The sequence below is a fragment of the Geothrix mesophila genome, assembly GCF_022808835.1.
In the GTDB taxonomy this organism is placed as follows: Bacteria; Acidobacteriota; Holophagae; order Holophagales; family Holophagaceae; genus Geothrix; species Geothrix paludis.
The window spans coordinates 1-55,301 of sequence record NZ_JAKZLD010000002.1; the positions used below are offsets into that span (position 1 = coordinate 1).

General features: G+C 70.1%; 51 protein-coding genes and 1 tRNA gene (1 of these 52 running past the window's edge). 20 read left to right on the forward strand and 32 right to left on the reverse strand.

Features of this window, described 5'->3' with window-relative positions:
• The first annotated feature begins 243 nt into the window (after positions 1-243).
• The gene (locus MLG87_RS07430) at positions 244-819 is read left to right on the forward strand and encodes an NADH-quinone oxidoreductase subunit NuoE family protein (RefSeq protein ID WP_243294570.1); all 576 of its coding nucleotides are present in this window, start codon (positions 244-246) and stop codon (positions 817-819) included.
• Positions 820-833: 14 nt separating this feature from the next.
• The gene (gene nuoF / locus MLG87_RS07435; RefSeq protein WP_243294571.1) at positions 834-2,204 is read left to right on the forward strand and encodes an NADH-quinone oxidoreductase subunit NuoF; all 1,371 of its coding nucleotides are present in this window, start codon (positions 834-836) and stop codon (positions 2,202-2,204) included.
• A gap of 78 nt (positions 2,205-2,282) precedes the next feature.
• Here nuoF and MLG87_RS07440 read toward each other — a convergent pair whose 3' ends face one another.
• Entirely contained in the window at positions 2,283-3,032 is a 750-nt protein-coding gene (locus MLG87_RS07440; protein WP_243294572.1) for a cytidylate kinase-like family protein, read from the reverse strand.
• Positions 3,033-3,155: 123 nt separating this feature from the next.
• On the opposite strand from MLG87_RS07440, the gene MLG87_RS07445 reads away from it, so the two are divergent.
• Positions 3,156-4,496 carry a metallophosphoesterase gene (locus MLG87_RS07445; protein WP_243294573.1) on the forward strand — a complete coding sequence of 447 codons (1,341 nt, stop codon included), beginning with the start codon at positions 3,156-3,158 and terminating at the stop codon, positions 4,494-4,496.
• A gap of 16 nt (positions 4,497-4,512) precedes the next feature.
• Here the strand turns inward: MLG87_RS07445 and MLG87_RS07450 are convergent, their stop codons facing one another.
• From MLG87_RS07450 to MLG87_RS07480, 7 genes are all read right to left on the reverse strand, one after another.
• Positions 4,513-5,970: an MFS transporter gene (locus tag MLG87_RS07450; RefSeq protein WP_243294574.1), complete on the reverse strand. Its 1,458-nt coding sequence runs from the start codon at positions 5,968-5,970 to the stop codon at positions 4,513-4,515.
• Between the two features lie 43 nt (positions 5,971-6,013).
• The gene (locus tag MLG87_RS07455; RefSeq protein WP_243294575.1) at positions 6,014-6,427 is read right to left on the reverse strand and encodes a nuclear transport factor 2 family protein; all 414 of its coding nucleotides are present in this window, start codon (positions 6,425-6,427) and stop codon (positions 6,014-6,016) included.
• A 39-nt stretch (positions 6,428-6,466) separates the two neighbouring features.
• A complete protein-coding gene (locus MLG87_RS07460; RefSeq protein ID WP_243294576.1) occupies positions 6,467-6,964 on the reverse strand; it encodes a hypothetical protein in 498 nt (165 codons plus the stop codon).
• A gap of 162 nt (positions 6,965-7,126) precedes the next feature.
• Positions 7,127-8,119, reverse strand: coding sequence for an ornithine carbamoyltransferase (gene argF / locus MLG87_RS07465; RefSeq protein WP_243294577.1), 993 nt, complete (start codon positions 8,117-8,119; stop codon positions 7,127-7,129).
• A 126-nt stretch (positions 8,120-8,245) separates the two neighbouring features.
• Entirely contained in the window at positions 8,246-9,181 is a 936-nt protein-coding gene (locus MLG87_RS07470; protein ID WP_243294578.1) for a polysaccharide deacetylase family protein, read from the reverse strand.
• Positions 9,182-9,260: 79 nt separating this feature from the next.
• Positions 9,261-9,596, reverse strand: a complete 336-nt coding sequence (locus MLG87_RS07475) for an acyl-CoA carboxylase biotin carboxyl carrier protein subunit (RefSeq protein WP_243294579.1) — start codon at positions 9,594-9,596, stop codon at positions 9,261-9,263.
• A 43-nt stretch (positions 9,597-9,639) separates the two neighbouring features.
• Entirely contained in the window at positions 9,640-11,181 is a 1,542-nt protein-coding gene (locus MLG87_RS07480; RefSeq protein WP_243294580.1) for an acyl-CoA carboxylase subunit beta, read from the reverse strand.
• A gap of 206 nt (positions 11,182-11,387) precedes the next feature.
• Here MLG87_RS07480 and MLG87_RS07485 point away from each other — a divergent pair, with 206 nt between their 5' ends.
• Positions 11,388-11,816, forward strand: a complete 429-nt coding sequence (locus MLG87_RS07485; protein ID WP_243294581.1) for a CBS domain-containing protein — start codon at positions 11,388-11,390, stop codon at positions 11,814-11,816.
• Between the two features lie 2 nt (positions 11,817-11,818).
• On the opposite strand, the gene MLG87_RS07490 is transcribed toward MLG87_RS07485, so the two are convergent.
• Positions 11,819-12,385 (reverse strand): hypothetical protein, encoded by a 567-nt coding sequence (locus MLG87_RS07490; protein WP_243294582.1) that lies wholly within the window; start codon positions 12,383-12,385, stop codon positions 11,819-11,821.
• A 74-nt stretch (positions 12,386-12,459) separates the two neighbouring features.
• On the reverse strand, positions 12,460-13,599 hold the full coding sequence (locus tag MLG87_RS07495; RefSeq protein ID WP_243294583.1) for a twin-arginine translocation signal domain-containing protein: 1,140 nt from the start codon (positions 13,597-13,599) through the stop codon (positions 12,460-12,462).
• Positions 13,600-13,690: 91 nt separating this feature from the next.
• On the opposite strand from MLG87_RS07495, the gene MLG87_RS07500 reads away from it, so the two are divergent.
• The 6 genes from MLG87_RS07500 (at position 13,691) to MLG87_RS07520 (ending at position 21,858) form a co-directional block, all read left to right on the forward strand.
• Positions 13,691-14,983 (forward strand): NTP/NDP exchange transporter, encoded by a 1,293-nt coding sequence (locus tag MLG87_RS07500; RefSeq protein WP_243294584.1) that lies wholly within the window; start codon positions 13,691-13,693, stop codon positions 14,981-14,983.
• 31 nt (positions 14,984-15,014) lie between these two features.
• A complete protein-coding gene (locus MLG87_RS16080; RefSeq protein ID WP_279341181.1) occupies positions 15,015-15,137 on the forward strand; it encodes a hypothetical protein in 123 nt (40 codons plus the stop codon).
• Between the two features lie 69 nt (positions 15,138-15,206).
• Positions 15,207-17,690, forward strand: coding sequence for a bifunctional aspartate kinase/homoserine dehydrogenase I (gene thrA / locus MLG87_RS07505; RefSeq protein WP_243294585.1), 2,484 nt, complete (start codon positions 15,207-15,209; stop codon positions 17,688-17,690).
• On the forward strand, positions 17,687-18,700 hold the full coding sequence (locus MLG87_RS07510; protein ID WP_243294586.1) for a homoserine kinase: 1,014 nt from the start codon (positions 17,687-17,689) through the stop codon (positions 18,698-18,700). Before thrA ends, MLG87_RS07510 begins: the two co-directional genes overlap by 4 nt.
• The gene (thrC, locus tag MLG87_RS07515) at positions 18,697-19,965 is read left to right on the forward strand and encodes a threonine synthase (RefSeq protein WP_243294587.1); all 1,269 of its coding nucleotides are present in this window, start codon (positions 18,697-18,699) and stop codon (positions 19,963-19,965) included. The genes MLG87_RS07510 and thrC overlap by 4 nt, the downstream gene beginning before the upstream one ends.
• Positions 19,966-20,061: 96 nt before the next feature.
• Positions 20,062-21,858, forward strand: coding sequence for an ATP-binding protein (locus tag MLG87_RS07520; protein WP_243294588.1), 1,797 nt, complete (start codon positions 20,062-20,064; stop codon positions 21,856-21,858).
• A 3-nt stretch (positions 21,859-21,861) separates the two neighbouring features.
• On the opposite strand, the gene MLG87_RS07525 is transcribed toward MLG87_RS07520, so the two are convergent.
• Positions 21,862-22,539, reverse strand: coding sequence for a glycerophosphodiester phosphodiesterase (locus MLG87_RS07525; RefSeq protein ID WP_243294589.1), 678 nt, complete (start codon positions 22,537-22,539; stop codon positions 21,862-21,864).
• A gap of 79 nt (positions 22,540-22,618) precedes the next feature.
• Here MLG87_RS07525 and MLG87_RS07530 point away from each other — a divergent pair, with 79 nt between their 5' ends.
• On the forward strand, positions 22,619-23,779 hold the full coding sequence (locus MLG87_RS07530) for an MFS transporter (protein ID WP_243294590.1): 1,161 nt from the start codon (positions 22,619-22,621) through the stop codon (positions 23,777-23,779).
• Between the two features lie 4 nt (positions 23,780-23,783).
• On the opposite strand, the gene nuoE is transcribed toward MLG87_RS07530, so the two are convergent.
• The 10 genes from nuoE to MLG87_RS07580 form a co-directional block, all read right to left on the reverse strand.
• A complete protein-coding gene (gene nuoE, locus MLG87_RS07535; protein ID WP_243294591.1) occupies positions 23,784-24,338 on the reverse strand; it encodes an NADH-quinone oxidoreductase subunit NuoE in 555 nt (184 codons plus the stop codon).
• On the reverse strand, positions 24,335-26,098 hold the full coding sequence (locus tag MLG87_RS07540; protein ID WP_243294592.1) for an NADH-dependent [FeFe] hydrogenase, group A6: 1,764 nt from the start codon (positions 26,096-26,098) through the stop codon (positions 24,335-24,337). Before MLG87_RS07540 ends, nuoE begins: the two co-directional genes overlap by 4 nt.
• 9 nt (positions 26,099-26,107) lie before the next feature.
• Positions 26,108-28,303, reverse strand: a complete 2,196-nt coding sequence (locus tag MLG87_RS07545) for an NADH-ubiquinone oxidoreductase-F iron-sulfur binding region domain-containing protein (protein WP_243294593.1) — start codon at positions 28,301-28,303, stop codon at positions 26,108-26,110.
• 124 nt (positions 28,304-28,427) lie between these two features.
• Positions 28,428-29,528 (reverse strand): [FeFe] hydrogenase H-cluster radical SAM maturase HydE, encoded by a 1,101-nt coding sequence (gene hydE / locus MLG87_RS07550; RefSeq protein ID WP_243294594.1) that lies wholly within the window; start codon positions 29,526-29,528, stop codon positions 28,428-28,430.
• Positions 29,512-30,744 carry a [FeFe] hydrogenase H-cluster maturation GTPase HydF gene (gene hydF, locus MLG87_RS07555; RefSeq protein ID WP_243294595.1) on the reverse strand — a complete coding sequence of 411 codons (1,233 nt, stop codon included), beginning with the start codon at positions 30,742-30,744 and terminating at the stop codon, positions 29,512-29,514. Before hydF ends, hydE begins: the two co-directional genes overlap by 17 nt.
• Positions 30,731-32,128 carry a [FeFe] hydrogenase H-cluster radical SAM maturase HydG gene (gene hydG, locus MLG87_RS07560; protein WP_243294596.1) on the reverse strand — a complete coding sequence of 466 codons (1,398 nt, stop codon included), beginning with the start codon at positions 32,126-32,128 and terminating at the stop codon, positions 30,731-30,733. The genes hydF and hydG overlap by 14 nt, the downstream gene beginning before the upstream one ends.
• A gap of 97 nt (positions 32,129-32,225) precedes the next feature.
• Positions 32,226-33,098: a DMT family transporter gene (locus tag MLG87_RS07565; protein WP_243294597.1), complete on the reverse strand. Its 873-nt coding sequence runs from the start codon at positions 33,096-33,098 to the stop codon at positions 32,226-32,228.
• 189 nt (positions 33,099-33,287) lie between these two features.
• On the reverse strand, positions 33,288-34,079 hold the full coding sequence (locus tag MLG87_RS07570) for a cupin domain-containing protein (protein ID WP_279341182.1): 792 nt from the start codon (positions 34,077-34,079) through the stop codon (positions 33,288-33,290).
• The gene (locus MLG87_RS07575) at positions 34,076-34,696 is read right to left on the reverse strand and encodes an RNA polymerase sigma factor (RefSeq protein ID WP_243294598.1); all 621 of its coding nucleotides are present in this window, start codon (positions 34,694-34,696) and stop codon (positions 34,076-34,078) included. Before MLG87_RS07575 ends, MLG87_RS07570 begins: the two co-directional genes overlap by 4 nt.
• A complete protein-coding gene (locus tag MLG87_RS07580) occupies positions 34,693-35,916 on the reverse strand; it encodes a sensor histidine kinase (RefSeq protein ID WP_243294599.1) in 1,224 nt (407 codons plus the stop codon). Before MLG87_RS07580 ends, MLG87_RS07575 begins: the two co-directional genes overlap by 4 nt.
• 46 nt (positions 35,917-35,962) lie before the next feature.
• On the opposite strand from MLG87_RS07580, the gene MLG87_RS07585 reads away from it, so the two are divergent.
• On the forward strand, positions 35,963-37,444 hold the full coding sequence (locus MLG87_RS07585; RefSeq protein WP_243294600.1) for a sensor histidine kinase: 1,482 nt from the start codon (positions 35,963-35,965) through the stop codon (positions 37,442-37,444).
• An 84-nt stretch (positions 37,445-37,528) separates the two neighbouring features.
• On the forward strand, positions 37,529-38,743 hold the full coding sequence (locus MLG87_RS07590) for a DegT/DnrJ/EryC1/StrS family aminotransferase (protein ID WP_243294601.1): 1,215 nt from the start codon (positions 37,529-37,531) through the stop codon (positions 38,741-38,743).
• Positions 38,744-38,770: 27 nt separating this feature from the next.
• Here the strand turns inward: MLG87_RS07590 and MLG87_RS07595 are convergent, their stop codons facing one another.
• From MLG87_RS07595 to MLG87_RS07630, 8 genes are all read right to left on the reverse strand, one after another.
• Positions 38,771-40,240 carry an HAD-IG family 5'-nucleotidase gene (locus MLG87_RS07595; protein WP_243294602.1) on the reverse strand — a complete coding sequence of 490 codons (1,470 nt, stop codon included), beginning with the start codon at positions 40,238-40,240 and terminating at the stop codon, positions 38,771-38,773.
• A gap of 29 nt (positions 40,241-40,269) precedes the next feature.
• Positions 40,270-41,610: an FAD-binding oxidoreductase gene (locus MLG87_RS07600; RefSeq protein WP_243294603.1), complete on the reverse strand. Its 1,341-nt coding sequence runs from the start codon at positions 41,608-41,610 to the stop codon at positions 40,270-40,272.
• Between the two features lie 12 nt (positions 41,611-41,622).
• On the reverse strand, positions 41,623-42,327 hold the full coding sequence (pyrH, locus tag MLG87_RS07605) for a UMP kinase (protein WP_243294604.1): 705 nt from the start codon (positions 42,325-42,327) through the stop codon (positions 41,623-41,625).
• Positions 42,328-42,407: 80 nt separating this feature from the next.
• Entirely contained in the window at positions 42,408-43,058 is a 651-nt protein-coding gene (gene tsf / locus MLG87_RS07610) for a translation elongation factor Ts (protein ID WP_243294605.1), read from the reverse strand.
• Between the two features lie 88 nt (positions 43,059-43,146).
• Positions 43,147-43,899, reverse strand: a complete 753-nt coding sequence (gene rpsB / locus MLG87_RS07615; protein WP_243294606.1) for a 30S ribosomal protein S2 — start codon at positions 43,897-43,899, stop codon at positions 43,147-43,149.
• 153 nt (positions 43,900-44,052) lie between these two features.
• A complete protein-coding gene (gene rpsI / locus MLG87_RS07620) occupies positions 44,053-44,445 on the reverse strand; it encodes a 30S ribosomal protein S9 (RefSeq protein ID WP_243287186.1) in 393 nt (130 codons plus the stop codon).
• 13 nt (positions 44,446-44,458) lie between these two features.
• Entirely contained in the window at positions 44,459-44,893 is a 435-nt protein-coding gene (gene rplM / locus MLG87_RS07625; protein ID WP_243287185.1) for a 50S ribosomal protein L13, read from the reverse strand.
• A gap of 106 nt (positions 44,894-44,999) precedes the next feature.
• Positions 45,000-46,079 carry a hypothetical protein gene (locus MLG87_RS07630; protein WP_243294607.1) on the reverse strand — a complete coding sequence of 360 codons (1,080 nt, stop codon included), beginning with the start codon at positions 46,077-46,079 and terminating at the stop codon, positions 45,000-45,002.
• A 118-nt stretch (positions 46,080-46,197) separates the two neighbouring features.
• On the opposite strand from MLG87_RS07630, the gene MLG87_RS07635 reads away from it, so the two are divergent.
• Positions 46,198-46,923, forward strand: a complete 726-nt coding sequence (locus MLG87_RS07635) for a hypothetical protein (RefSeq protein WP_243294608.1) — start codon at positions 46,198-46,200, stop codon at positions 46,921-46,923.
• Between the two features lie 3 nt (positions 46,924-46,926).
• On the opposite strand, the gene MLG87_RS07640 is transcribed toward MLG87_RS07635, so the two are convergent.
• On the reverse strand, positions 46,927-47,508 hold the full coding sequence (locus MLG87_RS07640; protein ID WP_243294609.1) for a gamma carbonic anhydrase family protein: 582 nt from the start codon (positions 47,506-47,508) through the stop codon (positions 46,927-46,929).
• 239 nt (positions 47,509-47,747) lie between these two features.
• Positions 47,748-48,701 carry a YeiH family protein gene (locus tag MLG87_RS07645; RefSeq protein ID WP_243294610.1) on the reverse strand — a complete coding sequence of 318 codons (954 nt, stop codon included), beginning with the start codon at positions 48,699-48,701 and terminating at the stop codon, positions 47,748-47,750.
• 80 nt (positions 48,702-48,781) lie between these two features.
• Between MLG87_RS07645 and MLG87_RS07650 the strand changes: the two genes are divergently transcribed.
• The 5 genes from MLG87_RS07650 to MLG87_RS07670 all read left to right on the forward strand — a co-directional run bounded on the left by MLG87_RS07650 (position 48,782) and on the right by MLG87_RS07670 (position 52,667).
• The gene (locus MLG87_RS07650) at positions 48,782-49,705 is read left to right on the forward strand and encodes a LysR family transcriptional regulator (protein WP_243294611.1); all 924 of its coding nucleotides are present in this window, start codon (positions 48,782-48,784) and stop codon (positions 49,703-49,705) included.
• A gap of 8 nt (positions 49,706-49,713) precedes the next feature.
• Entirely contained in the window at positions 49,714-50,928 is a 1,215-nt protein-coding gene (locus MLG87_RS07655) for a pyridoxal phosphate-dependent aminotransferase (RefSeq protein WP_243294612.1), read from the forward strand.
• A 46-nt stretch (positions 50,929-50,974) separates the two neighbouring features.
• Positions 50,975-51,049 (forward strand) — tRNA-Val (locus MLG87_RS07660).
• A 70-nt stretch (positions 51,050-51,119) separates the two neighbouring features.
• The gene (gene efp / locus MLG87_RS07665) at positions 51,120-51,686 is read left to right on the forward strand and encodes an elongation factor P (RefSeq protein ID WP_243287178.1); all 567 of its coding nucleotides are present in this window, start codon (positions 51,120-51,122) and stop codon (positions 51,684-51,686) included.
• A gap of 306 nt (positions 51,687-51,992) precedes the next feature.
• Entirely contained in the window at positions 51,993-52,667 is a 675-nt protein-coding gene (locus MLG87_RS07670) for a Crp/Fnr family transcriptional regulator (RefSeq protein WP_243287177.1), read from the forward strand.
• Positions 52,668-52,707: 40 nt separating this feature from the next.
• Here the strand turns inward: MLG87_RS07670 and MLG87_RS07675 are convergent, their stop codons facing one another.
• On the reverse strand, positions 52,708-53,832 hold the full coding sequence (locus MLG87_RS07675) for a molybdopterin molybdotransferase MoeA (RefSeq protein WP_243294613.1): 1,125 nt from the start codon (positions 53,830-53,832) through the stop codon (positions 52,708-52,710).
• A gap of 62 nt (positions 53,833-53,894) precedes the next feature.
• Here MLG87_RS07675 and MLG87_RS07680 point away from each other — a divergent pair, with 62 nt between their 5' ends.
• Positions 53,895-55,301: the 5' portion of a sensor histidine kinase gene (locus MLG87_RS07680; RefSeq protein WP_243294614.1), read on the forward strand. 363 nt of this gene lie beyond the right edge of the window; only the first 1,407 of its 1,770 coding nucleotides appear in the window; it begins with the start codon at positions 53,895-53,897; its stop codon lies beyond the right edge, outside the window.

Below are 55,301 nucleotides of genomic sequence, written 5' to 3' on the forward strand. Positions count from 1 at the left end.
GCAGCGTGGTGGCAGGCTTCATCGACGGCGCCCTCAGCCTCAACCGCAATGAGTACGGCATCAAGACCTTCCCCGGCGTCATCGGCGAGACCGTGGCCGTCAGCCTGAACGCCGAGGCCGGCAAGGTCGCCCCGGCCGCCCAGAAGTAACCAGACGTCCCGTTTCGTGATGGGGGGCACAGGGGTTTACCCCGGTGCCCCCCAGCGTCTTTGGGCTAAACTGGCCGTTCATGCGAGCGCGCCCATGAACCATCCTCTGCCTCCCGAGACCTCGAACGAGCCCATGGCCCCGGGCCAGCGGCTGCCGGAATCCGATCGGAAGGAATTCAGCCCCGAGGCCCTGGCGGAGATCCAGGCCCTCATGGTCAAGTTCCCGGACAAGCTCGCGGCCACGCTGCCCGCCCTGCACATCGCCCAGCGGGAGTTCGGCTTCGTGAGCCTCTCAGCCATGAAGGCCGTGGCCAAGGCCATCGGCATCCCCGAGGGCCACGTATTCGGCGTCGCCACGTTCTACACGATGTACCAGAAGGCGCCCGTCGGTAAGTTCCACCTCCAGGTCTGCACCAACATCAGCTGTGCCCTGCGTGGCGCCGCCCAGCTGCTGGAGAAGGTCTGCGAGAAGACTGGCGTGAAGCCCGGCCAGGGCCCCAGCGCCGACGGCATGTGGAGCGTGGAGGAGGTCGAGTGCCTCGCCGGCTGCGGAAGCGGCCCCTGCGTGCAGGTGAACCACGATGTCTACGACGAGTTCGTGGACGAGAAGAAGCTCATCGAAGTGATGGAAGCCTGCAAGCGGGGCGATTACCGGCCTTGGGCCCACTGAGCGGAGACACAGACATGGCCGCCATTCGCACCAAGCCCGATCCCCAGATCTACACCTTCCCCGGCTTCGGCACGGACAAGTACCCGAACCTGATGCTCCGCGGGGCGGGGGATCTGGACAACTGGCACCTCAAGGTCTACGAGCAGAAGCACGAGGGCTACGTGGCCCTGAAGGCCGCGCTGAAGATGGAACCTGTGGCCGTGGTGGAGGAGATGAAGACCTCCGGCATCCGCGGCCGTGGCGGCGCGGGCTTCCCCTGCGGCCTGAAGTGGTCCTTCATGCCCAAGGACACCGCTGACCGCAAGTTCACCCGCTACCTGGTCTGCAACGGCGACGAGGGTGAGCCCGGCACCTTCAAGGACCGCGCCATCCTCGAGTACAACCCGCACCAGCTCATCGAGGGCATGATCATCGGCGGCTGGGCCATGCAGTGCAAGCTGGGTTTCGTCTACATCCGCGGCGAGTTCCTCTGGCTCATCGAGAAGCTGGAGGCCGCGATCCAGCAGGCCCGGGACGCCGGCTACCTCGGCAAGAACATCATGGGCACGGGCTGGGACTACGACATCCTGGTCTACCGCGGCGCCGGCGCCTACATCTGCGGCGAGGAAACGGCCCTGCTGAACTCGCTGGAGGGCCGCCGCGGCGAGCCCCGCGTGAAGCCGCCCTTCCCGGCGGCCAAGGGCGCCTTCGGCCAGCCCACCACCGTGAACAACGTGGAAACGCTCGCGGCCGTACCCCCCATCCTCCGCATGGGCGGCGCCGAGTACGCCAAGCTGGGCACGCCCAAGAACACGGGCACCCGCATCTTCGGCGTCAGCGGCCACGTGAAGCGCCCCGGCCTCTTCGAGCTGCCCCTGGGCACGCCCATGGACTTCGTGGTCAACGAGCTGGCGGGCGGCTCCAGCACCGGCAAGAAGATCAAGGCCATCATCCCCGGCGGCGCCAGCGCCCCCATGTTCGACGAGAAGGACTTCGACTGCCCTCTGGACTTCGACACCGTGAAGGCCCGCGGCTCCATGGCCGGCTCCGGCGGCCTCATCTGCATGGACGAGGACACCTGCATGGTGCAGGCCACGCTGCGCCTCATCCGCTTCTACGCCCACGAGAGCTGCGGCCAGTGCACGCCCTGCCGCGAAGGCTGCAACTGGATGGAGATGGTGCTCTACCGCATCGAGCACGGCGAGGGCCGCATGGAGGACCTGGACCTGCTGGCCAGCCTCACGCCCCGCATCGGCCTGCGGACCCTCTGTCCCCTGGGCGACGCCGCCTGCGGCCCCATGGACTCGGCGCTGCAGAAGTTCCGCCACGAGTTCGAGCATCACATCACCCACAAGACCTGCTACGCCCAGGGCTCGCGGCTGCTGACCGCGGTGGGCGCGCACTAGCGACTATCCTTCCGTTCTGCAGAACCGGGCGCCGACGGCGCCCGGTTTCTTGTTCGGGGGAGGGCCGCTCCCGCGGGTTCAGGAGCCGACCAGCGTCGGGTGGGCGGGGCCGGCCTTGTAGCCGCCCTTCAGATCGGGCCAGCCGCATTCCACGAGGCGGAGGCAGGCCTGGGCGATGCTTTCCACCCGCTGCCGTCCGTTGTTGAAGACGGCGTCGTACCAGTGGAAGGAGGTGATGTCCGTGTGCAGGCATTCGCTGATGAACTTCTCGCGGAGCTTGGACTGGATCCGGACCACCTCCCCGGCGTCCTCCATGGGCATCTCGAGGCGCCGCGCGATGGACCGGACGCGGAAGTCGAAGCTGCCCACCAGACGGAAATGGAAGCAGTTCTTCATGTCCTGGCAGACGACGGCCCCGCCCCGGCCAACGATGATGGCGCCTCCGGCCATGGCGATGGGGACCAGGTGCTGCACCACCTTGGCGTAGGCGTCATCGTGGGTGAGGAAGCCGAAATGCGTCCGGAGGACATCCTGGGCATGGCTCTCGTTCCCGAGGTGGGCCAGGAGCTCCCGGGAGAGCTTTTCGTCGGAGGCCACCTGATCCACCAGCGCCTTGTCGAAGATGGTCCAGGGCAGGCCTGTCACCTCGTCGAGGAGGGTCTTCAGGTGGAGGGCCAGGGGATAGCCCTGGCAGCCGAACTCCCTGGAGATGGTGATGGTGGGCAGGATCCGCCTTTGATGGGAGCGCGCGAGTCGCTCCTGCAGCTCGGTCCACGTGCATTCCCGCTTCTCGATGCTCGGGACGAGGGACGCCAGGGGCTTGGGCATACGACCTCCAGTGGCGGGACAGCCAGGCGAGGACGGCCGGCGCTTGGAGCATAAGGCCTTCCTGGACACAGGCAAGACCCGGATCGTCTGGAGCCTCCTGGGGGGACCACCTACCCTGGAAGGATGCGCCTCCCCATCCTCCTCCTGCTCGCCTCGCTCCTCCGGGCCCAGGGGGCCTTCCTGGTGCAGCCCTACCTGCAGCTGGGCGATGCCCCGAAAGCGGCGTCGGTGGAGCGGCTGGACCTGCTGTGGCAGGCGGAGGATCGCGACGCCGCCTGGCGCGTGGAGGTGAAGGTCGGCGGCCGCTGGAAGTCCCTGGCACCTGCCTTCCGGCGGCTGGACGCGCCGCCTCTGCCGGCCCACCGCATCTACCGGGCCACCCTGAGGGACCTGCCGCCGGGGGCTCGCGTGCCCTACCGGGTGAAGCGGGATGGCGCGGTGGTGTTCGAGGCGCAGGCGCAAGTGCGCAAGCCTGACGCCCATCGGATGGTGGTGTTCGGTGATGCGGCGGACGGGTCCAGAGAGCAGACAGCCGTCGCGCAGGCCGTGGCGGGCGCGCATCCGGACGCGGTCCTCCTTGTCGGGGACCTGGTCTATGGCATGGGCCTGGCCTCCGAGTACCGCCAGCGCTTCTTCCCGATCTACAACGGCGGTTCCCGCCCGCTCATGGCGCAGGTGCCCTTCCTGGGCCTGCCCGGCAATCACGACGTGCCCTTTCGCCGCGCTCCGGATGCGGCCGCCTATTTCGCCTACTGGTCCCTGCCCCTGAACGGGCCCGCGCTGGAGCCAGGCGGGCCGAACGCCGCGCCCGTCGTGGCCGGCGTGCATGACGCCATGGTTGCCGCCGCGGGTCCGGCCTTTCCGCGCATGGCCAGCTACAGCTTCGACTACGGCAAGGTCCACTGGACCGTGCTGGATTCCAACGTCTACGCGGATTGGACGGGCCCGGTCCTGAGGGCCTGGCTGGAGGCCGACCTGAAGGCCGCGAAGGCGGCCACCTGGCGCATCGTGGCCCTCCACCACCCCCTGTTCCAGAGCTCCCGCAGCCACATGGATGACCAGTGGATGCGCCCCATCAGCCCCCTCCTCGAGAAATACGGCGTGGACCTGGTGCTGGCCGGCCACGTCCACAACTACCAGCGCACGGCCCCCCTCCGCTTCACGCCCACGAAGGTGGGATCCCGGGGCAGGCCGGTGGAGGGCACCTTCACCGTTGACGAGGCCTTCGACGGGACGACGATCACCCGGGCCAGGGGCGTCATCCACATCGTCACCGGCGCCGGCGGGGCCGAACTCTACGGTCGCTGGCAGACGGATGTCCGAACCAGCTGGCAGCCCTGGACCCGCGCCATCATCTCCGACCGGCATTCCTTCACGGTGCTGGATGTGGATGGCCGCCGGCTGAAGCTGCGGCAGCTCGACGCGGAAGGGCGGGAGCTGGACGCGGTCACGCTGACCAAGTGAGCCCTGCCACCTGGATTCAGGCTCCCCGGGTTCCGGCATGCGGTCCGCGGACCAGGGAGGCCCAGGCTCCCAGGAGCGCCAGCCCGGCGCCCGTGGCCATGGCCGCGGCATAGCCCGAGGCGAAGGCGGCCGCCGCCTCCGGCGATCCGCCCGCGCGCAGCAGCATTCGCCAGCCGCCGGGGCCCAGGTGGCTGGCGGCGATGCCGCCGAGGATGGCGACGCTGAGGGCCTGCCCCGTCACCCGCATGGTGCTCACGAAGGCGCTGGCCATGCCCAGCTGGTTCCGGCCCACGCTGCCCATGATCGCGCTGGTATTCGGCGCACTGAAGGCCGCCAGCCCCACGCCCACCACGGCCAGGGCCGCGATGATGAGGAAGACCTCCGGGCGCCGCCCCAGGAGGGCGAGCAGGCCCATGCCCAGGGCCGTGAGCAGCATGCCCGCAGTGCTCAGGAGCCGGGAACCGAAGCGGTCGCTGAGGCGCCCGGCCACGGGGCTCAGGACGGCCTGCATGAGGGGCTGCCCCAGCATGATCCAGCCAGCCGACCGCGCGGAGCGCCCCTGCACGAGCTGGAGCTCGGCGGCGGTGAGGATGGCGATGGCGTAGAGGGCCATGTAGTTGAGCAGCGCCGCGAGGTTGGCCGACGCGAAGAGCCGGTTCCGGCGCAGGAGGCCCGGGTCCACCAGGGGGGCCGGAGCCTTCCGCTCCCGGCGGATGAAGGCGGCCATGGCCAGCAGCGCGAGGCCGAGCAGGCCCCAGGTCTGGAGGCCGCGCCAGCCCCATTCCGCCGCGAAGGTGAGCGGCACCAGCAGCCCGGCCAGGGCCACGGCCAGCAGGGCCGCCCCCGCCACGTCCAGCGTCGCCGCGTCGGGGTGCGGGGGGTGGGCGGCGCGCCGCGGCAGGAGGCGCCAGCCCCACAGGAAGACCACGGCGCCGATGGGCAGGTTCACCAGGAAGATCCATGGCCAGCCGAAGCGATCCACGAGGAAGCCGCCGAGGGGCGGCCCCACGCTGAGGCCGAGGTAGACGGCCATCACGTTGAGGCCCAGGGCGCGGCCGCGCTCCTCGGGGGGGAACGCCGCGGTGACGATGGCCGCGGAGGTGGCCGACAGGAGGGCGCCTCCCGCGCCCTGGACGATCCTCGCGAGGATCAGCGCCGCGTCGTTGCGGCTGAGGGCGGCCATGAGCGAGCCCAGGGTGAAGCAGACCGTGCCGGCCAGGTAGAAGGGCACGCGGCCGCGCTGGTCCGCCAGGCGTCCCACCGGGATGAGCAGCACGGCGATGGTGAGCAGATAGGCGGCCTGCACCCACAGCGAGGCCGCGAAGCTGAGGTTCAGCAGAGGGCCCATCCGGGGGAGCGCCACCGACACGATGGAGCCGTCCAGGGGTGTCATGAAGGCCCCCACGCTCGTGAGGGCCAGAAGGGCCCAGCGGCGCTCCCGGAGTTCCCGGTCCCCCTCGGTCATCGCGTCCATGGACCCCCTGGCCTCTGGTTCGGGCTTGCCCGGCCGCGTCGGCCTAGCGTTTCCCCGAGGCGAGCGAATAGGCGTGGATCCTGTGGTCCCGCATCTCGAAGATCCAGGTGTCAGACCAGATGGCGTCGGTCTGGACCTTGACCCGGGCCTGGATCGTGCCCTGGACCACCGTCAGCGTCCCGACCTCCACGCGGAGGCCGGGGTGCTTGCGGAAGGTGCTCTGGAAGAAGGCCCGGATCTGCGGCTTCGCAAGGGTCCCGCCGGACCCCTGGAAGACGGCGTCCTCGGTCAGGCACCGCATCATCCCATCGAGATCCCGGCGACCGTAGGCCTCCAGGAAGCTGAGTACGGCCCGGGTGTCCGGTGTGTCGGGAGCGGACGGGGCCAGCGCCGCGGGACGGCACGAGGCCAGGAGGATAATCACGGAAGCCACGGCGTACGGCGCGGTGCGTGTCATGCGCCACCTCCGGAGGCCGGCCGGGCCGTGGAACGGCGCCTAGCGGCCGAAATGGATCGAATAGGTCAGCGGCTTCGGCAGCTGGGGGCTCTTCACCGTGGCGGTGAGGGTCAGCGCCTTGCCGTCGGGGCTCAGCTTGAAGAGGTTGGTGCGTTCGCCGTCCTCGTTCTTGAAGGTCTGGACGAGCTGGTCCTTGCCCACCTGGGCGGCCACCATGAACTTCTCACCGTCCTCGCGGGTCCAGGGCGCGGCCTTGCCGCCGGCGGGCATGAGGATGGGGGCCCGGTCGTCCAGCTTCACGGCCACGCCCTTGTCGGTGATGGTGATGGTGACCTTCCGGTAGGTGGGGTTCAACTTCCTGAGCCGCCCCCGGGCGATGGGCCGCTTGATGAAGTTCATGTCCTTCACAGTGGCGTCGATGGCGGCGGCGATGTCATCGGCCTTGGTCTGGGTCCAGGCGCCTGAGAGGGAAGGCTCCTGGGCCGCCAGGGACAGGGCCGCGAGTACAGGGACGATGAACAGCCGGGCTGCGCGCATGGGGACCTCCGTGGAATGGGTGGTCCCACCATAGCACCGGGTGATCCGTGGCAACACCTGCAAACGCCAACCGCAGAGAACGCAGAGAACGCGGAGAAACAAGCTTCCCCTGCGCCCTCCGCGTTCTCTGCGGTGAAACAACCGATGGGGCCGGGCCGTCCCCTACCCGATGGTCGCCACCATGACGGCCTTGATGGTGTGCATGCGGTTCTCGGCTTCATCGAAGACCACGCTGTGGCGGGACCGGAAGACCTCGTCGGTCACCTCGCGGATGTCATGGCCCAGGGCCTTCTGCTCCTTGGCCAGCTTGGTCTCGAAATCGTGGAAGGCGGGCAGGCAGTGGAGGAACTTCACGTCCGGGTTGCCGGTCTTCTGCACCATCTCCATCGTGACCTTGAAAGGCGTGAGGAGCTTCACGCGCTGGGGGATCTGGTCCTCCTCGCCCATGCTGGCCCAGACATCGGTGTAGAGCACATCGGCGCCCTTGACGGCGGTGGCGACGTCATCGGTGACCTCGATGGTGGCGCCGGTCTCCTCGGCGGCCTTGCGGGCGGCGGCCAGCACGGCGGGATCGGGGGCGAGGTCCTTCGGCCCCAGGGCCACCATGTGCATGCCGGTCTTGGCGGCGCCGTACATCAGGGCGTAGCTCATGTTGTTGCGGATGTCGCCGCAAAAGACCAGCTTCACCTTGTTCAGAGGCTTGGCCACGTGCTCCTCGATGGTGAGGAAGTCCGCCAGGATCTGGGTGGGGTGGTCGGTGTCCGTGAGGCCGTTCCACACGGGCACGCCGCTGTGCTTGGCCAGGGCCTCCACGACTTCCTGCTTGTAGCCGCGGTACTCGATGCCGTCGTAGAAGCGGCCCAGCACCTTGGCGCTGTCCTCGATGGATTCCTTCTTCCCCACCTGGGAGCTGGCGCTGTCCAGGAAGGTGACGTGGGCGCCTTCCTCGAGCGCGCCGACCTCGAAGGCGCAGCGGGTGCGGGTGCTGGTCTTCTCGAAGAGCAGGACGATGTTCTTGCCCTTCAGGGCCTCGCCGTGGAGGCCCATGCGCTTCTTGGCCTTCAGGTCCCGCGAGAGGTCCAGGAGGTAGCGCACCTCCAAGGGGGTGAAGTCCATCAGCGTGAGAAAGCTGCGTCCCTTGAGGTTGACGGCCATGGGAGCCTCCGATTGGTAAGGACGAAGGGTAACCAGGGGGCCGAGAAATCCACAAGAAATCGGCGTCACAAGCCCAGGGCCATTGACACTGTGTAAGTCCCGAAGGCGGGGGTCAGCCCACGGCGATCAAGGCGCGGCGGGCAGCACGCCCTGCTTCACCAGGGCCTGGATGTCGGCTTCGCCGTCGTCCACCAGCCGCTCCCAGCCCTCGGGCCGGTAGCCCAGGCTGCGGGCGGCCGAGAGCAGCAGGCTCTGGCCGGGGGCCGGGCGCTGGGGCGTCAGGGTGTAGATGAAATCCTGGAAGGCGGTCTCGGGGGACACGAAGGTCCAGCCCATGGCCTTGAACTGCTGCAGGGCGTCTCCCAGAAAGAGGGCGTTGATCAGGTTGTGGTGCAGCAGCATCACCTGGGGGATGTCCCGGCCGAACAGCTTCCGCGAGAGGTCGCGGTAGGCTTCGGACCGCTGCCGAAGGTGGGCCAGGTACGCGGTCCGGAAGGGGGCGAGGTCCGCGTCGGGGTGCCGGGCCAGGTGCTTGCGCATGGCCTCGTCCAGGCGCCAGTCGGAGGTGTCGAGGCTCACGTAGGCATTGCGGTAGCCGGTAGCCTGGAGGAAGGTCCGCAGGCCGTCTCGCTTCTCGGGCGTGTTGCCTTCCCGGAGAAAGGTGAAGCGGAACCAGGGACGATAGCCCGGCAGGGTCCTGATCACCCGGTCGCAGGACTGGATTTCGCCTTCGTAGCTGGCCAGGGTGGTGGCGGCGGCGTCGAGATCCGGGTGGGTGACGGTGTGGTTGCCGATCAGGTGGCCCGCCTCGCCCCAGGCCCGGGCCAGGGACAGGCCCTCGGGCCGGTCCGCCCCGTTGCCCAGGGTCACGAAGAGGGCCGCCTGCACCTGGTGCTGTTTCAGGGCCGCGAGCAGCGCCGCGTTGCGCTGGGCGGGGTTCAGGCGGGGCGTGGCTTCCAGCTTGGGACCGTCGTCGAACGTGAAGGCCACGGTCTGGGCCATGGCCGCCGGCGTCAGGGCCAAGGCCAGGCCGAAGATGCGGAAGGAGCAGGAGGGGCGCATGGGAACCTCGGGGGAGGTTCGAAGTATACAAGTTTGTGTACATTCCACAACCCGGCCGACAGCCGCGCTCCGGGGCCGCCTACTGGAATTCCAGCAGCAGCTGTCCCTTGGCGACCGTGTCGCCCGGGGCCACGTGGATGGCCTTGACGGTCCCCGCGTCGTGGGCGGCGATGTAGTTCTGCATCTTCATGGCTTCGAGGACCAGCAGGCTCTGGCCGCTGTCCACCTGGTCGCCGGGCTTCACGAGGAGGTCGAGGATGAGGCCCGGGATGATGGCCGTCAGCCGGCTGGGATCCTTTGGCACGAAGGGCTTCCGCTGAGCGTACTTCCTCGTGAGCGTGGTTTCGTACACGGTGCCGTCGAGGGCGATGGACTGCCGGACAGGCTTGGATGGATGAGTCTCTGAGTGAATCATGGGGCCTCGCGGATCGATGGGAGGTCGTCGGAGCGCCGCCACCTCAGAAGGGCGGCACGCCGTGCTTCCGGGCGGGCCGCGGCTCGGCCTTCTGCTCGGAGATCTCCAGCGCGTGGAGCAGGAAGTCGCGGGTCTGGCGAGGGGCGATGACTGCATCCACGTGCCCGTTGGCCGCCGCGACGTAGGGGCTGGCGAATTTCTCGGTGTATTCCTGGACCTTCTGCTTCCGGAAGGCCTCGGGGTCGGCTGCGGCGGCGATCTCGCCCTTGAAGATGATGTTGGCGGCGCCCTCGGGGCCCATGACGGCGATCTCAGCGCATGGCCAGGCGAAGACGAAGTCGGCGCCCAGGTGGCGGGAGCACATGGCGATGTAGCCGCCGCCGTAGGCCTTGCGGAGGATGACCGTGATCTTGGGAACCGTGGCCTCGCTGTAGGCGTAGAGCAGCTTGGCGCCGTGGCGGATGACGCCTGCGTGCTCCTGGTCCACGCCCGGCAGGTAGCCCGGCAGGTCCACGAAGGTCACCAGGGGGATGTTGAAGGCGTCGCAGAAGCGGATGAACCGCGCGGCCTTGTCCGAGCTGTCCACGTCGAGGACGCCGGCCAGCACGGCGGGCTGGTTGGCCACCATGCCCACGGTGCGGCCGTTCATGCGGGCGAAGCCCACCACGATGTTGGCGGCCCAGAGGGCCTGGACCTCCATGAAGTCCGACCCGTCGCACACGGCCCGCAGCACGTCGCGCACATCGTAGGGCCGGTGGGCCTCGGAGGGGATGATGCGCTCGAGGTCCTCCTCGGTCCGGGAGGGGCTGGTGCTGAATGGATCGGCCTTCTTGCGGTTGTTCCAGGGGATGAAGGTGACGAGGCGCTTCACCTGCTCGAAGCAGGTGGCCTCGCTTTCGGCATAGAAATGGGCGTTGCCCGAGATCTCGGACTGCACCCGGGCGCCACCCAGGTCCTCCATGGAGATCTCCTCGCCCAGCACGGTCTTGATGACCTCGGGCCCGGTGATGAACATCTTGGAGATCTTGTCCACCACGAAGACGAAGTCCGTGAGGGCCGGGGAGTACACCGCTCCGCCCGCGCAGGGGCCCAGGATGATGGAGATCTGGGGGATGACGCCCGAGGCCAGGGTGTTGCGATAGAAGATCTCGCCGTAGCCCGCCAGGGAGTTCACCCCCTCCTGGATGCGCGCCCCGCCGGAATCGTTGATACCGATGAGGGGGATGCCCAGCTTGATGGCGTGGTCCATGATCTTGGTGATCTTGCGGGCGTGGGCCAGGCCCAGGCTGCCCCCGGCCACGGTGAAGTCCTGGGCGTAGATGGCCACCGGGTGGCCGGCGATGGTGCCTGTGCCGGTGATGACGCCGTCCCCGGGCAGCTGCTTCTTCGCCATGCCGAAGTCGGAGCACTTGTGCTCCACGAAGAGGTCGTACTCGTGGAAGGAATCGGGATCGAGGATGGCGGTGATGCGCTCCCGGGCCAGGAGCTTGCCCTGGGCAGCCTGCTTCCGGGCCGCCTCCGGGTGGGGCTCCGTGGCTTCGGCTTGGCGGGCGGCGTGATCCTTGAGTTTCCGGGGCAGGGACATGGGCGATCCTTCGAGGCATTCCGCGGCCCTGAGCGCAGGTCCGGGCAGGCTTTCAAAAAGCTGACCCATGCATCATAAATGCCTTGCCCCGGGAAAATCCACGCCATGGATCACGAATTCCCGGAACCGGAGGGTCCCACTGGGCCGCCCTTGGCCGTATAGTCAGGGCCATCCATTCCATCCAGTCCGGCGCCGGGGAGGCACGCATGCGACCACTCGCCCAGTTGATCCAAGGCAAGAAGCCCCTGGTTTCGGTAGGCCCCGACGACACGGTGTTCACGGCGCTGACCCTGCTGGCCCAGCACGACATCGGCGCCCTGCTGGTGCTGGAGGAGGGCCGCCTGGTGGGGATCTTCTCGGAGCGGGACTACGCGCGGAAGATCATCCTCAAGGGCAAGTCCTCGAAGGACACCCTCGTGCGGGAGATCATGAGCGAGCGGGTGAGCTGCGTGACCCTGGGCGAGACCGTGGAGGAGTGCATGGCCCTCATGACGGGCAAGCACATCCGCCACCTGCCAGTCCTTTCGGAGGACAACGAGGTGCTGGGCATCCTCTCCATCGGCGACCTGGTGAAGGAGACCATCTCCGACCAGCAGTTCACCATCGAGCAGCTGGTGCACTACATCCAGAACTGAGCCTAGCCCCGGGTCTTCTCGGGGACCTTGCTGTGCCGGTAGGAGCCGAGCAGGAGGTTGGGCCCCTGCTGGGCCACGCCATCCTCCAGGGGCTCCGCCCCGTAGTAGAACTGGTGCTGCATGTACACCAGGGAATGCCCGGCGAGCTCCGGGAGGCTGCGCAGCACGGCGAAGGCCAGGTGGATGAGCGCATCCGTCGTCTGGTACTGGGTCATGGAGACGCGGTCGAGGAGCAGGTGGTCCTCGTACTTGTTCATGGGGCGGGAATAGAAGATGGTCTTCCCGTTGAACAGGATGTCCGTCCCATCCGTGGCGATGGTGTAGGTCTTGCCCTTGTCCGTGACCTCGAACTTGAAGGCCGTGCCCCGCTTGAAGGCGGTCATCAGGCTCTGGAACTTCGGGTGATCCAGGTAGGCCGCCCCGAAGTTGACCTTCTTCACGGCGGGCTTCATCTCCTTCGCCGTGGGACCGTACATCATGCGGTTGTAGCGCATGAGCTCCTGGCGCTGCTCCGGCGTCTGCTTCTTCGGCTTGTCCTTCTTGGGCGCTTTATCGGGCTGGGAGGTCATGGGGATCCTTGTCGCTCGCCGTGGATGGAGGCCATTGTCGCATGGGGCCTGCGTCCTGGGCGGGGCGGATCCGGTCAGCCCTTGAGCTTGGATGCCGCACGCCAGGCTGCGATGAGCTTGGCCTCGGCTTCGGCACTGGGGCCGGCGAGGCGGGTGCGGCCCTTCTCCACCTTCTCCTGGGTCTTGTACCAGGCCAGGGTGTCCTTGACGGTCTCGAGGGCGGGGCGGAAGCGCAGGCCGGCCTTCACGGCGCGGTCGTTGCGCCAGGTGTGGAAGCCCTTGGTCTCGCCCGCGTAGGGGGCCCAGATGGGGAACTCGATGTCCTTCTGCTTGGCCAGGAAGTCCGTGGGGATCCAGACGGGCTTGGCGTTCGCGTTCCCGCCCTTCTGGAAGGCGTCCACCAGGCTGCCCCAGGCCAGGCGCTTGTCCGGGCCGCAGGCGTTGAAGGTGCCCACGGTGCCCTGCTCGACGAGATGCACCAGCCAGGCGGCCAGGTCGCGCACATCGATGATCTGCACCGGATCGGACGCGCCGCCGGGCACGGCGAGCTCGCCGCCCCTGTCGAAGCGCACGGGCCAGTAGGTGAAGCGGCCGGAGGGGTCGTCGGGGCCCACGATGTAGCCGGGGCGGATCACCGCCGTGCGGCCGGGCAGGGCCTTGTGGGCCGCCTGCTCGCAGAGGGCCTTGAGGCCACCATAGTTCTGGTATTCCTTCCCCATCTCCTCCACGGCGGGATCGGCCAGGGTGGCCAGGGGCGCGTCCTCGGTGCCGTTCTCGGGGTTGGGTTCCTTGTAGGCGCTGATGCTGGAGATGATCAGATACTGCTTCACCCTCGGGGCCAGCAGACCTGCCGAGGCCGCCACCATGCGCGGATAGTAGGCGCTGTTGTCGATGACGGCGTCCCAGGTGCCCGTCTCCAGGGCCTTCAGCCCCTCGCCCTTCTTCGGGTCGCGGTCCCCGTGCAGCTTCTCCACGCCGGGGAAGAGGTCGGGGCGCGTCTTCCCGCGGTTGAACATGGTCACGTGGTGGCCGCGGCTCTGGGCGATCTCGATGGTGGCGGGGCCCAGGAAGCCCGTGCCGCCAAGGATGAGGATGCGCTTGGGCGCGGGCTTGGCCGCTGGGTCGGCGGGAGCGGCGGACAGATCGAGACCTGTGGCCGCCAGGGCCGAGGCGGCGGCGGACCACTGGAGGAACTCGCGGCGGGAGACGGTCATGGGAACCTCCGGCGATCGGGATGGGATCGATGCATCGTGAATCGATATATACTCCTCCCATTCGCATCCGCAACATCTTTTCCGGAGTCCCATGACGCCCGCCCGCCTGCTCCGTCGCCTCGTGATGCTGGAGGAGGGCGAGGCCCCGGCCCTGGCCTGGTCCGCCCTGTACTTCTTCCTGCTGCTCTTCGGCTACTACCTGCTGCGGCCCGTGCGCGAGGCCATGGGCATCGCCCGGGGCGCGGACAAGCTGCCCTGGCTCATGACGGGCACCCTGCTGGCCATGGCCCTGGCGAATCCGGCCTTCGCAGCCCTGGTGTCGAGGCTGCCCCGCCGCCGCTTCATCCCCTGGGCCTACCGCTTCTTCGCCCTGAACATGGCGGCCTTCTTCCTGGCCTTCCGTCTGCTGCCGGGCCACGGCGGCGCGGCGTTGGGCTACGCCTTCTACATCTGGCTCAGCGTCTTCAACCTCTTCGTGGTGTCCGTGTTCTGGGGCCTCATGTCCGACGTGTGGTCCGAGCCCCAGGGCAAGCGGCTCTTCGGGTTCATCGCCATGGGCGGGAGCCTGGGCGCCATCGCCGGCGCGGCGGTGACGGGGGCCCTCACGAAGGGCGCCGCCCTGGGCGGCCTCCAGGTGAAGGTGGACCCCCTCTCCCTGCTGCTGCTCTCCGCGCTCACCCTGGAGCTGGCCGTGCAGTGCGTGAAGCGCCTCGCGGCGATCTTCGCCCTGGGGGACACGGCCCACGGGGCGCGGGAGCCGGGGCCGGGCCTGCTGGCGGGCCTGCGCCTCATCGCCACCTCCCGCTACCTCCAGCTCATCTGCGCCTACATCCTGCTCTTCACCATCACCAGCACCTTCCTCTACCTGCAGCAGGGCGCCATCGTCGAACGGGCCTTCCACGGCACGGCGGCGCGCACGGCGGCCTTCGCCCGCATCGACCTCTGGGTGAACGTCCTCACCCTGGTCACTCAGGTGTTCTTCACGGGCCGCCTCATCACGGCCCTGGGCGTCCCGGTGGTGCTGTCCATCCTGCCGGTGCTGAGCCTGGCGGGCTTCGGCGCCCTGTGGGCCTGGCCCACCTTCGGCGTCATGGCCCTGTTCCAGGTGCTGCGCCGGGGCCTGCACTACGCCGTGGACCGCCCGGCCCGGGAGATCCTCTACATCCCGCTGGGCCCCGAGGAGCGCTACAAGTCGAAGCCCTTCATCGACACCTTCATCTACCGCGGCGGCGACCTGCTGGGGGTCTGGGCCCCCACGGCCTTCGCGGCCCTGGCCATTCCGGTGGGACTGGCGGCCCTGGGCTGCTCGGGCCTCTGGCTGGGCAGCAGCGTGGCCCTGGGCCGGCGCGCGACCGGCCCGCGTCAGGACAGGGATTCTGGTTGACTTTCCGCCGGATCGGCGGAAGATGTCGCCCATGGTGCAGCCGGTCGGACAGCCCTTCATTGCCTCGCGGATCTCCGCGATGGGCGCGGGCATGTCCAGCTTTATGAACACCACCAACGGTACCATTACGCACGCGATCCAGCGCGGCGCCTGACCTGACCCTTCCTTCAGACTCGGCCCCGCGCACCCCGCGGGGCTTTCTGTATTCGCCACGGAGCCCCCCATGCCATCCACCCCCATCCGTGTCATGAAATTCGGCGGCACCAGCGTCGCCGGCGCCGAGCGCATGCGCGCCGTGGCGGACCTGGTGGCCGACGCCCGCGCCACCCATCGCGTCTGCGTCGTGGCCTCCGCCATGGCCGGGGTGACGAACCTGCTGGTGAATGAGGGCCGCATCCCGGACCGGGCGGCCGCCGATCGCCTGTTGGAGGCCTTCCGCTCGATCCATGCAGAGGTGGTCGACGACCTGGCGGAGGACCTGGGGCCGGCCGCCGCGGGGCTCCGCGATGAGCTGGAGGGTCTGGAGGCCCTGGGCCGCCGCCTGCTCCATGGCATGGCCCTCCTGGAGGAGGGGCCGCCTTCGGTCCTGGCCCAGGTGTCGAGCCTGGGCGAGCGGGCCTCCTGCGCCATCCTGGTGGCCCTGCTGGCCGCCCGCGGACTGAGACCGCGGTACCTGGATCCGGTGGCCCATGTCCGCGTGGAGGGCGATCCCCTCCAGGCCCGTCCCTGCCTGGCGGAGACCGAGGCGACCTTCGCGGCCGTGAGGGAAGGCGAGGGCGGCCTCTGGGTGCTGCCGGGCTTCTTCGGCGGCGATGCCCAGGGCCACATCCTCTCCCTGGGGCGGGGGGGCTCCGACCACAGCGCGGCCCTGGCCGCCGCGGCCCTGCGGGCGGAACTGCTGGAGATCTGGACCGACGTGGCCGGGCTCTACAGCGCGGACCCCCATCTCGTGCCCGAGGCGTTCCCGCTGCCCGAAGCCAGCTTCGAGGAGGCCATGGAGCTGTCCTTCTTCGGCGCCAAGGTGCTCCATCCCAAGACCATCCCTCCGGTGCGGGAGCAGGGCATCCCCGTGCGGGTGTGCAGCAGCTTCGATCCCGCCCACCCCGGCACCCTCATCCGGGCCTCGGTGCCGCCTCCGCCCAGCGGCGTGCGGGGCATCTCCTTCCTCCGCGGGCTGTCGGTGGTGAACCTCACGGGCCCGGGCATGCTGGGCGTGCCCGGCATCGCGGGCCGCGTGTTCGGCGCCCTGGCGCGCAAGGGCATCTCCGTGGTGCTCATCACGCAGAGCTCGTCCGAGCTGTCCATCTGCTTCGCCGTGCGCCAGGCGGACGGACCCGGCGCCGTGGCGGCCATCCAGGAGGCCTTCCCCGCGGAGCTGGCGGCGGGCTTCCTGGACCCCCTGGACCTGCGCGACGGCCTCTCGGTGCTCAGCATCGTGGGCGACGGCATGCGCACCCGGGCCGGCGTGGCGGGCACCTTCTTCGACGCCCTGGCGGAGGTGGGCTGCAACGTGGTGGCCATCGCCCAGGGCGCCAGTGAGCGCATCATCTCCGCGGTGGTGGAGGAGCGCGAGGCCGCCCGGGCCATGCCGCACATCCACCGGCGGTTCTTCCGGACCCAGGTGGTGGTGGACGTGCACCTCCTGGGGGCCGGCAACGTGGGGGGGAGCCTCCTGGGCCAGATCCAGCGGCAGCAGCGCAAGCTGGCGGAGCAGGGCCTGGACCTGCGGGTGGCGACCATCGCCACCAGCCGCCGCATGTGCCTGGACGCGAAGGGGCTCGACCTGGACCACTGGCGGGAGGACCTGGCCCAAGGCGAGCCCACGAACGTGGACCGCGTGATGTCCGTGGTCCGCAACGGACCGCCCTCTCTGGCGGTGCTGGTGGACTGCACCACCAGCGGCGACCTCGCGGCCCGGTACCCGGACCTGTTCGATGCGGGCTTCCATGTGGTGACCGCCAACAAGAAGGCCAACAGCGCCTCCCAGGCGTTCTACCGCGAACTCCGCGAGCGCTCCTCGCGGAAGGGCCTGCGCTTCCTCTATGAGGCCAACGTGGGCGCGGGCCTGCCCATCATCGACACCGTGAAGAACCTGGTGCTCACGGGCGACCGCGTGCTGCGGGCCGAGGGCATCCTCTCGGGGTCCATGTCGTACATCCTGGGTCTGCTGGGGGACGGCGTGCCGCTGTCCGAAGCCGTGCGCGCCGCCAAGGAGAGTGGCTTCACCGAGCCCGATCCCCGGGACGACCTCAGCGGCATGGACGTGGCCCGCAAGCTCCTCATCCTGGCCCGGGAGCTGGGCATGGAGCTGGAGCTGTCGGACGTGGTGGTGGAGGGCCTGCTACCCGCGGACTTCGACGCCAGCGGCGACATCCCCACCTTCATGGGACGGCTGCCGGAGCTGGACGCGCCCTTCCGCGAGCGCCTGGCGGCCCTGAAGGCCGAGGGGAAGACCCTGCGCTACGTGGGCAGCCTTTCGGACAGTGGCTGTCGCGTGGGTCTGCTGCCCGTGGATGGGGAGCATCCCTTCATGGCCATCAAGGGCGGCGAGAACGCCCTGGCCCTGCTCACGGAGCGCTACCAGCCGCACCCCATGGTCATCCGGGGCTATGGCGCGGGGGCGGAGGTGACGGCCGCGGGCGTGCTGGCGGACGTGCTGCGCCTGGTGCCCGGTGGCGCCCGGCCCTCGCGGCGGAGGTCCTCATGACGGAGTCTGGCTTCCCCTCGAACGGCGTGACGGCCTATGCCCCGGCCAGCATCGGCAACTTCGCCGCGGGCTTCGACCTGCTGGGCGGGGCCCTGGCCCCCCTGGACGGCAGCCTGCTGGGCGACCTCGTGCACGCGGCCCCTGCGGCGGAGGCCTCCTTCCAGCTGGAGGGGCCCTTCGCGGCGGCTCTGGCCGGGGACACGCGTCCCAACCTCGTGCTGCGCGCCGCGGGCCTCTACCGGGACGCGCTCAAGGCCCAGGGCCGCCCGGCCGGCCCCTTCGCCCTGCGCCTGGAGAAGCGGCTGCCCGTGGCCAGCGGCCTGGGCTCCAGTGCCAGCTCCATCGTGGCCACCCTGGCGGCCCTCCAGGCCCTCTGCGGCGATCCCCTCGGCGTGCCCGAGCTGCTGGAGCTGGCGGGGCGGGCCGAGGGCTCGACCAGCGGCGGCATCCACCTGGACAACGTGGCGCCCTCCCTGCTGGGCGGCCTCCAGCTGACCGTTCCTGGCCGGGACGGGAAGCCCGCGGCCCGACGCCTGCCCTGGCCCCCGGACCTGCTCCTGGTGGTGACCCACCCGGAGTTCCAGCTGGCCACGGCGCAGAGCCGGGCGGCCCTGCCGGCGCGCCCCGCCTGGGCGGATACGGTGGACTTCGCCGGCAACCTCGCGGGCTTCGTGCATGCCCTGCACACCGGCGACCGGGCCCTCCTGGCGCGCTGCCTGCGCGATCCCCTGGTGGAGGCCCACCGCGCCCCCCTGGTGCCGGGCTTCCGCGCCGCTCAGGCCGGGGCCCTGGCCGCCGGGGCCATGGGCTGCACCCTGTCGGGATCCGGTCCGTCGATCTTCGCCGCGGTCGGGGATGAGGCGGATGCCGACGTGGTGGCTGAGGCCCTCCAGCACGGCTTCGCGCAAGCCGGCCTCGCCAGCCGGACCTGGATCTGCGCCCTGGACCTGGAAGGCGCCCGCCTCCTCTCGCCCCTGCCCCGCCCCCTCTTCCTCGAGGCCCAGCCATGAAGCTTGCCAGCACCCGCAATGCCGCCGTCCAAGCCACGTTCCTGGAGGCCGCCCACCAGGGCCTGGCCCCGGAGGGCGGTCTCTTCGCCCCGGTCGAGATCCCCCGCTTCGCCGACGCGACGGATCTGCTGAAGCTGGACTTCCAGACGCGATCCGTGGAGATCCTCCACCGATTCCTGGGGGACGAACTGTCCCGCCCCGAGGTGGAGGGCCTGGCCCGCGCCACCTTCACCTTCCCCGCGCCCCTGGTGCCCGTGCGACCCGGCCTCTCCGCCCTGGAGCTGTTCCACGGGCCCACCCTGGCCTTCAAGGACTTCGGCGCCCGCTTCCTCGCGCGGGTGTTGGCCTTGGATACCGCGGCGAAGCCGCGCACCGTGCTCACGGCCACCTCCGGCGACACGGGCGCGGCCGTGGCCAGCGCCTTCCTCGGCGTGCCGGGCGTCCGGGCCGTGGTGCTCTATCCGGCGGGGCGCGTGTCGCCGCTGCAGGAGCGCCAGTTCGCCACCTGCGGCGGCAACGTGCTGGCCCTGGCGGTGGACGGCGCCTTCGACGACTGCCAGCGCCTGGTGAAGGGGGCCTTCGAGGATCCGGAGCTGGTGGAGGGGCTGGGCCTGACCTCGGCCAACAGCATCAACATCGCCCGCCTCCTGGCGCAGCTGCTCTACTACTACGAGGCCGCGGCCCAGGCGGAGCGCGGCGCTCCGCTGGTGGTGGCCGTGCCCAGCGGCAACTTCGGCAACCTCTACGCGGGCCTGCTGGCCCAGGCCACGGGCGCGCCCATCGCCCACTTCGTGGTGGCGACCAACGCCAACCGCGTGGTGCCGGACTACCTCGACACGGGCGAGTACCACCCCCGACCCTCCGTGGCCACGCTCTCCAACGCCATGGATGTGGGCGCCCCCAGCAACTGGGAGCGCATCCACGCCCTGTTCCGCGGCGACCACGATGCCATGGCCGCGGCCCTGCGCTGGGGCAGCCGCACCGATGAAGAGACGCGGCAGACGGTGCTCGACCTCGACCGTGACGGCTACCTGGCGGATCCCCATGGCGCCGTGGCCTGTGGCGTCCTGCAGAGCCAACTGCGCGCGGGCGAGCAGGGGCTCTTCCTCGCCACCGCTCACCCGGCGAAGTTTCGCGAATCCCTGGAGCCCACCCTGGGCCGCGAGATCCCCCTGCCCAGGTCGCTCAGCGACCTGCTGGAGAAGCCCCTGCTCTGCGAGCCCCTGGCGGCGGATCAGGCGGCCCTCAAGCGGCGGTTGCTGTGAAGGATCCTTCCCCGGCGGACCTCCCCCAAGGGTGGAAGTCGCGATGAGGCGCTGACTATACTGGCCCACACCGCAGAGGATGCGGGAGGTCGCGACATGCTGTTGCCTGACGCCAGACCGAGCCTGCCGGAGCCCGATTTCAGGCTCATCTTCGAGTCGTCGCCGGGCTTGTACCTGGTCCTGGACCCCCGCCTGGTGATCGTGGGCGTCAGCGATGCCTACCTTTCGGCCACCCTGACCCGACGGGAGAACATCCTCGGGCGGGGCATCTTCGACGTGTTCCCGGACAACCCGGAGGATCCGCGGGCAACCGGCGTGGCCAACCTCCGCGAGTCGCTCCACCGGGTCCTCTCCCTCAAACGGCCCGACACGATGGCCGTGCAGAAGTACGACATCCGGCGACCCGCCTCGGAAGGCGGCGGCTTCGAGCGGCGCTACTGGAGTCCCCTGAACGCCCCGGTCCTGTCCCAGGAGGGCGAGGTGCGGTTCATCCTCCACCGGGTGGAGGACGTGACGGAGTTCGTGCGGCTCAAGGAGGCCCACCGAGTCCAGGGCCACCTGACGGACGAGCTGAGGGACCGCGCGTCCCAGGTGGAGGCCGAGGTTTTCCAGCGGGCCCAGGAGATCCAGGAGGCGAACCGGCAGCTGCGGGACCTCCAGGCCCACCTCGAGGCGCGGGTGGAGGCGCGCACGGCGGAACTCCGGCAGGCGAACGAGGCGCTGCTGCGCAGCGAGGAGCAGCTCCGCCAGGCGCAGAAGATGGAGGCGGTCGGCCGTCTGGCCGGCGGCATCGCCCACGACTTCAACAACCTGCTGACCGTGATCTTCGGCGCGTCCGAGGTGCTGGAGATGGGCCTCCTGGAGAACCCCCACCTGCAGGCGATCCGGCAGGCCTCCGAGCGGGCGGCCAGCCTGACCCGGCAGCTCCTCACCTTCAGCCGCCAGCAGATCCTGGCTCCCCAGGCCCTGGACCTCAACCAGGTGCTGCAGGGCCTCAGCCCAATCCTCAGGCGGCTCCTGGGCGAGCACATCGAGATCAGGATCCGCTGTCCGGAGGGCCTGGGGAAAGTGTTCGCGGATCCCAGCCAGGTCGAGCAGGTGATCCTGAACCTGGCGATCAATGCGCGGGACGCCATGCCGGAAGGGGGGACGCTCACCCTGGAGACGGCCAACGCCGATCTCGATGGGGCCTACGCCGCCGAGCATCTGGATGTGGCTCCGGGGCCCCATGTCATGGTGGCCGTCAGTGACACCGGGCAGGGCATGGACAAGGCCACGCAGGGCCGCATCTTCGAGCCCTTCTTCACCACGAAGGAGCGGGGGAAGGGGACGGGCCTGGGCCTCGCCACGGTCTTCGGGATCGTGAAGCAGAGCCGCGGGCACATCTGGCTCTACAGCGAGGTCGGCGTGGGTTCCACCTTCAAGATCTACTTTCCGGAGATCCGCGAGAAGGACTGCCCGGATGTCGCCGGGACCTCCACCATGCCGGTTGATGAGGGTGGCAGCGAAACCATCCTGCTGGTCGAGGACGAGGACCAGGTGCGCGAAGTGACGGGGAGTGTGCTGCGGCAGGCGGGCTACACGGTCCTGGAGGCGCGGAACGGGGGCGAGGCCCTGGCCCTGTGCACCCAGCACGCCCAGGGCGCGGGCCGCATCCACCTCCTCCTCACCGACGTGATCATGCCGGGGATGAACGGACGCCAGGTCTCCGAGCAGGTGCTCGCGCACCATCCGGGCCTGGCGGTCCTGTTCATGTCGGGCTACACCGACGATGCCATCCTGCGCCATGGCGTGCTGGAGGCCCAGGTGCCCTTCCTCCAGAAACCCTTCACGCCCTCGAAGCTCCGGGTCAAGGTGCGGGAGGCGCTGGCCCGGGCGGAGCGGGCGGGCTGAGGCTTACAGGCCGTCCGCGATGAGCACGGCCGGCGTGAAGGGCAGGTCCTTGGCTTCCGCCGGTGTCTTCATGCCCCAGATCGCCAGGCGGTCCGCGTAGGGCTGCCAGAGGCGGGGCTGGGCCTTCACGGCCTTGAGGGGCGGGTGCAGCCAGAGGGCCTCGGGCAGGTCGGCCAGCTCCTCGGGCGTGAGGTCCAGGGCCTCGTCCGTCTCCCACAGGAAGCCGCAGCGGGCGGTCTCGCAGGCGGCCCAGAGCTGGAGCACCTCGCTGTGCTCGAAGCTGCTGAAGAGCACGCGGTCCAGGGCCTCGGCGGCCTCCACCGTGGCCAGGGCCTGCTGCCAGCCGGGTTCGCCCTTCAGCTCCACGTTGATGAGCCTGGCGGGCAGCTCCAGCGCGTCCGCCAGGCGGGGCACGGGCTCGCCGTTCTTCAGGACGGGCAGCTCGGCGGCCTTCATCTTCCGCAGGATTCCCGAGCCGTTCGCCGTGCGCGCCAGGTCGTCATCGTGGAGGATGGCGCAGACGCCGTCGCGGGTGGGCTGCACGTCCAGCTCGAAGCCGTCCATGCCCGCGGCCAGGGCCGCGCGGAAGGCTTCCATGGAGTTCTCCAGGTGCTTCGAGGAGAGCCCGCGGTGACCGAGGATGAGGGGGGGGCCGGGGATGGAAGGACGTGGCGCGGCCATGGCGACTCCAGAGGACGAACCCAGGATAGCGGAGCCGCGCAAGCCCGCCGTCCGCCGGCAGGAAAGCTATGCTGGAAGGATGTCCCGCGACCCGTTCTCCAGGCTCCAGTGGCTGGTCTTCGCCCTGGTCAGCGCGGTGTTCACCACGGTCTACATCCCCCAGCCGGTGCTGCCGGTGCTGCGCCAGACCTTCGGCGTGGGCGAGGGCACGGCCTCGCTCACCGTGTCCGCCGTGGTGCTGGGCATCGCCCTGGCGAACCTGCCCTTCGGCGCCCTGGCGGACCGCATGGCCATCCGGCCCATCCTGCTCACGGGGGGCCTGGTGGTGGCCGCCGCTGGAGTGGCATCGGCCTTGGCGCCGACGCTGCCCCTGCTCGTGGCCGCCCGGTTCGTCCAGGGGCTCTTCGTGCCGGCCCTCACCACCTGCCTGGCGGCCTATCTGGCCCGGGAGATGCCCGTGGAACGGCTCAACGTGGTGATGGGATCGTACGTTTCCGCCACCGTGGTGGGTGGGCTATCGGGCCGCCTGCTGGGAGGCTTCGTGTTGCCGCCCGCCCATTGGCGCTGGGCCTTCCTCGTGGCGGCGATCCTGCTGCTGATCGCCACCCTGGCGGCCTACACGGGGCTCCCGCGGGAGGACGAGGGGGCGGAGCGGACCTCCGAGACTCTGCGCTTCCGCGACGTGCTCTTCCGCCATGACCTGTTCCGCCTCTACTGCGTGAGCGGCGGTGGCTTCTTCGTGTTCTCCTCGGTCTTCAACTACATGCCCTTCTACCTCCACGGGGCACCCTTCCACTGGTCCACACGCACCGTGACCCTGCTCTACCTCTCCTACCTCGTGGGCGTGGTGGCGGGACCGCTGGCGGGCCGGCTCAGCAACCGCATCGGCAATGGTGCGGCCATGGCGGCCGGATCATTGGTCTTCGGCGCGGGACTGGCGGTGACGCTCATCCCGCGGGGCTGGGCCATGGCCCTGGCCCTGGCCCTGGTCTGCGCGGGCTTCTTCACCATCCACGCGTCGGCGGCCGGGGCCCTGAACCGCAAGCTCGCCGCCGGTCGGGGGCGAGCCAACGCCTTCTACGTGCTCTTCTATTACCTGGGCGGAGCCACGGGCATCACCCTCAGCGGCCACGCCTACCACCTGGCGGGATGGCACGGGGTGGTGGGCCTGGCGGTGGGCGTGCTGCTGGTGCCGCTGAGCACCGGGCTCGTGGAGATGCGGGCCTCGGGGAGACCGTGACCCTTCAGACCTTCGCCATCTCCTCGGCGGCGCGGGCGAGGTAGCTCTCCAGCAGGGCGGGAACCTGGCCGGGGGTGAGCGGGCCGTGCACCTCCTCACCGATCATCACCACCGGCGCCAGGCCGCAGGTGCCCACGCAGCGGGTGCTCTCCAGACTGAAGACGCCATCCTTGCTGGTCTCGCCGAAGTGGATGCCCAGTTCGTCCATGAGCTTCTGGGCCACTTTCTCCGCGCCCTTCACGTAGCAGGCGGTGCCGAGGCAGACGTTGATGAGGTACCTCCCCCGGGGCTGGAGGCGGAAGTAGTGGTAAAAGGTGGCCACGCCCGTGACCTTGGCCAAGGGGATCTGCATGAGCTGGGCCACGGCCTCGAGGTGGCCGGGACCCAGGTGGCCGAAATGGTCCTGGACCATGTGGAGTGTGGCGATGAGCAGGCTTTCGCTGTGCTCGCGATCCCGGTTCCCGTCGATGAACTCGAGGACGTCTCCCGGGAGCATGGCGCGGTAGCCCCGCTCCAGCTCGGGCCAGTTGTCGGTGGGGCAGTGCGGGCAGGTGGTCATCGGATCCCCCGGGGGGTGCGGGCGGTGTAGCGCGTGTGGAGGAGGGCGTGCGCGGTCGGGCTGAGGGGCTCGCCCAGGAACGCCTCGTAGAGCTTCTGCACGTCGGGATTGTCGTGGCTGCAGCGGAGGGTCTTGCCGGAGTCGATGCCGTAGAGGGCCCGGGCGCGGCCTTTCGCCAGGTCCCGGTTCATGGTGTAGCTGCCAATCGGGGGATAGGGCTGGCCGCCGCCGCAGATGCAGCCCCCGGGACAGGCCATGATCTCGATGAGGTGGTACGCCTTCTCGCCGCGCTTGACGGCGTCCAGCAGGATCTTGGCGTTCTGGAGGCCGTTGGCCACGGCCACGTTGAGCGTCCTCCCCGCCAGGGCCACGGAGGCCTCGCGGATCTCGCCGGCGGCGCCGCGCACCTCGGTCAGCTCCAGGTTCCCGAGGTTCCGGCCCGTGAGCTTGAAGGCCGCCGTGCGCAGGGCCGCCTCCATGACACCGCCGGTGGCCCCGAAGATGTCGGCGGCTCCGGAGGAGGTGCCCAGGGGATGGTCGAACTCGCCGTCCGGCAGCCGGGTGAAGTCGATGCCGTAGGACTTGATCATCTGGGCCAATTCGCGCGTGGTGACGACGGCATCGGTGGTGGGACGGCCATCCAGGGTGTGCTCGGGCCGGGCCGCCTCGAACTTCTTGGCCACGCAGGGCATGACGGAGACCACGTAGATGTCCTGGGGATCGAGGCCCTTCTGCTGGGCGTAGTAGCTCTTGATGAGGGTGGACTGCATCTGCATCGGGCTCTTGCAGCTCGACATGAGCGGAATCAGCTCGGGGTAGAACTTCTCCAGGAAGCTGACCCAGCCGGGGCTGCAGGAGGTGAGCAGGGGCAGGGGGCCGCCGCCCTCCATCCGCTTCAGCAGCTCGTGGGCCTCCTCCATGACGGTGAGGTCCGCGCTGAAGTTGACGTCGAAGACAGCGTCGAAGCCCATGCGGCGGAGGGCCGTCACCATCTTTCCCGTGACCGGGGTTCCGACCGGAAGGCCGAAAGCCTCGCCCAGGGCCGCGCGGATGGCGGGCGCGGTGGTGGCCACCACGTGCTTCTCGGTGCGGGGATGGCCCAGGGCCTCCCAGACCCGCTCGGTGTGGTCCTGCTCCAGGAAGGCCGCCGTGGGGCAGACGCTCACGCACTGGCCGCACTGGATGCAGGCGCTCTCGTCCATGGGGGCCAGGTTCGCGGGGCCCACCACGGTGGTGAAGCCGCGGCCGTGCTGACTGAGGTTGGCCACGCCCTGGATCTCGTCGCAGACCCGGATGCAGCGGCCGCAGAGGATGCACTTCTCGGCGTTCCGCACCACCGAGGCGCCGCTGTCGTCCACGGGGAACTGCTTGCGCCGGCCCTCGAAGTGGCGCTCCCGCACGCCCAGCCGGTAGGCCAGGTTCTGAAGCTCGCAGACGCCGTCGCGGTCGCAGGTCTGGCAGTCCTTCGGATGGTTGTCCAGCAGCAGCTCCACGATGTCGCGGCGGGCCTGCCGGATGACCGGGCTGTTGGTCTGGACCTCCATGCCCTCCCAGGCCGTGGTGGCGCAGGAGGCCAGGCAATGGTCGAAGCCCTCCACCTGCACCACGCAGACGCGACAGCTGCCTTCGAGGCTGAGGTTCGGGTGGTAGCAGAGGCGCGGGATGTGGATGCCGAGGCGCTCCGCCGCGTCCATGACCGTGGTGCCGGCCGGGACCAGGATGGTCTCGCCGTCGATCGTGAGGTTGATCATCTCGGACATGGCGCGCTCCTACACCCGATCCACGGCGGCGAACTTGCAGACGTCGAAGCAGTTTCCGCACTTCACGCAGGCGGCCTGGTCGATGACATGGGCCTCCTTCCGGGCGCCGGCGATGCACGCCACGGGACAGTTCCGGGCGCAGATCGTGCACCCGACGCACTTCTCCGGGTTGATCTCGTAGTGGATCAGGGCCACGCACTTCTTCGCCGGGCAGTGCCGGTCCACGATGTGGGCCAGGAACTCCCCGCGGAAATGCTTGAGGCTGGACAGCACGGGGTTCGGCGCGGCGCGGCCCAGGCCGCAGAGGCTGGTGCGCTGGCAGAGGCGGGCCAGGCGCTCGAGCTTGTCCAGGTCCGAGAGCTCCCCCTTGCCCTGGGTGATGCGCTCCAGGATCTCCAGGAGGCGCGTGGTGCCCTCGCGGCAGGGCGTGCACTTGCCGCAGCTCTCGTCCTGGCTGAAGGCGATGTAGAACTTGGCGATGTCGACCATGCAGTCGTCCTCGCTCAGCACGATCATCCCGCCGGAGCCCATGATGGAGCCGGCCTTCTGCAGGGGCTCGAAGTCCACTTCCATGTGCTGCATGGAAGCCGGGATGAACCCGCCGGCGGGGCCGCCGGTCTGGATGGCCTTGAGCTCCCTTCCGCCGGTGACGCCGCCCCCGATGTCGTTCACCACCCGCGCGAGGGGCGTCCCCAGGGGCACTTCCACGAGGCCCGTGTGGCGCACCTTCCCGGCCAGGGCGAAGACCTTGGTTCCGCCGCTCTTCTCCGTTCCGAGGCGGGCGTACCAGTCGCCGCTGTAGCGGAGGATGGCCGAGATGTTGGCGAAGGTCTCCACGTTGTTGATGACGGTGGGGTGGCCCCAGAGGCCACGGTCCGTGGGGTAGGGCGGGCGGACCCGGGGCTGGCCACGCTCGCCCTCGATGGAGCGGATGAGGGCGGTCTCCTCGCCGCAGACGAAGGCGCCCGCGCCGAGCCGGATCTCCAGGTCGAAGTCCCACCCCGAGCCCATGATGTTCCGGCCGAGCAGGCCGTGGGCCCGGCAGGTGTCGAGGGCCTGCTGGATGCGCCGGATGGCCAGCGGGTACTCGGCGCGGATGTAGAAGAAGCCCTTCTGCGCCCCGATGGCGAAGCCGCCGATGATCATGCCCTCGACGATGTTGAAGGGATCGCTCTCGAGCATGGAGCGGTCCATGAAGGCGCCGGGATCGCCCTCGTCGCCGTTGCAGATGATGAAGCGGGTGGCATCGGCCTGCTTCCGCGCCATCGTCCACTTGGCCGCGGTGGAATAGCCGCCCCCGCCCCGGCCGCGCAGCCGGGCCTTGGCCAGCTCCCCGATCACCCAGTCGGGGTCGCGGCGCTCGAGGACGTCGGCCAGGGCCTTGAAGCCGTCCATGTCCACGTACTCGTCGAGGCTCTCCGGGTCCACCACGCCGGCGTTGCGCAGCGCGACGCGGCTCTGGCGGTTGAAGAAGGCCACGTCGCCGTAGCGCTCCATGAAGGCCAGGGCGATGGGTTCCTCCTGGGCCCGCAGGCGCTCGACGACCTGTCCGCCGAGGAGGTGGCCGTCGAGGATGGCCGCAAGGTCCTCCTCTCCGGTCACCCGGTAGAGCACCTTCTCGGGACGTGCCAGCACATAGGTGGCCGGGCCGCGGGAGGCCAGATGATCGGAGGCCAGGCCGCAGGCGCCAAAGCAGCTCGCCGCGCCGATCCGGACGGACTCCCGGGAGACGCCACGTTCTGCCAGCATGGCCGCGAAGCGCTCCCGTGGGCCGGGTCCGGAGCCGTGGCAGCGGGAGCCTTCGCAGAACAGCAGCTCGCGCTCCGGCAGGGGTCCGGCCTCGTGGTCCAGTACGTGCTGGGCCACGGGCGTGCCGCCCTGGATGTGCTCGGTGAAGATGCGATGGACCAGGTCGCGGTTCACCCGCTCGTACTTCACGGGGAGCCGCCCGGGGAGCCGGACGCCGAGGATGGGCTCGCGGGAGCAGCGGCCCGTACATCCGGTCCGGTGGAGGAGGATGTCCTTCCGGCCCGAGGCCCGGATGTGGCGGACCAGCTCGTCCGCCACGGCCTGGGAGCCGGCCGCGTGCTCGCAGGTGGCGGATCCGACCTGCACCACCACCTGGTGCTCGGTGTCCCGGGCGGCGAGGGTCCGGCCGACCCGGTCGGCCATGGTCTGATAGAAGTCCTGCACGGGTTGCGGCATGGGATCTCCTACCCCCGGGACCGCGGGGTCCGGGGCGGATGTCAAAGGCGCGGGCGGGTCAGGGGGCGAATCCCGGAGGGGCCGGCGCCGGCTGCAGGGAGTCTGGTCATTGACAACCTCTGTGTCAACGATGGGATGTGAACAGGGCTCTTTCTTGACGAACTGTGCTAAGGCGCCCTCCGGGTCCCTTGGCCACGGCGCGTCCAAGGGCCTGGATGCGCTCTGCGAGGCAGCCCTGGCAGGCCTCGGCCGTCTCGCCCACGCAGGCCTTGCCCGGATAGATCTCGTAGCGCGCCCGGAAGGCCGGGGGCGTCACGTTGGGCATCACCACGTTGGCGCCTCGCAGGAGCGCCAGCTCCCGTCCATGGGCCCGGTCCAGCGTGGCCAGGGCCGTGGTGGCGGGGATGTTCGCGGCGGGGCAGAGCAGCCGGCTCAGGGCCACGACCTTGAGCGTGGTGGGCTCGTCATTGGGCACCTGCGCCGCCGGGGGCGCGAGGAAGGCCAGGGCGCCGGGCCCGCCGAGGGGCGTGCGGGGGCTGGGCAGGAAGGGGCCCACGCCGATCATGTCCAGGTCGAGCTCCCGGAACCGCAGGAGGTCGGTGGCCAGCGTGTCCCAGGTCTGCCCCGGAAGGCCGATCATCACGCCGGAGCCGATCTCGTAGCCCATGGTTTGCATTCGGCGGAGCTGGCCCAGGCGGTCACTGAGGCGGCCCGGCAGGCTGGGGTGGACCCGCCGGTACAGCGCGCGGTCCGCCGTTTCGAAGCGCAGCAGGTAGCGGTCGGCGCCGGCCTCCCGCCAGGCGAGCAGGTCCTCGTCATCGCGCTCGCCGAGGGACAGGGTGGCCGACAGCGGCGTCTCCCGCTTGATGGCGCGGATGACCTCCGCGATGAAGGCCCGCGTGAGGCCGGGATCCTCGCCGCCCTGGAGCACCACGGTGCCGTAGCCCAGGGTCGCGGCCCGATGCGCGCAGGCGAGGATCTCGTCCGCATCAAGGCGGTAGCGGTCCAGGTTCTCCTCCGGGGCCCGGAGGCCGCAGTAGAGACAGCTCCGGACGCAGTGGCTGGACACCTCGATGAGGCCGCGGAGGTGCACCGCGTCGCCCACGTGCTCGCGGCGGACCCGGTCCGCCTCGGCCCACAGGCGATCCAGCGCTCCGGGACTCTCCTCCCGGAGCCAGGCCATCAGGCCTGCGTGGTCGAGGCGGAACTCAGGGCCGCAAGGCATGGGTCGCCTCCAGGATCCCGGAGAAGGGCCGCAGGGCGCGCTCGAGGATGCCGAGGCTGTGCGCGATGGCCAGGCCGTAGTTGGTGATGGGAACGCCCGCGGCCTCGCAGCGGCGGATCCGGGCGAGCATCTCCCGCCGGTTGCCCATGCAGTTCCCGCAGTGCACCACGAGGCGGTAGGGCGACAGGTCGCCGGGGAAGTCCCGGCCCTGGACGGTGTCGAAGCTCAGGGGGCCGCCCGCCTTCTGCGCCAGCCAGCGGGGCAGCTTCACGCGGCCGATGTCCTCCCCGGTGGGATGGTGGGTGCAGCCCTCGGCCACCAGCACCCGGTCACCCGGACGCAGGGCATCCAGGACCAGGGCGCCCAGGGCCTGGGCCGCGAGGTCCCCCTGGAGGCGGCTCATGAGGATGCTGAAGGAGGTCATGGGGACGGCCTCCGGTACGGCTTCGGCCACTGAGCGGAAGGCCTGGGAGTCCGTGACCACCAGGGCCGGCGGCCGACGCAGGCAGGCGAGCGCGGCCGGCAGCTCCCGGGCCTGCACCACCAGCGCGAGGCCCGATCCGTCCAGCACGTCGCGGATGGCCATGACCTGGGGCAGGATCAGCCGCCCCTTGGGGGCCGAGGCGTCGATGGGCATGACGAGCACGGCCAGCTCGCCGGGGGGCACCAGGTCCGCGAGCAGGCGCCGAGTGGCCGGGAGGTCCCCGGGCGCCGCCGCGAGCAGGGCGGATCTCAGCGCCTCCAGGCCCTCGCCGGTCACCGCCGAGACCGCCACGGCCGTCGCCCCGTCCAGGTCGGGGGGCACGCCGCACGGCGCGAGGTCGGCCTTGTTCATGGCCACCACCGCGGGGATGTCGCGGGCCCGCAGCTCGGCCAGCAGGCCGCGCTCGAAGGTGCCCCAGGCGCCCTGCTCGGCCACCAGGATGCCGAGGTCCACGCGCTCCAGCACGGCGCGGGAGCGGGCGGTGCGCGCGGCGCCCAGGTCGCCCGTGTCGTCCAGGCCGGCGGTGTCCACGAAGAGCACGGGTCCCAGCGGGAGCAGCTCCATGGGCTTCTCCACGGGGTCGGTGGTGGTGCCGGCCTGGGGCGACACGAGGGCCACCTGCTGGCGGGTGAGGGCGTTCAGCAGCGAGGATTTGCCGACATTGCGCCGGCCGAAGAGCCCGATGTGCAGGCGGAGCCCCCGGGGGGCGGGGGGCAGCTCAGCAGAACACATCGCGCTCCCCCTTCCGCACGAGCGCCACCAGGCCCTCGGCCCTTCGCCGGGGCAGGCCCTCCAGGCCCCCGAGGGTCGAGGCCAGCAGCCGCTCCGCCGCCTTCCGGGTGGCCGGGCTGGCGTGATCCACCGCGTATTCCTGCAGGGTGGCGAGGGCGTTGGGCAGGCAGTGGGCCTTGATCTGGCCGGGCTTGGCGAGGTCCATGAAGTCCGCACCCGTGCGGCCCAGGCGGTAGCAGGCGGTGCAGAAGCTCGGGAGGAACCCGCTCCCGGCCAATTCGCGGACCACCTCGTCGAGGCTGCGGTGGTCGCCCAGGGAGAACTGGGCTCCGCCTTCGGGCGCGTCCTCCTCGTAGCCGCCGGGGTTGGTGCGGCTGCCGGCGCTGATCTGGCTGATGCCCAGCTCCAGGGCCTCGCGCCGGATCTCGGGCCGCTCCCGGGTGCTGAGGATGAGCCCGGTGTAGGGCACGGCCAGGCGCAGGATGGCGACGATCTTGCGGAATGCCGCGTCGCTGACGGCGTGGGGCGGGGCCTCGCTGGTGGCCGAGCCCTCGGCGGGCTCGATGCGGGGGACGCTGAGGGTGTGCGGGCCGCAGCCGAAGCGCGCCTCCAGGTGCCGGGCGTGGCGCAGCAGCGCCAGCACCTCGAAGCGCCAGTCGTGGAGGCCGAAGAGGACGCCGAGGCCCACGTCGTCGATGCCGCCCCCCATGGCGCGGTCCATGCAGCCCAGGCGCCAGTCGAAGTCGGCCTTCTGTCCCCGGGGGTGCATCCGGGCGTAGGTGCCGCGATGGTAGGTCTCCTGGAACAGCTGGTAGGTGCCGATGCCCTCATCCTTCAGGCGGCGGAAGTCCGCCACCTCCAGGGGCGCGATGTTGACGTTCACCCGGCGGATGGCGTCGCCCCCGTGGCGGGTGGCGTACACGGTTCGGATGGCCTTCAGGATGTAGTCGAGCCCGTCTTCCGGGTAGGCCTCGCCGGCCACCAGGAGCACCCGCTTGTGGCCCTGGGCGAGCAGCTGGCCCACCTCGGCGGCGATCTCCCCCTGGTCGAGGGCCCGCCGGGGCAGGGTGCGGTTCGAGGCCCGGAAGGCGCAGTACAGGCACTCGTTCCCGCAGAGGTTCGAGACGTAGAGCGGGGCGAACAGCACGATGCGGCTGCCGTAGATCTGCTCCTTCACCCAGCGGGCCGTGCTGAAGAGCTCCTGCGTCAGCTCCGGGTCCTCCAGGGCCATGAGGGGCGGGAGGTCGGCTTCGTCCAGGCCCCTCAGCTCCCGCGCCTTGGCGAGCAGCTCGCGGATGCGCGGGGCGTCCGGCCTGGGCGCGCCCTCCAGGGCCGCGAGGAGGGATGCCTCGTCCAAGGGGAGGGCTTCGGATGGACCGCGCATGGAAAGAACCTCCGCCGGGGAGACCTGGGGCAGAAGATAACCCTTAAGTCATCTTTGTGCCACCCCTGGATTCCTCCACTCGGAGGCGGGCCCCGGATCAGGCCCGGGCCGGTTTGCGGTTCGGCGGCAGGCTGTACCAGGCGATGGTGCCGAGGATCATCGCGCCCCCCAGCAGGGCCCAGCCGGAAGGGCGTTCCCCGATGCCCAGGAACACCCAGATGGGGTTGAGGACGGCCTCCAGGGTGCCGGTCACCACGGCGGCGGTGGCGCTGAGGTGCCTCATGCCGGCGTTGAAGAAGAGGTAGGCCACGCCGATCTGGAAGACGCCGAGGTAGAGCAGGATGGCGGCGTGGACCGCAGAGGGATGGAAATCCCGCAGGGCCGGCGGGGCGCAGAGGGCCGCCACCAGGAGGTTCCCGAGGATGATGGAGCTGATGGGGTCCGCCTCCGGCCGGCGCTCCCGCTGCAGCTTGAGGGTGAGGGAGAAGAGGGCCAGGCAGAGGCCCGCGGCCATGCCGATGAGGTTGCCCGAGAGGGTGCCCGCCTCCAGGCGCCCCACGAAGAAGAGCGCCATGGCTCCGACGCAGACCATCACCGCCGTGAGGTCACGGGCCGCCACCCGGCGGCCGGCGAGGAAAGGCTCGAGGAACACGAGGTAGATGGGGGCGGAGAACTGGAGGAAGATCGCGTTCGCCGCGGTGGTGAGCTTGGTGGCGGCCACGAAGCAGACCAGCACCCCGGCGTACGAGAGGGCGCAGGCGAGGGCCAGGGCGTCGGGCCGGGGGAAGGGCCGCCCGCCTCGGAGCTTCACCACCAGGGCGATGGTGAGGGCCGCCACCAGGCTCCGGGCGAACGCGATCTGCAGCGCCCCCAGGGGCAGCACCTTGATGAAGAGCCCGCTGGAGCTCCACAGCAGGGCCGCCAGGGCCACCAGGGCCGCGCCCTTCGTCCGATCAGCAGGTCCGGTCATGGGCCCATTGGATCATGGCCGGAACCAGCGGCCCAACCCACCCCTTGAAGACCTCCACGAAGGGCACGAATACACCCTGCGGGCGCAGGAACGACCACGAAGGGGCTTCCCTGGGCAACACCTTCGTGCCCTTGGTTTTTTCTTCGTGTCCTTCGTGGAGATCCCTGGCTTTACGGAATGGGAACCACCTCAGCCCACGGTCCCCAGGACACGCCGCCAGCCAGTGAAGCGGATGCCGCCCTCGATGCGGAGGAGGGCCCAGCATTCAAGGCCCGGCTCCGTGCTTGGGCCGTGCTGCTGGCCGGGCCCGCAGGCCAGCCAGTCGCCGGGGCGGAGGTGGGCGGGGCCGTCCTGCATGGCGCCGGACAGGACCAGGGACAGCTCGGCCCCCCCATGGCTGTGACGGGGCATGCTCATGCCGCCGGGCATGCGGGCCAGGTTCAGCGTGGCGCCGGTGGCCGGATCCTGCAGAAGCCGGGCCACCTGGGCACCGCCGAGACCCCGCCGGGTCCAGCGCCAGCGGTCCTCCGCGGGCAGGTGGGGCCGGAGGAGGCTGAGGGCGTCCCGGCCGGAAGGGCCCGCGGCGGGGATGGCTTCGCTGGCGGGATGCTGGCTCCGGCAGCTGTCGCAATGCCCCAGGTGCACCTTCAGCAACAGGGCCGTGAGGGGATCGCCGCCGGGCTCCAGCGCCTGCCAGGCCACCTCCTCGGGGTGGTGCACGGGACCGCGGGGCACCCGGCCCTGCCGCAGGGCCGCCAGGGCGCCATCCAGGGCGCGCTCGGCGGAGGGGGCGGGGGGCTCGGGCCAGAGGCGCCGGAGCAGGTCCGGGGTGCGCTCGAAGCTGTCCAGGAAGGCCCGGCAGGGCGGGCAGAGACTCAAGTGCAGCTTGACGCCCAGCCAATCGAAGGGCCCCAGGGCCCCCTCCTCGTAGTCCGTGAGCAGGTCGACGACTTCCGCGCAGGTGGGCATGAGCAGCGTCATCGGTCCTCCGCCAGACGGGGGGCGAATTCCGGCAGCAGGGCCCGCAGGGCCAAGCGGGCCCGGTGGACCCGCTGGCGCACCAGCTCGCGCGTGATGCCCAGGTGCCGGCTGATCTCGTCCGTGTCCCAGCCCTCGAGGTCCCGCAGGACGAAGACGGCGCGCTGGTCGTCGGACAGCCGGTCCAGGCCCATCCGGACCCTGGCCTTCAGCTCATCCCGCTCGACCTTCATCAATGCCTCCGCGTCCTCGCTCCATTCGAGGAGCAGGTCCACGTCCTTGTGATGCCCGTCGTCGGCGAAACGTGGCATCAGATCCTCGATGGCATCCTCCCGGCGCCGGATCCGCTTCCGCCGGGCCATGAGGGCCTGGTTCACGCAGATGCGGTAGGCCCAGGTGCTGAACTTGCTGGCGCCTTGGAACCCCGGCAGCTCCCGGAGGATGGTGAGGAGGGCGTCCTGCAGGGCGTCCTGGCTCTCCGCCTCGTTGCCCAGGATGCGGTCGATGACCCGGAAAAGCATGCCCAGGTGCGGGCGGACCAGGGTCTCAAAGGCCTCGGGATCCCCTCCGGCCGCGGCCTGGACCAGGGCCGCCTCGGGGGGGGCGGGGGCTGGGTTCATGGGGCCTCCGGGAGGGTCCTGCGGGGCAGGCGGATGGTGAAGGCCGAGCCGAAGCCGGGCCCGCGGCTGGCGACGCGCACCTCGCCCCCGTGGCGGGTCACGATCTCCTTCACCAGGAAGAGGCCCAGGCCCGTGCCCGCCACCTGCCGGGTCATCTCGTCGCCCACCCGGAAGAACCGGTGGAAGACCCGGGGCAGATCCTTGGCGGCGATGCCGTGGCCCTGGTCGCTCACCACGATGAGGGCGTCCTCGCCGTCGCCGTCGAGGGTGACGGTGGTCTTCCGGGGCTCGGCCGAGTATTTGTACGCATTGGACAGCAGGTTCTCCACCACGGTGCCCAGCGCCTTGGGGTCCGCCTCCACCCACAGGGTCTCGGGGGTGCACTCCAGCGTTAGGCCGAGGGCGCCGGGACCCAGGCGGTGATCCATCCCCTCGCAGACCGTCCGCAGCCAGGGGCCCAGCTCCAGGGGGCCCATGTGGAGGACCAGGCTTCCGGATTCGGCCCGTGCCACGTCCAGCAAGTTGCCCACCAGCTCGTTCAGCCGCTCGAGGTCCTTCTCCATGAGCCCGCGGATCCGCTGGCGCTGGTCCGGGCCGAGCTCGCGGGTGAAGAGGGTCTCCGTCCACACCCGCAGGGAGGCGATGGGGGTCTTCAGTTCGTGGGTGACGGCGGAGGTGAAGTTCCGCTGGCGCAGCTTGAGGTCCAGTTCCTCCGCGAGTTTCCGGTAGAGGAGGACGAAGCCGAACAGCACCGCGAACACCATGAAGGCGCCCTCGGTGCTCGCCCGGAAGACGGCGTGCCAGCGCTGGTCCTTCAGCTCCCGGAAGGGGCCGGGGCGCACCGTGAGGTAGGCGGTCCCGTCCAGCAGGAGGGGGTCGTCCGGGGCCATGGGGCGCGGGACCAGCTCCACCTGGGGGTAGGCCTCCTGGATGGCCTGCCGGCGCTCGGCCAGGCTGGGCATGACCGGGAGCTCCCCCACCACCGCACCGCCCGGGGAGGCGGGGTCGCGCTGGGCGTGGAGCACGTCGAGCATCTTCTGGGTGTCCATCTGCCAGGCCTGGGCCCGCGCCGCCAGCAGGCCCTGGGTGCGCACCTCCAGCAGCCGGCCCGAATCCCGGATCTGCAGGCGGATCCACCAGCCCACCTGCAGGCACAGGACCACGGACACGGACAGGAAGATGATCCGCTGCAGGGGGAAGGTCTGGGCGCGAGGGGCCATGCCTCCATCTTGGCAGTGTCGCCCCATGAGGCCATCCTGGAGTCCGATGCCCTCCTCATCCCCGCCTTCCGGCCCCAAGCCGACCCCGCCCGCCACGAGGACGGACTCCGGGGGCAAGTCCGCGCCCCTCGGCTCGGCCACGGGTTCCGGGCCCAAGCATGCCCCCGCGAGCCAGGCCCCGCGGCCCCAGGGCGCGGAGCTGCTGGCGGAGCTGATGCAGGCCCAGCGGCAGTTCACCGTCGCCATGCACGAGGTGCGTGAGCTGCGCGCCAAGCTGAACCGCCGGTCGCATCAGATGCAGGTTCTCCAGCACGTATCCGAGATCCTGGCCGCCACCTCCAAGGGAGGGCAGGTGGTCAGCGTGGTCCTCGATGTGCTGGTGCAGGAATTCCGCTGCCCCCGCGCCGTGGTGTGGACGCTGGAGGACGGGGGCTCCAGCTACCTGCCCAAGGAGGCGGCCGGGCTCACCCGCACCGAGTGGTCGGAGATGCGGCTCCCCGCCCCGAACCCCTTTCCCGAGATGCCCCTGGTTCTGTTCCAGAGCCAGTGGCTGGACAAGCCCTGCGGCGGGGCCACCCTGGCGCCGCTTCGGGGGCCCGATGGCGCCCTCCTCTACTTCGTGCCCTTCGAGCATCAGCTCCTCCTCATGGGCTTCGTGATCCTGGCGGTGCCGGCGGACCGGCGCGTGGAGGAGGAGGAACTGGATTCCATCTCCATCCTCCAGCGGCAGACGGCCATCTCCCTCTACAACGCATGGCTGTTCCGGGACCTCTCCGAGCAGCGGGACGCACTGCAGAGCCAGACCCTGGAACTGGAGCGCGTGAATGACGCGCTGCGCGAGGCGGACCAGCTCAAGAGCGAGTTCCTGGCCCTCACCAGCCACGAGCTGCGCACGCCGCTCACGGGCATCCTGGGCTTCACGCGCCTGGTCATGGACGGCCTCTACGACGACGCCGAGGAGATGCGGTCCATGCTCCAGGACAGCTACAGCTCCGGGCAGCACCTCCTGGCCCTGCTGAACGACATCCTCGACCTCGCCAAGATCGAATCGGGACGCCTGGAGGTCCACCCCGAACCCTTCGGCCTCGACCGGCTGCTGGACGAAGTGAAGCCCATCGCGGAGGCCTACCCCCGCAAGCCCGGTGTGGAGCTGGTCTGGCCCGACGCCTCCAGCCTGCCCGAGGTGATGGTGGATCCGAGCCGCCTGAAGCAGGTGCTCCTCAACCTGCTGTCGAACGCCCTGAAGTTCACCAAGGAGGGCAGCGTCGCCGTCCAGGTGGAACGGCGCCCCGGCGTCATCGCCCTCATGGTGGTGGACACGGGCATCGGCGTGAGCCCCGAAGGCCAGGCCCGTCTCTTCCAGAAGTTCGCCCAGGCCGAGGGCGGCCACGCCCGCGAGTACGGCGGCACAGGACTCGGCCTCGTCATCTGCAAGCACCTCATGGGCATGATGGGCGGCACCATCCACCTCCACAGCGAGGGCCTCGGCAAGGGCAGCACCCTGACGATCACGATGCCGATCGCCTAGGACTTGGCGGTCTGGCGGTCTGTGGTCAATCGCAGAGCTTCACTCCGCGATGTGTGAAAATGATCGCTCGTGTACGGAGCCTCCATGTCCTACGTCCGCCGCCTGCACTTCCTCCCCTTCACCCGCCCCATGGTCGGCGAGGAGGAGATCGCGGAGATGATCGACACGATCCACAGCGGATGGATCACCACGGGGCCGAAATCGGCGGCCTTCGAGGAGAAGCTGAAGGCCTACAACGGCGTGCCCCACTGCCTGACGATGAACAGCGCCACCACGGCCCAGGAGATCACCATGCAGGTGCTGAACCTGCAGCCGGGCGACGAGGTCATCACCACCTCGCTGACCTGGGTGAGCACGCTGAGCACGGTGGTGCTGCAGGGTGGCGTGCCGGTGCTGGTGGACATCGACCCGAAAACGCTCAACATCGACCCGGCGAAGCTGGAGGCGGCCATCACGCCCCGCACCAAGGGCATCATTCCCGTGCACCTCACGGGCCTGCCCTGCCCCATGGACGAGATCTGGCGGATCGCGGAGAAGCACGGCCTGTGGGTCATCGAGGACGCGGCCCAGGCCATGGGCGCCCACTACAAGGGCACCAAGATCGGCGGGAACCCCCGCTCGATCATGAGCGTCTACAGCTTCCACCCGAACAAGAACATGACCACGGGCGAGGGCGGCGCCATCGCCTTCTTCAACGACGAGTACGAGAGCCGCATCAAGCGTCTGCGCTTCCACGGCATCGACCGGGACGCCTGGAAGCGCTTCGCCAAGGAGGGCAGCCCCCACACGGAGGTCTACGAGCCCGCCCGCAAGGCCAACTTCATGGACCTCCAGGCCGCCATGGGCCTGCACCAGATCGACAAGCTGGACGGCTTCAACGAGCGACGCGGCGTGCTGTTCCACCGCTACCTGGAGCTGATGAAGGACATGGACGAGGTGATGCTGCCCTGGCCCGGCGACGCCGATCACGGCCACTGCTTCCACCTCTTCGTGCTGCGCATCCACCCCGAGAAGGTGGGCCTCGACCGCGACGCCTTCGTGGCCGCCCTCAAGGAGGAAAACATCGGCACGGGCATCCACTACCGCCCGGCCCACATCCACCCCTGGTACCGGGACTTCTACGCCGCGAACCCGCAGCACCTGCCCCAGGACGGCCTGCCCCGCACCGAATGGAGCGGCGAGCGCCTCATGAGCCTGCCCCTGTGGCCCGGCCTCAGCGAGGCCGACCAGGACCAGACCGTGGGCGCCATCAAGCACGTGATCGCCCAGGCCAAGGGCAAGAGCCGCGTCACTCGCTGAGCTCGGCGCCACACCTGCCGGACGGCCTCACCCCACGCGTTCGTGGGGCAGGGTGGGCACGGGGGCGTATACGGTCATGTGCGGGTCGTACATGTAGAGGTTGGCCACGCGGCCGGTGTAGGCGCAGGCGAACTGCTGGAGCTGGTCGGCGAAGCGGGTCGGCTCGTCCCGGTCCCGGAACATGGGGCCCCAGGTGGGGTTGAAGGCGGCCTCCACGGACTTCGTGAGGGTGTCCAGCTCGAGGCTGTGGATCTCGGCCCGCCGCTGGAGCGCTTCCGCGCTGCTGGCCAGGTGGGCGGCCTCATGGTCCAGGGCGACGGTGGCCTCGGCGCTGAGGCGGGGGCCCAGCACGTGCCGGCGCACCCGGTTGCGCTTCCACTGGTCCATGAGCACGGAGGCCCGGCGGAGCGTGCGGCGGCGGATGGTCTCCAGGCGGAGCATGTCCCGCATGTCGTGGTTCTTCGCCTCCAGCAGCTTGATCTCGTGCTCCAGCTCCGGCACCAGCAGCAGGGTCCGCCAGGAGGCGTTCTTCTTGGACCGGAGCACGTCGCCGTAGATGTGATCGCCCACGTAGAGGATCTGCTCGCCCTCGGCCCCCAGCTGGGCCTCCAGCCAGGTGGCATGGCCACCGGTGAAGCAGCGGGGCTGGCCTTCGATGGCGGCGGGAGGCGGCGTGTCGAGGAAGAAATCCGGCTTCCGGCTGCTCACCACGATCAGGTCGAAGTAGTCGGTCCAGCGGGGCCGGGCTTCGTCCTGGCCGTCCAGCAGGTGGCCCAGGACGCCCGCGGTGAAGCTCCACTCGCTGTTGGTCAGGAGGAAGAGCTTCTTCCCCTCGCGCTTGAGCCGGTCCAGGGCCAGGGCCAGCTGGGGATCCCTCGGGATGAAGAAGTCGCGGTGTTCGAGGATCTCCCCCTTCATCTCGCCGTTCCGGTGGGCGGTGTCGATGGCCCAGCGCACGTCATGGAAGATCTGGAGGTAGTTCCCGGCCTGAAGGATGCCCTGGTCGAAGCCGTCCACCATCCGCGCGTAGAGGTAGCCCTCGGGGATCTCGAACAGCGTGTCGAGGTTGCGGAAGCCCTTGGCGGAGGTGGACAGGCGGCGCCGGCCGTAGACGGCGTCCAGCTCCGGCCGGGGGAGGATCCGGGTGCCGTGGCAGGCGCGGACCACCTGGCGCTCGCGGTTGAGCTTGAGCACGTTGCCGCGCAGTCCGTCCAGCAGCAGGCCGCGCACGGCGAAGGCCGGGTCGTAGCCGATCTCCAGGAGCCACGGCGAGTAGCCGCGGTCCCGCGCCAGCAGGCGCACCGCCTTCTTGAAGGCCAGCTCGTCGATTTCCGGCGCCCGGTAGCGCGCCAGGGTGTGGTCCATGTCGAAGCCGATGGCCCTGATCTCGCCCAGAGGCAGGGTGCGCAGGGCGAAGAGCTTGTGCTCCGGCGGCAGCCGGTCCTCTCCGTCCAGCAGGGGCGGCGCGGCCAGCAGGTCGGGGTCCCAGGCGGTCATGGAGCGAGTCTACTCCCGGGGCCTCTTGATCAGATGACCTTGCCCGGATTGAAGAGGCCGCTGGGATCCAGGGCCTGCTTGAGGGCGCGGAGCGCCCGGATCTGGCCGGGATCGGACAGGGCCAGGAAAGCCTCCCGCTTGGCGAGGCCGATGCCGTGCTCGCCGCTGAGGGTGCCGCCCAGGCTGAGGGCGAGGCGGAAGAGGTCCAGGAGCTGGCCCTCCAGCTGGGCCGGATCGGCGTCGCCGGCGCCCAGCAGGTTCACGTGCAGGTTGCCGTCGCCCAGGTGGCCGTAGGTCACGCTGGGGATGGCCAGGCGCTCCAGGCCCGCGAAGAACTCGCGCAGGCGGCTGCGGGGCACGACGATGTCCTCGCTCACCTTCCTGGGGTGGCGCTCCTTGAGGAAGGCGCTGGTCATGCGGCGCACGGCCCAGATGCCCGCCCGCTGGCGCGCGTCCGAGGCGATCTCCAGGTTCTCCGCCACCGGCCCCAGCAGGTCCATGAGCCCTTCGAGGAAGGCGTCCGAGGTGCAGCCGCGGTCGTCGAACTCCAGGATGGCCAGGGCCTCGCCGGGCAGGCGGCGTGCTTCTTCGGGGCCGTGGGCCCGCAGCTCCGCCAGGACGGCGGGATCGAAGAACTCGAAGGCGCTGGGCAGGTAGCCCGCGCCCACCAGGCGGCCCGGCAGGTCCAGCAGGTCCTCCCAGCGCTTCACGGGCAGCAGCAGGGTGGCGTGCTCCCGGGGCAGGGGGGTGAGGCGCAGGGTGGCGCCCAGGATGAACCCGAAGATGCCCTCGCTGCCGATGAGGAGCTGGCCCAGGGCCGGGCCCGCGTTGGCCTTCACGCTGTGGATGCCGAAGGTGTGGACCTCGCCATCTTCGAGCAGGGCGTCCACGGACAGCACCCAGTGGCGGGTCATGCCGTACTTGCAGGCGTTGGGGCCGCCCGCATTGGTGGCCAAGGTGCCGCCCAGGGCGCAGCTCTCCCAGGAGTTGGGGTCCGGCGGATAGAAGAGGCCCCCGGCGGCGGCCGCGGCCTTCACCTCCCGCAGAGGGGCGCTGACGGGGGCACTGAGACAGAGGTCCTGGGGCGACAGCCGGAGCTCACCGCGCCAAGCCGAGAAGTCCACGACGACGGCCCGTTCCCCCGTGGGCACGCAGCCGCCCGCCTTGCCCGTGCCCGCGCCCCGGGGCACCAGGCCGAAGCCCTCGGCCCTAGCCAGGCGCACCAGCTCCTTCAGAGCGGCGGGGCCCCTGGGCAGCACCACGGCCAAGGGCAGGCTTCCCTGCACGTGGGATTCGTCGCGGCGATAGGGCTCCAGCGCCTCCGGATCCGCGAGGACCGTGGCATCGGGAAGGTTCGGGAACCGGGCCATGTCTTCGGGCGGTCAGGAGACCAGCGTGCCCACGGCCTCGCCCTGCACGGCGGCCACGAGGTTGCCGGGCTTGTTCATGTCGAACACGAGGATGGGCAGCTTGTTCTCCATGCAGAGCGCGATGGCGGAGGCGTCCATGACCCGCAGGCCCTTCTCCAGCACGTCCTGGAAGCAGATGTGGTCGAAGCGGGTGGCGGTGGGGTCCTGCTTGGGGTCGGCGGTGTAGACGCCGTCCACGTTGGTGGCCTTCATCACCACCTCGGCGGCGATCTCGTTGCCGCGGAGGGCGGCGGCGGTGTCGGTGCTGAAGTACGGATTGCCCGTGCCGGCGCCGAAGATCACCACGCGGCCCTTCTCCAGGTGGCGGGTGGCCCGGCGGCGGATGTAGCTCTCGGCCACCTTGGGCATCTCCAGGCCGGACAGGGTGCGGGTGTGCACGCCTTTGTGCTCCAGTGCGTCCTGGAGGGCCAGGGCGTTGATCATGGTGGCCAGCATGCCCATGTGGTCGGCGGTGGTGCGGTCCATGCCCTTGGTGGCCCCAGCCACGCCGCGGAAGATGTTGCCGCCTCCGATGACGAGGCCCACCTCCACGCCCAGCTCCCGGATGGCCTTGACCTGGTCGGCGATCATGTTGACCACCGCGGGATCGATGCCGTACTTCTGCTCGCCCATGAGGGCTTCGCCGGAGAGTTTGAGGAGGATGCGCTTGAACTTCATGGGGACTCCGATCCGGGTGGGGGCGTACCTACAAAAGGGGCGGCCGGAACGGCCGCCCCTTTTGTAGCAGGAAAAAGAACCTACTTGGCGGCGGCGACTTCGGCGGCGAAGTTCTCGCTGCGCTTCTCGAGGCCCTCGCCCATGATGTACTTCGTGAAGCGGCGGACGCTGAGCTTCTCGCCGATCTCCGCGGTCTTCTGGGACAGGTACTGCTGCACCGTGAGGTCGGGGTTCATGATGAAGGGCTGCTCGAGGAGGCAGACCTCCTTGAAGATGCTGTTCATCTTGCCCTCGACGATCTTCTCGACGATGTTCTGGGGCTTGCCGGTGGCCAGGGCCTGCTCGGTGGCGATGCGCTTCTCGGTGTCGAGGAAGTCCTGGGTGACCTCGTCCTTGGTGACGAAGCGGGGCGCGGGGTCGGCGGCCGCGATGTGCATCGCGATCTCCTTCACCAGGCGCTGGAAGGCCTCGTTGCGGGCCACGAAGTCGGTCTCGGAGTTCACTTCCACCAGCACGCCCACGCGGCCGCCGGGGTGGATGTAGGCCTCCACGATGCCTTCGGCGGCGATGCGGTCGGCCTTCTTGGCGGAGGCGGCGAGGCCCTTCTTGCGCAGCCACTCGACGGCCTGCTCCATGTCGCCGTTGTTCTCCTCCAGCGCCTTCTTGCAGTCCATCATGCCGAGGCCGGTCTTCTCGCGCAGGTTCTTCACGTCATTGGCGGTGAATGCCATGTCATCTCCTGGAATCGGGTGGGGTCTTCAGACCATCAGCCATCAGCGGGCGGGCCCTCTGATGGCTGACGAATGGGGCGGAGAGGGACTAGCCCTCGACTTCCATCTTTTCGGCCATCATCTTCTTCATCTCGTCGCTGTCGCCCTTGTCACGGAAGGACTGGCGGCCCTCGAGGATGGAGTCGGCCACTCGCTCGGAGAAGAGCAGGATGGAGCGGATGGCGTCGTCATTGGCGGGGATCACGTAGTCGACCATGTCGGGGTCGCAGTTGGTGTCCACGATGCCCACGACCTTGATGCCCAGCTTCTTGGCCTCGGTGACGGCGATGTCCTCGCGATGGGGATCGATGACGAAGAGCACGTCAGGCAGCGAGCGCATGTCGCGGATGCCGTGGAACGCGGCCTCCAGCTTGAGGCGCTGACGGTCGAGGTTCAGCAGCTCCTTCTTGGAGAGCATCGCCGTGCGGGCGGGATCCGCCAGGGTGGCTTCGATCTCGCGGAACTTCTCGAGGCTCTTCTTGATGGTGGCGAAGTTGGTCAGCATGCCGCCCAGCCAGCGGTTGTTGACGTAGAAGGCGCCGCAGCGGCCGGCCTGCTCGGCGATGAGCTCCTGGGCCTGGGGCTTCGTGGCCACGAAGAGGAAGTTCTTCCCCTCGCTGGCGGCCTTGGTCAGGAAGTTCGCGGCGGAGTTCCAGAGGCGCAGGGTCTTCTGGAGGTCGATGATGTAGATGCTGTTGCGGGCCCCGAAGATGTACTTCTTCATCTTGGGGTTCCAGCGCTTGGTCTGGTGCCCGAAGTGGGCACCGGCCTCGAGGAGTTCCTTCATCTGGATGGCAGCCATGCTGGCCTCCCTGGTCAAGCGGCGGTAGGGGTGAAGGCGCCGCGGGTGGGATGAAAGGCTCGGGGTTGGATCCCTTCGCCCGAATCGCCCACGGCATCCCGTGGACCGGAAAAACGGAAGGGGGACCCGAAGATCCCCCTTCCAGAGAAACGACTAGCGCTTGCTGAACTGGAAGCGGCGACGGGCGGCCTTGCGACCGGGCTTCTTGCGCTCCTTCATGCGGGGGTCGCGGGTCAGGAGGCCGGCGCCGCGCAGGAGGGACTTCAGCTGCTCGTTGTAGCCCAGCAGGGCGCGGGAGATGCCCATGCGGATGGCCGAGGCCTGGCCGGCGGGGCCGCCGCCGACGACGCTGATGACCATGTCGAACTTGCCGTCGAGGTCGGCCAGCACCAGGGGCTGGTGGACCATCATGCGGAGCACGGCGTTCGGGAAGTAGCTCTCGAGGCTGCGGCCGTTGACGGTGATCTTGCCGGTGCCGGGGCGGAGGAAGGCGCGGGCGGCCGCGCTCTTGCGGCGACCGGTTCCGTAGTTCTGGGAAATGGCCATGGGGTCCTCGCCTCTACTTCTGGATGGTCAGGATCTGGGGCTGCTGGGCGGCCTGCTCGTGCTCGGGGCCGGCATAGACCTTCAGCTTGCGGTACATCGCCCGGCCGAGGGGGCCCTTGGGCAGCATGCCCTTGACCGCGCTCTCGATGATGCGCTCGGGGTAGGTGGCCTTCATCACCTCGGCCTTGACCTCCTTCATGGAGCCAGGCTGGGTGGTGGTGCGGCGGTAGAACTTCTGCACGCCCTTCTTGCCGGTCAGGACGGCCTTCTCGGCGTTGATGACGACGACATGGTCGCCGGTGTCGAGGAAGGGGGTCCAGGTCGGCTTGTTCTTGCCGGAGAGGACATCCGCCACGGCGGTGCTCAGGCGGCCCACGGGAATGCCGGTGGCATCCACCAGGAACCACTGGCGCTTCAGATCATCGGCTTTCGGGAAGTACGTGCTCATGGCCTGCTCCGGGATCACATCGGGCTGCGAAGACACCACCCTACGGGCGGCGAGTCCACAGAAGGGAAAGCTTATCGTTGGAGGCCGGTGGGGTCAAGCCGGGATTTCAGCCCTGGGGCGCGGCCAAACGCCACAGCTCCTGCGCGATGCGCGAGGCACCCAGTCCGTCCACCAGGGCCATGCCGTCGCGGACCTGCTCCTGGCGGTTGTCCTGGCCCTCGGGACCCAGCCATTGCGTCAGCGCCTCCCGCACGATGCCGAGGTCGGCCTCGGGACCCACGCCCAGGTCGAAGCACCCGTTCGCCATGGCCAGGTCCGCCAGGATGCCGTGCTGCCGATCATTCTGGCCCCAGACCGTGGCGGGGACGCCCATGCAGAGGGCCTCGGCCAGGGTCACGCCGGCCGAGCACCAGATGGCGTCGTGGTCCTGGATGCGCCGGGTGAGGGCCGGCAGGCTCCTGGCCACGGTGCAGCCCGGGAAGGGGTCGCCCTGGATGCCGTTGGGGGCCAGCAGGGTGCAGGCGCCGTGCCAGCGGTCCTCGGAGGCCAGCCTGGCCAGGGTGTCGAAGGCCTTCTGCGCCAGGTTCGGGCCGTCGCTGCCGCCAAAGGTGACCAGCAGCTTGTGGACGGCCAGGGGCTGGAGGGGCATCCGCTTAGGACGCAGCTCCAGCGCGGCCTTGTCCACCACGATGAAGTTGGCGCCGCGCACCACGCGGCAGGCGCCGGAGGTGGTCTCGTAGGGCCGGACCTTGCGCCCATCCACCACCTTCACGGGGTGGTCCGCCCAGTGGACACCCTCCAGAAAGGGCTGGAAGAGCAGGTCCGCCACCTCATGGGCATCCGTGTCGTCCTCCATGACGGCCACCCTCAGGGGACGCAGGGCCTGGAGGAACTCGGTGCTGGTGTCCCACTGGTCCACGAGTGCCACGGCGGCGCGGGCCTTCAGCTCCGCCGGCAGGGGCGCGTGGATCGCCTCGCCCAGGTAGATCGCCTCGCAGGGCAGGGCCTGGTCCAGGAAGGGGTGCCGGCCGCCGCCCACCCGGCGGGCGCGATCATCCCCCGAGGCGGCGATGCAGGCGGCGCCCCCGAGGGCGCGCCAGGCCTCCTGCAGGGCGATGGCGCGGGCCACGTGCCCCAGCCCGAGGCGCAGATCGGCGTGGACGCGGAGGATCAGCAGGGGGGACATGATCCCGAGAGTCTAGCCCAGCCTGTCAATGGGCGGGAGGGACGATCTTCCGGATCGCTCCGCCTTCTGGGAAGCCCCGTCTTCTGGGAAGCTGGAGGCATCCCCATTGGAGATGCCCATGTCCGACGCCTTCCCGACGTCCGCGCTCGTTCCTGCCCCCGGCGCCCAGGCCGCCAAGGTCTGCGGCATCCTCTCCATCATCTTCGCCCTCACCTGCGTGGGCCTCCCCGTGGCGCTCATCCTGGGCATCGTGGCCCTGGTGCAGCAGGCCAAGGCGAAGCGGCTGGCCAAGGCCGACCCCCAGAGCTACGTGCCCGTCCCCTCCACGGGCCTGGTCACGGGCATCATCGGCCTCGTGCTGGCCGCGCTGATGCTGCCCGTCATGGGCATGGCAGCCGCCTTCGCCATCCCCGCCGTGGTGCTCCAGAGGGAGCTGGTTCGGGAGAAGGCCGTCCAGCACCACCTCGACCTGGCGAAAGCCAAGGCAGAGGCCGCCGTGCTGGCCTGGCAGGCCCGGAATCCGAACCAGCCCGTGCCCCAGGACACCCTCGTCCGGGACCTCCTCGGGGATCCGGAACTGGTGGCCCTGAAGAATCCCTTCGATCCCCAGAGCCCGGCCTTCCTGGGCGGCGAGACCGGCCCCGGCGGCGCGGTGATGATCCACCCGGATCACCTCGAGGAAGGGGGCGTCACCATCTGGTCGGTGAAGTTCCGGGCCGAGATTCCGCGGCGGAACGAGCAGCGCGTGCTGACGGGCGAGGTCGTCACCCACACCCAGGAGCAGGTGCAGGGCCGCACCGAGGATGGCTGGGAGGTGGTGAACCCGCCGGCGGCCCAGAACTGAGGGTCAGGGAAAAGGGTGGCCCTCGGCGAATCCAGGCCGGGGGTCGGGGATCGACGGCGCCTCCGCCACGGGCCAGCCGTCGGCGAAGTAGGCCTCCTTGTAGCGCACGTAGCGGGTCCAGACGCTGGCCACGAGCTCGCGCTGCGTCTCGCTGAGGGGGCCCTTCACCCGGGCGGGCCAGCCGGCCACCAGGCTGTGGGGGGGCGCCTGGAGGCCCTCGCGCACCAGGCTGCCCGCGGCCACGAGGCAGCCCTCCCCGATCTCGGCGCCGTCCATGATCGTCGTGCTCATGCCGATGAGGGCGCCCTTCCGGATGGTGCAGCCGTGCAGCATCACGTTGTGGGCGATGCTCACCTCCTCCTCGATGAGCAGGGGCCACTTCCCATTGGTGACATGCAGGCAGCAGGCGTCCTGGATGTTGGTGCGGGCGCCGATGCGGATCCAGTTCACGTCGCCGCGGAGGACGCAGTTGAACCAGATGCTGGCGTCGTCGCCGATGGCCACGTCACCCAGCACCAGCGCGCTGTCCGCCAGGAACACCCGCGAGCCGAGCTTGGGAACCATGCCTTGGAAGGGGCGGATCATGGACACCTCGAAAAGCCAGACCTGCATTATCGGGCTCACATGGATGGATGAAAGGCTGGAACCGCGAAAGGCGCGAATCGCCCTTCGGGCGCGCGAAGGGTGTTTCCAACGGCTCTGGGAAGGGCAGCAAGGGATGACATGAGTGAATCAGGGCGCCTGCGTGCTCTTCATTCGCCCACAAGGCGCCTTCGTGAACTTCGCGGGAGCTTTCGATTTTTTCGCGTCTTTCGCGGTTGCTTTCATCCCACCGTCAGCCACCCCAGCTTCACCGCCCCCAGGCCCAGCAATCCCACGATCAGCCAGAGCACCAGCCCCTGGAGGAAGGGGCGGAGGCCCACGCTGCGCAGGGCCTCGCGGCTGAGGCCGGCGCCGATGAGGAACAGGGTCAGCACCAGGACGCGCCGGGCGGCCGCGGCCACCAGGTGGCCCGGCACCTGGAGGGCGGGCACGAAGGTGACGAGGGCGGCCATGGCCAGGAAGCCGGCGATGAACCAGGGCTTCTTCACCGGCGGGGCGTCGGCGGAGGCGGGCTCGCGGCGGGCCATGACCCAGCCGATGCCGAAGGTGAGTGGCACGATCCACAGGGCCCGGGCCAGCTTCACGGTGGTGGCCACCTCCAGGGCCCGGGGGCCGTAGGCGAGCCCGGCGCCCACCACGGAGCTGGTGTCGTGGATGGCCAGGGCCGACCAGAGGCCGAAGGCGTCCTGGCCCAGTCCGGCCGCGTGGCCCAGGGGCGGGAAGATCACGAGGGCCGCGGCGTTGAGCAGGAAGACCGTGGCCAGGGCCACGGAGATGCCGTGGTCCCTGGCGCGGATTACCGGGGCCACCGCCGCGATGGCGCTGCCGCCGCAGATGGCGGTGCCCACGGAGATCAGCAGGCCGGTCTCGCTGTCCACCTTCAGCGTCCGCGCCAGCCAGAGGCCCAGGGCCAGCACCAGGGCCAGGCTCAGGGCCGTGTAGCCGAGGCCGTGCAGGCCCGCCTTGGCCACCGCCCGCAGGTTCATGTCCGCGCCCAGGCCGATGACCGCCAGGGGCAGCAGCCGGTGGGTCCACCGGCGGGTGAGGTTGGCCGCGGGATTGCCAAGGGTGAGGGCCAGCGCGGCGCCACCCACCAGGGCCGCCGCGGCGGGGGTGAAGGGGGCCAGGGCCAGGAGGGCGCCGAGGGGAAGGAGGAGGGAGGCGAGGTGCTTCATGGGGATTGAAGGTAGGCCCATTCGATCCAAAAAAATAATAGTCATAATGAATGGCTCATCAGAAAAGTGGATGGACCCCGATGCGTGATGACCTCGACCCCCGACGCCTGGAGACGTTCCGGGTGGTGGCCCAGGCGGGCCGGATCTCCGCGGCCGCCAGCCTTCTGAACCTGTCGCAGCCGGCCGTGACGGCCCAGATCCGGCAGCTGGAGGCGGATCTGGGCCGCTCCCTCTTCACCCGGCACGCTTCCGGGGTTCAGCTCACCGAGACGGGCCGCCTCCTGGCGGACTATGCCCGGCGGGTCCATCGCCTGCTGGAAGAGGCGGTGGAGCGGCTCCAGGCCGAAGAGCAGCCCGCCGGGGAATTGCGTCTGGGCGCGAGCACCACCGCCGCCGCCTACATCCTTCCCCCGGTGCTCCAGGCCTTTGCCGTCAGCCACCGGCCCGCTCCGCTGGTCCTGGAGGTGGGCAACACGGACGAGGTGCTCGCCTGGGTGCGGGAGGGGCGCGTCCCCCTGGCCCTGGTGGAGGGGCTCACGCGGGCTCCCGGGCTGTCCCTGCAGCCCTACCTGAAGGACGAGCTAGTGGCGGTCCGGGCGGCCCGGGCGCCGGATCCGCTGAAGGCCGTGCGCACCGCGGCGGACTTGGCCGGGGTTCCGCTCATCTGGCGCGAGCCGGGCTCGGGCACGCGGGTGGTGGTGGAGCGCGCCCTGCGGAGGACGCGGCGGATCCAGGGTCCCCGGGCCACAGACTTGGTGGTGGGAGATACCGAGGCCATCAAGTCCTGCGTCCTGCTGGGGCTCGGCATCGGCTTCCTTTCCCGCTGGAGCATCCAGCGGGAGCTGCAGCGGGGGACTCTCGAGGTGATCCCCCTCCCGGACCTGAGCATCCCCCGGACTTTTTCATGGGCCCAGGTAGGCGGGGGGCTCGCGGGCCAAGCCGCGGCCTTCCTGCGCCATGCCCTGGCGCATCCTCCCGCGCCGTCCGGGGGGCCGGGACGGTAGGCTAGAGCATGACTGAGCAGCTCATCCCCACCCGGCGCGACTTTCCCGCGGACGATCCCATCTTCGCCTTGAACGCCGAGGCCCAGGCGCGGAAGGCGGCGGGCGAGTCCATTCTCAACGCCACCGTGGGCGTCCTGCTGGACGAGGCCGGACAGCTGGTGGTGCATGAGACGGTGATGGACCTGTGGCGGGGTCTGGGCGCCATGGACGTGGCCCCCTACGCGCCCATCGCCGGCGATCCGGCCTTCCTGAAGGCCCTGGTCCAGCGGTACTGGCCCGCCCTCGACGGCGCGGGCGCGGCCTGCGCCACCCCGGGTGGCAGCGGCGCCCTGTCCCTCTCCCTGCGGAACTTCCTGGAGCCGGGCCAGGCGCTCCTCACCACGGCGCCCTACTGGGGCCCCTATGCCACCATGGCGGGCGAGAACGGCATGCGGGTGGAGACGGCCCCCTGGCCGGCGGCGGGACAGGCGCTGGACGCGGCGGCCTGGGACCAGGCCCTGCGGGCCCAGATGAAATCCCAGGGCCGGGTCATGGTCTGGCTCAACGATCCCTGCCACAACCCCTCGGGGCGCAGCCTGTCCGCCGCGGACCGCGCGGCGCTGGCGGGGCTCCTCCGCGACGCGTCGGCCCTGGGGCCCGTCACCCTGATCCTGGATCTGGCCTACCTGGACTACACCCGCGAGCCCGAGGCCGTGGGGGCGGCCCTGAAGGACTATGCGGCCCTGGGCTCCGAGGGCCGGGTGCTGGCGGGGGCCGCCATGTCCCTCTCCAAGGCCATGACCCTCTATGGCGGCCGCGGCGGCGCGCTGGCCTTCCCCTGGTGCGACGATCCGGCCCTGCAGGCCGCGCTGACCCAGTCCAGCCGGGGCACCTGGTCCAACTGTCCCCGGGCCCCCCAGTCCCTGCTCCTGCGCCTGGCGCGGGACGGCAAGGCCCAGGCGCGGCTGGCGGCGGAGCACCGCCACTGGTCCGAGGTGATGGCCGCCCGCGCCCAGGCCCTGGATGCGGCCCTGGAGGCCGAAGGCATGGCACCCTTCCGCTGGACCGGAGGGTTCTTCGTCACGGCCCCCGCGGCGGATCCGGACGCGGCCTGCGAGGGCCTGAAGGCCGAGGGCGTGTTCACGGTGCCGCTGCCGGAGGGACTGCGCGTGGGCCTGTGCTCCATGCGGAGGGACGAGGCCCCCCGGCTCGCCCAGGCGCTGCGGAAGGTGGCCGCCCGCTGATCTGGGCTTGGAAACGGGCGGATCCTGGGTTATTCTGGTCGACCGCGGGCGTATAACTCAGCGGTAGAGTGCTACCTTCACACGGTAGAAGTCCCAGGTTCGAATCCTGGTACGCCCACCACCCAAAGGCCCTGATCGCGATCGGGGCCTTTCTTCTTCCCAGCCGTCCCACATCCCCCCGGGAGTCTCCCATGCCCTTCATCAACGCCACCCAGGTCCGCGCCGGGATGATCGTCAACTTCGAGAACGAGCTCTGCCGCGTCATCAGCGTCGAGCACCAGACGCCCGGCAACCTGCCGGCCCGCGTGGTGGTGAAGATGAAGCGCCTGAAGGACGGCATCAACCGCGAGAACCGCTTCGGCAGCGCCGACAAGGTGGACAAGGCCAGCCTCGAGCAGCACATGCTTGAGTACCTCTACGAGGACGGCGACCACCTCGTTTTCATGAACAACGAGACCTACGAGCAGATGGACGTGAGCAAGGAGCTCCTGGGCGACGACCTGGTCTTCCTCGAGCCCAACATGCAGGTGGAGATCGAGTTCTACGAGGGCCAGCCCATGGGCGCCACCCTGCCCGCCAGCGTGGTGCTGGAGATCGTCGAGACCGATCCCGTCATGAAGAACGCCAACGCCACCGGTTCCTACAAGCCCGCCAAGCTGAACAACGGCATCACCGTGGGCGTGCCCCCCTACATGGAAGCCGGGCAGAAGATCCGCGTGAACACGGTGGACCGCACCTTTATGGAGCGGGTGAAGTAGGCACCGACCCCTTCAGGGGAGAGGCCTTGCGTATCGCCGGAGGCGATACCAAGAAGATCCGCGTGAACACGGTGGATCGCACCTTCATGGAGCGGGTGAAGTAGACGCATTCTCATCGATCAGGTTATTTGGTGCTCCAGAGGCCCCGGTAGGCAGATGCCGCCGGGGCCTTGTTCTACGTGATTTTCGCCAGACGAAATTCCAACCTCGCGGTAAAGTACTGGTCGCTTGGTACCCGTTTGCGTGACCAGGATCACAATCCGATGGAAATGTGCGATAACTGACTTAGTGCCTCGGTGGAGCCCCATGCCTCAAGCAGTCCTCAACCTGAGAAGGATCGAGTTCCTGGCTGGGCTGCCGATGAACGCTGCCGAAGAGCTGGCCAGCATCGCGGAGATGCGGCGGTTCCCTGACGGCGCCCGGGTCTACACCCAGGGCGACCAGGTGCCGGGCGTCTACGTGGTGGTGAAGGGTGGCCTCAAGGTCTTCCGCACGGACGGCCGCGGCCGGGTCCAGGTGCTCCAGTTCCTCAAGGTCGGGGACTGCGTGGGCGAGGTGGCCGTGTTCGACGGCGCGTCCATCGCCTCCAGCGCCGAATCCCACGGGGAGACGGAGTGCTGGCTCATCCCCTCCGCGCCCCTGCGTCAGATCGTCCACCGCCACCCCGAGGTGGCCGAGATGCTCATCCACCACTTCGCCGCCAAGGTGCGCCACCTGGTGACCCTGGTGGAGACCCTCAGCCTGCACAGCGTGCCCGAGCGCGTGGCCCAGCTCCTGCTGGAGGCCCACGAATCCCATCCCATGCGGTCCCTGGTGGAGTTCCAGGAGACCCAGGAGGACCTGGCCCAGTGCATCGGCGCCAGCCGCGAGGCCTTCAGCCGTGCCCTGCGTCTGCTGACGGACCTGGGCCTCATCCAGAGCACCTTCCCGGTGGTGCGGATCCTGGACCTGGGGAAGCTGCAGCGGTACGCCAAGGGCTGAGCCGCGCTCCAAAAACGCCGCGCGTTTTTGAAGATAGGGGCTACACCACCGTCAGGTAGCGGACCTTGGCCCCCGCCTCTTCGCCGGGGGCCTCGATCCACGCGAAGGCATCGGCCCGGGCGAGGGTGACGAGGTCGGCGGAACCCTTGCCGGGCAGGGGGTGGAGCTGACCCTCCGCGAGGCAGCAGGGATGCAGCAGGGGGCGATCGCCCTTGTGGCGCACCGCGCCGGCCAGGCGGCCGTGGCGCCAGGGATCCGGCAGGGCGCGGCCCTCCAGCTTCGCCAGCGCCACAGGGAGGAACAGCAGGGCGTTGAGGTAGGCCGACACGGGATTGCCCGGCAGGCCCAGCACCAGCAGGTCCCCGAGCTGGGCCGCCAGCATGGGCTTGCCCGGCTTCAGGCGGATCTTGTGGAAGAGGATGGTCGCGCCGAGATCCTTCAGCACCGCGGGCAGGTGATCGTGCTCGCCCATGCTCACGCCACCGGAGGTCAGGAGGATGCGGGCGCCGCCGGGGGTCCGCAGGGCCGCGGCCAGGGCCTCGGGATCGTCGGGCAGGGCGGGTCGGCGCTCGACCTCCGCGCCCAGGGCATGGGCCAGGGCGGCCAGCATGGGGCCGTTGGAATCCCGGATCTGGTGCGGCCGGGGATCGTCCACCAGCTCGTCGCCAGTGGACGCCACGGCCACGCGGGTCCGCGCCGGGAGCGGGATGGGCTGGCCCACCCAGGCCCGCAGGGCCGCGCGGGCCACGTTCTGCGGGGTCCCCGCGGGCAGCAGGAGGTCCCCGGCCCGCGCCTGGCCGCCCCGGCGTCGCACATGGTCGCCGGCTTCGACGCCGGCCTGGGGATGGATGAGGCCGGCCTCCTCGCGCAGTTGCTCCACGGGCAGGATGGCGTCCGCGCCCGCGGGCAGGGCCGCGCCGGTCATGATGCGCACCGCGGTGCCGGGGGTGATCGTGAAGGCCGCCGGGTCATCCCCGGCGTAGAGGGTGCCCAGCAGCCGGCGCGGGGCTCGGCCATCCTCGGAGCGGAGCGCCACGCCATCCATGGCCGCCAGGTCCGTGGCGGGATCATCCCGATCCGCCCGCACTTCCGGAAAGGCGGGCGAAGGCAGAGCCGCCGCGAGACGGGCGAGGGCTTCATCGAGGGGCAGCAGGAGGTCGGCCATCCTGAAATCCTGTCATAGGTTCCAGAGCCCGGCCTACGATAGGCGAAAGGACCCCCCGTTTCATGACCTGGTTCCCGGCCTCTCTTCGGACGCTTCGACTCCACCTGCCCCTGCTGGCCCTGGCGGCCACCCTGCCCACCTTCCTGCTCGTGCTGCTGCTGGCCAGTCGAGAGCGGAGCGGGGCCCTCCGGCACGCCGAGGCCGAGGCTCGCATGGTGGCGGGGATCGCCACGCGGGAGCACGCCGACCAGGTGCTCGGGGCCCAGCGGCTGCTGCGCCAGCTCGGCGACGGCGAGAGGCGCGAGGACATCCGGCCCCTCCTCCCGGGCCTCCTGAAGGCCAACCCCGCCCTCGCCAACCTCGGCCTCCTGGACGCGGGAGGCCGGCTGGTCTACAGCGTGGTCCCCCCCGTGGGCCGGGTGGACATGAGGGAGGAGCCGGCCTTCCAGGGCGCCCTGGCCAAGCCGGGCGTGGCGATCGGCCGCTACCGCATCGGCGAGGTCGTCCACCGCCCCATCCTCATCCTGGCCACGGCCCTGGCGGGGAGCAGCGAGGTGCTCTATGCAGCCCTCGACCTGGCCTGGCTCGAGAACCTGGGGCCCCAGGCCCAGCTCCCCGCCGGGACGGCGCTCTACATCGCGGATCGGGCCGGAGGGGTGCTGGCCCGGGGCGGCGAGGCGGCCGGAGGGCCAGCGGTGGGCCAGCGGCTGCCCGCCTGGGAGCGCATGGCCGGGCGCGGGCAGGGCATGACGGAAGCGGTCATGCCCAACGGGAGGAAGCGCCTGTTCGTCGCCGCCTCCCTGCCCGAGGTGCCCGACCTCTTCGTGGCGGTGGGCCTCCCGGAAGCTGCCGTGCTCCAGGAGGCCAACCTCGCCTTCCAGCGCACCCTGGTGGTGCTGGCCCTGCTCCTGCTCCTCACGGTGCTGGGCTCCCTGGTGGCGGCGGACATCTCCGTGCTGCGGGACCTCCGCCTCCTGGCGGGCGCCACGCGCCGCTTCGGGGCCGGGGACCTCCAGGCCCGAGCCCCGCGGCCGGCCACGCGCGGGGAAATCCAGGACCTGGCGGCGGCCTTCAACGGCATGGCCGAGACCCTGGCGCGCAAGCACGACGAGGCCCAGGAGGCCCAGGCGCAGCTCCGGGCCCTCTCGCGCCGCCTCCAGGCCGCGCGGGAGGAGGAGGGTGCCCGGATCTCCCGGGAACTCCACGACCAGCTGGGCCAGGACCTCACCGCCCTCAAGCTCGCCGTGGGGGCCCTGCGGCTCAAGGCCCAGGTCCCGGAAGCCGGACCTCAGACCCGGGACCTGTCGCGCTGGTGCGACGAGGCGGGTACTCAGATCGACGCCGCCATCGATTCCGTCCGCCGGATCGCGGGCGAATTGCGGCCCAGCGTCCTGGACCGCCTGGGCCTGCTGCCGGCCCTGGAGTGGCTCGCCGGGGAGTTCCAGCGCCGCAGCGGTGTCGCCTGCCGG

Bases quoted from the DNA above. Each gene is read 5' to 3' on its own strand.
- MLG87_RS07430 (WP_243294570.1), top strand. From the start codon at position 244: ATGAACCATCCTCTGCCTCCCGAGACCTCGAACGAGCCCATGGCCCCG.
- MLG87_RS07580 (WP_243294599.1), bottom strand. From the start codon at position 35,916: ATGGCCCCTCGCGCCCAGACCTTCCCCCTGCAGCGGATCATCTTCCTG.
- MLG87_RS07585 (WP_243294600.1), top strand. From the start codon at position 35,963: ATGCCCTCCTCATCCCCGCCTTCCGGCCCCAAGCCGACCCCGCCCGCC.
- MLG87_RS07635 (WP_243294608.1), top strand. From the start codon at position 46,198: ATGTCCGACGCCTTCCCGACGTCCGCGCTCGTTCCTGCCCCCGGCGCC.
- MLG87_RS07540 (WP_243294592.1), bottom strand. From the start codon at position 26,098: ATGTCCGAGATGATCAACCTCACGATCGACGGCGAGACCATCCTGGTC.
- MLG87_RS07500 (WP_243294584.1), top strand. From the start codon at position 13,691: ATGACGCCCGCCCGCCTGCTCCGTCGCCTCGTGATGCTGGAGGAGGGC.
- hydE (WP_243294594.1), bottom strand. From the start codon at position 29,528: ATGCCTTGCGGCCCTGAGTTCCGCCTCGACCACGCAGGCCTGATGGCC.
- MLG87_RS07575 (WP_243294598.1), bottom strand. From the start codon at position 34,696: ATGAACCCAGCCCCCGCCCCCCCCGAGGCGGCCCTGGTCCAGGCCGCG.
- MLG87_RS07510 (WP_243294586.1), top strand. From the start codon at position 17,687: ATGACGGAGTCTGGCTTCCCCTCGAACGGCGTGACGGCCTATGCCCCG.
- argF (WP_243294577.1), bottom strand. From the start codon at position 8,119: ATGGCCGTCAACCTCAAGGGACGCAGCTTTCTCACGCTGATGGACTTC.
- hydF (WP_243294595.1), bottom strand. From the start codon at position 30,744: ATGTGTTCTGCTGAGCTGCCCCCCGCCCCCCGGGGGCTCCGCCTGCAC.
- MLG87_RS07485 (WP_243294581.1), top strand. From the start codon at position 11,388: ATGCGACCACTCGCCCAGTTGATCCAAGGCAAGAAGCCCCTGGTTTCG.
- MLG87_RS07525 (WP_243294589.1), bottom strand. From the start codon at position 22,539: ATGGCCGCGCCACGTCCTTCCATCCCCGGCCCCCCCCTCATCCTCGGT.
- MLG87_RS07470 (WP_243294578.1), bottom strand. From the start codon at position 9,181: ATGCGCCCCTCCTGCTCCTTCCGCATCTTCGGCCTGGCCTTGGCCCTG.
- MLG87_RS07595 (WP_243294602.1), bottom strand. From the start codon at position 40,240: ATGACCGCCTGGGACCCCGACCTGCTGGCCGCGCCGCCCCTGCTGGAC.
- MLG87_RS07475 (WP_243294579.1), bottom strand. From the start codon at position 9,596: ATGATTCACTCAGAGACTCATCCATCCAAGCCTGTCCGGCAGTCCATC.
- MLG87_RS07490 (WP_243294582.1), bottom strand. From the start codon at position 12,385: ATGACCTCCCAGCCCGATAAAGCGCCCAAGAAGGACAAGCCGAAGAAG.
- rpsI (WP_243287186.1), bottom strand. From the start codon at position 44,445: ATGGCCATTTCCCAGAACTACGGAACCGGTCGCCGCAAGAGCGCGGCC.
- MLG87_RS07440 (WP_243294572.1), bottom strand. From the start codon at position 3,032: ATGCCCAAGCCCCTGGCGTCCCTCGTCCCGAGCATCGAGAAGCGGGAA.
- rplM (WP_243287185.1), bottom strand. From the start codon at position 44,893: ATGAGCACGTACTTCCCGAAAGCCGATGATCTGAAGCGCCAGTGGTTC.
- MLG87_RS07480 (WP_243294580.1), bottom strand. From the start codon at position 11,181: ATGTCCCTGCCCCGGAAACTCAAGGATCACGCCGCCCGCCAAGCCGAA.
- MLG87_RS16080 (WP_279341181.1), top strand. From the start codon at position 15,015: ATGGTGCAGCCGGTCGGACAGCCCTTCATTGCCTCGCGGATCTCCGCG.
- pyrH (WP_243294604.1), bottom strand. From the start codon at position 42,327: ATGAAGTTCAAGCGCATCCTCCTCAAACTCTCCGGCGAAGCCCTCATG.
- MLG87_RS07640 (WP_243294609.1), bottom strand. From the start codon at position 47,508: ATGATCCGCCCCTTCCAAGGCATGGTTCCCAAGCTCGGCTCGCGGGTG.
- MLG87_RS07520 (WP_243294588.1), top strand. From the start codon at position 20,062: ATGCTGTTGCCTGACGCCAGACCGAGCCTGCCGGAGCCCGATTTCAGG.
- thrC (WP_243294587.1), top strand. From the start codon at position 18,697: ATGAAGCTTGCCAGCACCCGCAATGCCGCCGTCCAAGCCACGTTCCTG.
- MLG87_RS07545 (WP_243294593.1), bottom strand. From the start codon at position 28,303: ATGCCGCAACCCGTGCAGGACTTCTATCAGACCATGGCCGACCGGGTC.
- MLG87_RS07590 (WP_243294601.1), top strand. From the start codon at position 37,529: ATGTCCTACGTCCGCCGCCTGCACTTCCTCCCCTTCACCCGCCCCATG.
- MLG87_RS07495 (WP_243294583.1), bottom strand. From the start codon at position 13,599: ATGACCGTCTCCCGCCGCGAGTTCCTCCAGTGGTCCGCCGCCGCCTCG.
- MLG87_RS07645 (WP_243294610.1), bottom strand. From the start codon at position 48,701: ATGAAGCACCTCGCCTCCCTCCTCCTTCCCCTCGGCGCCCTCCTGGCC.
- efp (WP_243287178.1), top strand. From the start codon at position 51,120: ATGCCCTTCATCAACGCCACCCAGGTCCGCGCCGGGATGATCGTCAAC.
- MLG87_RS07460 (WP_243294576.1), bottom strand. From the start codon at position 6,964: ATGCGCGCAGCCCGGCTGTTCATCGTCCCTGTACTCGCGGCCCTGTCC.
- nuoF (WP_243294571.1), top strand. From the start codon at position 834: ATGGCCGCCATTCGCACCAAGCCCGATCCCCAGATCTACACCTTCCCC.
- MLG87_RS07670 (WP_243287177.1), top strand. From the start codon at position 51,993: ATGCCTCAAGCAGTCCTCAACCTGAGAAGGATCGAGTTCCTGGCTGGG.
- MLG87_RS07570 (WP_279341182.1), bottom strand. From the start codon at position 34,079: ATGACGCTGCTCATGCCCACCTGCGCGGAAGTCGTCGACCTGCTCACG.
- MLG87_RS07650 (WP_243294611.1), top strand. From the start codon at position 48,782: ATGCGTGATGACCTCGACCCCCGACGCCTGGAGACGTTCCGGGTGGTG.
- MLG87_RS07600 (WP_243294603.1), bottom strand. From the start codon at position 41,610: ATGGCCCGGTTCCCGAACCTTCCCGATGCCACGGTCCTCGCGGATCCG.
- MLG87_RS07630 (WP_243294607.1), bottom strand. From the start codon at position 46,079: ATGTCCCCCCTGCTGATCCTCCGCGTCCACGCCGATCTGCGCCTCGGG.
- MLG87_RS07530 (WP_243294590.1), top strand. From the start codon at position 22,619: ATGTCCCGCGACCCGTTCTCCAGGCTCCAGTGGCTGGTCTTCGCCCTG.
- MLG87_RS07455 (WP_243294575.1), bottom strand. From the start codon at position 6,427: ATGACACGCACCGCGCCGTACGCCGTGGCTTCCGTGATTATCCTCCTG.
- MLG87_RS07655 (WP_243294612.1), top strand. From the start codon at position 49,714: ATGACTGAGCAGCTCATCCCCACCCGGCGCGACTTTCCCGCGGACGAT.
- MLG87_RS07450 (WP_243294574.1), bottom strand. From the start codon at position 5,970: ATGGACGCGATGACCGAGGGGGACCGGGAACTCCGGGAGCGCCGCTGG.
- thrA (WP_243294585.1), top strand. From the start codon at position 15,207: ATGCCATCCACCCCCATCCGTGTCATGAAATTCGGCGGCACCAGCGTC.
- rpsB (WP_243294606.1), bottom strand. From the start codon at position 43,899: ATGGCTGCCATCCAGATGAAGGAACTCCTCGAGGCCGGTGCCCACTTC.
- hydG (WP_243294596.1), bottom strand. From the start codon at position 32,128: ATGCGCGGTCCATCCGAAGCCCTCCCCTTGGACGAGGCATCCCTCCTC.
- MLG87_RS07445 (WP_243294573.1), top strand. From the start codon at position 3,156: ATGCGCCTCCCCATCCTCCTCCTGCTCGCCTCGCTCCTCCGGGCCCAG.
- nuoE (WP_243294591.1), bottom strand. From the start codon at position 24,338: ATGACCACCTGCCCGCACTGCCCCACCGACAACTGGCCCGAGCTGGAG.
- MLG87_RS07675 (WP_243294613.1), bottom strand. From the start codon at position 53,832: ATGGCCGACCTCCTGCTGCCCCTCGATGAAGCCCTCGCCCGTCTCGCG.
- tsf (WP_243294605.1), bottom strand. From the start codon at position 43,058: ATGGCATTCACCGCCAATGACGTGAAGAACCTGCGCGAGAAGACCGGC.
- MLG87_RS07565 (WP_243294597.1), bottom strand. From the start codon at position 33,098: ATGACCGGACCTGCTGATCGGACGAAGGGCGCGGCCCTGGTGGCCCTG.